Origin of the sequence: Mucilaginibacter sp., assembly GCF_028288205.1 — a bacterium.
In the GTDB taxonomy this organism is placed as follows: domain Bacteria; phylum Bacteroidota; class Bacteroidia; order Sphingobacteriales; family Sphingobacteriaceae; genus Mucilaginibacter.
In genome coordinates this window covers 1-57,671 of sequence record NZ_JAQBOD010000056.1, presented here as the reverse complement: position 1 = coordinate 57,671, position 57,671 = coordinate 1, and the positions used below count along the sequence as shown (strand labels likewise).

Genomic DNA, 57,671 nt, shown 5'->3' with positions numbered 1-57,671 from the left:
AGAGCCCTCTATCATCTGCCTTGTACTTGTCATCGTGATTAATCCAGTTTCTAACATTAGACTATTAGCATCACTGTCTGATGTCTCAGTGCGGGTAAACGTTCTTGTTTCTGTCACCATCATAACATCAAAATCATTTTTATCGCTATCCGACGGCTCATCATAATCCTTTGTTCTTGTAACAGTAGACATAGCGAGCGTTTCTATTGCCGGTTTACCTGTTGTTAGATTGACGTTAAGATTTAAAGATTCATCATATCCCACTGCTGAAAAATCAACTTCTGGTCCGTGGGCAGATTCTATAAATTCAAATATTAGAGGTTTCATTCTCGATTTAAGTTAAATACAGGTTTAAAGATAGGCAAAGAATAGGGTATTTATAATGTCGTCAATTCAGATTAGATTATCGGCATTTAGTCGAATGTTGTTTTCTAATATTCGAATGAAAACAATTCTTGGTCTTTCGTAAACTATCAAGTTTTATTTCCAACATCGCAACTTTAATTTTGGTTAAAGAGTCTGATCGGCGCAGCTTTGTTATCACCTGGTTTTGCTTTTCAAAATTGTTCTTTAAATCGTCAGCTTTTTCCTTTCCGAAAAATACACTTATTGCGAAGAGGACGATCCCAAAAAAAGCAGCAATGGACTGTTTGTTAAAGCTTTTTTTGGTATTACTCAAATTCCAGTTACCTGTAAATCCGTCTTTTCTCGCTTGGTTTATCCCCTTACCACCAAAAATAATGCTCACGACAAATGAAAGAAAAGAACCGCCTGCTATCAGGTAGTAGCCAAGACCAACATTTCTTTTATCAATAATAAACGCAGCAAAGGTGCCAACCACCGCGATCATTGCTAACGCGGCAGTAATAAGTTGACCACTCAGCGTAACCCCAATATTTACCGCATCTTTTTTATCACTCATCCCCAAATCTCAAATTTTGTAGTTCTTAATTGTGGCCATAATGTATCTATTGCTTTCATCATGGCATGGCCGCTTATTTCTTCATCCTTATCGGCCTCTTCGTTGGTCCTGTCAATAATCGTCTTTATATCGTTTTCAATCGCCACTTGTAGTTCAAGCGGATCATCACCATATATTCGTTCAGGATTTCGAAAGGGCCTGTATTCCAGTAATGGGCGTACAATCATATTATGAAAATTGACTAACAAGAAATATTTGGCATCCGGCCTTACCCGCCTGTCATTGGATTGATAATCAATTGCCCTCCTTATGATCCTAACGAGGTCATATTCATACAGGCCAAAATTTCTCTGGTAGTACCGCCGGTCCCTTATATCATTGTTATAGACATAATCAGCATATAGCAGATCATAGGTTTGGTAAAATTCTTCTCTCATAATGTCATTTAGGTAATTTAATATACAGGCTAATATACTGTGAATAAAAATAAAAAAGGCCGTCTTTTCAACGGCCCTTCCTAAAGTAAATTAATAATTGAATTGTTATTTTACTGTGTTTTTCTTTTCTGTAACCGTTGTCCGTACTTCCTGCGCGGTTACCTTTAATTGTTGCATGGTGTTGCGCAGCCTGGTTCCGGCAGCGCTATTGCCCTTGCCAAAAAATTTGTCGGCATCCGCTTCCGCTGAGGCGATCAGTTCTTTTAATTTTGTGATTTGTTCCATAAATGATAATTTAAAAGTGAATAAGTAGTGTTCGTTTTAAAAAGGCTGCAACGATAAACTTCAGCGTTTATACGGCTATTCCCTGTTCCTGTTCTTTTTCCTTGCCCTTATTTAATTGCAGGGTCTGGTCAAGTTTAGGTTCTTTTAAAAATTGTTCCCGCTTTTCCGGTTTGCCATCTTCCCCGAAGAAATTAATTTGCCTGAAGCGTGGCGCGGCTTCAATGTGCAACTTAACATCTTGTCCATCTTTAACGGTAGTAATCAGCGGACGGTTACCATTTTCAATAGACTGGTGTAAGTTTTCGGTTTTTTTAGGGTCTGCAAGGTCTTTGATATTATATTTTTCCAGCGCTTCTTTGGTTGTAAAACCATAAGATGGTACATGGTACTGGTTGGTAGTATAATTTTGGTAACGGTCCTTTGGGCTGTCAAAATCCAGTTTTATCCAGGCAGAATAAGGATCGCCTGCTAAATTTAACAAGTCGTCCCTGTAAACAGAACGGCCCTGTATCAGATTGGCCGCCTGTTCAGCCGTAAACCCTCTGCCACGGTCAACAAAAAACGTTTGTGTTTGGGCAGGTGTACGGAATGTACGCTGAAAATCCTTTGCAACATAATTGATCTTTCCGTTTTCCATTTTGGCCAATTCCACTTTATTAGCAGCATCCTTACCGGCAGCTAACTCGCTATTGCCTTTTTGTGTTTTAAAGAAATCAATAGCTTCGGTCACATTTTCAAAAGGCTTAACCATGTTTTTGCCAGGCGCTTGCTCATTAGGTGATATGACCATATATTTTTGGCCCTCTTCCAATGCCTTACCCTTGTTAAGGGCCACGGTAAACTTATTAAAATAGTAGTTATCGGACTGGCCGGATTGCCGGAAATGCCCGGTAATATCCACTTGCCCTTTATTGCCGTTCACTTTATCGTTTACGGTAAATTCCGGCAATCCTTTTTCCATTTTTTGCTGTGCTTCTTCCATAGCTTTTTTACTAAAGCGCAGGTTTTTCATTTCATCCTGAATGTTCTCCAAATTGTTCCTGTTCATATCAATCTTGTTTATGGTTAATGGATTTGCTTTCTTTAATTCGGAAAGCATTTGTTCAATCGTCATATATTGCAGCGGCAGGGAAACATCCGACCAGGGCAATTGGCCCTGTCGGTTGGTGGCCGCTGTAAACTCCATCGCATCGCCGGCCCTGTCAAAAAAATAAAGCTGCTCGATCTCCGGCCCAAACACCACGTAGGTCATTCCTACATCCTGGGCGTCTTCCAGCATACCAATGATGCTTTGTTCTGGTGTATAGTCCGGTTCCATGCTACGATTTGTTAATACGCAGCAATACCGTTTGGCCGCCTTTAAGTTTCACCCTGATTTTCTGAACTTTTTTACTCAACAAGCCTTTTGCCGCTGAAATACCTGCTGTGGCCGCCTGTGTCGATAAACTGTTGTCCATGCTCAAAAACTGCATGTTTTCGAGCGCTCCGTTTGCCCCGCCGCCCGCCGCCTCGCCCAATTCCGCTTCCGGCGCCGCAATGCCCGCCATGCCATCCAGTGAAAACACGGTGAGAATGACCGGGATAATCGCTGTGCCTAAACGGATGTTACGAATGTCTAATAGCAAGCGCTGGTTGGTAATGGCACATGAACCGAATACAGTTTGCCCTTTTGGAATAGTAAGGCCATTAATATGGATCGTATCCTGCAAACGCAATTTGACCACACCACCGGGCGCTACTTTTTGATTGCCGTCAATGATAGCTGGAATTGCCTTAAATGCGCTGTCCTTTACCACTGGTTTATTCAATTCGGGCTTATCCTTAACTGATGATGGATTTTGAATGGCCATGATCTTATCTAGCATGGCATTCAATTGCTGCATTTGCGGATCGGGCGTACCTGTTTGCTGTTTTTGTTTAATAAGCTTCTCCAGTCGGTGAAGCTCGGCAGATTTGGCATTGGCTTCATCATCTGTTGGCGGCTGTTTGGCTACCGGATCAGGCCTGTTGATCTGCCGGTTGATTTGCGCCAACCGTTCATTGATCTTCGCTTCATTAGTTGACGCGCTGTTTGGCGGCGTTTTTACAGGGTGTTGGAATTTCGAAGTGTCCCAACCCAAAGCGGCAAATGCACCTGAGTCAGATTTTGACCGGGCTAAAACGGAATCATGCTGCGCCTGGTTGTACAGGCTCATTTTGTCTTTGGCTTCATCCTTTTTCAACTGTGCGCCGGGTAATTGGGTGTTGATGCCTTTGCTGACTGTCGCATCTTGTACTCCCGCATCCCCCCTACCACCGCCTAAAGCGTAAAATCCTAATGCCGTGAATAGGATTATTAAAGGCGGTAATACCAGGAGCATCAATCGTTTTCGTTTCTCTTGTGTTGTCATAAATATTGTTTTTAATGAATAATCGCTTTGATGAGCAGCAACAAACAGCAACTGCCGAATAACAGGCAGAACAGGAATAGCGCCGTTAACTTTGATGCCCGGTTCCAGTACTGCGTTTTGCGGTTGAGATAGCCGGACACCCGCGTTTGATGCCGATGGATTGTATCAGCTATGCGGATAACTAAAGGGTTATCAATATGCTTTGCCGTAACTTCATTTCTCTTTCTGAATAATTTCATGGCGTATTACTTTTTACCTGTTCATCATTATTTTGCAGTATTTCCCAACCCTGTATCAAAAAGCCATGCGGGTTATTGTCCGTTTCGGTTTTCAGGTCGCTGACCTTTCCCTGCGTGATCAATTTGCGGGTTACGGTGCTGGTGGCCCTGATAAGCTTTTCGGTGGCATAACAGGTAAAGCCATAGGGATAGGCATCCAGGTCCAACCGGATACTGTCTACCTGTACCTGCTGGTTGATATTTCCGGAAACCAGGTTATTATAGTAACCCGCTTCGCGCAAATTGTCATAAGCGATCTTGGCGCTGCCGTCAGCTAAATACAAGGCTTTGGTAACGGTGGCATCAATCTGTTTATCATCCGGCACCAGGGTAAAAAAGTCCTCGTGAAAGGTCTTGATATGATCCCTCAATTCTATGGGCAGGTTTGTTTTCCGGTCTGTTGCGATAGCCTCCAGAACTTTGCCGTTATACAGGATATGTACCCGGTTCTGAGCCTGGTTTACGATATCATAGCTTTTATAAATGCAAAAGCACAATGTAGCCGTATTAGCCGCGATCAACAGATAGCTGAACAGCTTGATATGCTTAAATGCGGTGTCGATATTTTTGAATTGTGTGAACATAAAATTACTTTTTACTTGCCGGATAGTTTGTCCCTTTGGTAGTTGCTGTTTCCCGAACCTGCACTATTCCAGCCTTTCACAACGTCCGATGGTGCGTTCAGGATATTGCTTCGGGCTTGTTCTGCCCGTTCGCCTATGGCTGCGGCGGCACCGGGAGCCATACTTATGGTAGTAGTCGCGGCGCTGGTCACTTTATTTAATAAGCCGTTACCACCATGCGCATGGATCACATAATTAGCTACGCTTGGCACCGAGAAATAGCCTACTATACCAATACAGAGAAAGATCAAATAACACGTATCACTTGGACTAAAAAAGGTATCACCCGCGCTTTGTATCTGCGATATATCCAGTTTGATCATTTGCTGCTGTACCTGGCCGATGACACTCCCGAAGATGTTGGCAATAGGCAGCCATAGAAAGATATTGATGTACCTCGCTACCCATTGCTGTAAGGAATTCTGTAGACCGTCAAAGACCGCAAAGCCAAATACCAATGGGCCTAAAATGGCTAATACAATGAGGTAAAAGGTGCGCAAGGTGTTGATACAAAGGATAGCCGCCGCGTAAAGCACCTGCAAGATCTCAGACATCCACTGCTTGATGTTATTTTTGAAATTGTACATATTCTTGTCCATCCAGAATTTCACATCATTGCCCAAACTGGAAAATGTACCCTCGTTCTGGTCGTTCGGGTCGTCGGGATGGGTGTATTTATACCACTGCTGCCTGTCCCCATTGCCGTCGTCACCCACATACATCTGATAGCTTGAACTATTTTTGATTGCATCCTCCTTTTGCTTGAGCAGTAGGGCAATACTGTTATCTGAATTTTGCACCATTGCGCCCGTAGCCGACACAATAGGCTGCATGATGCCGTTCATCAGCGCAATGACCATCGGAAACAGCATAATCGCCATGCCCAAAGCGAACGGGCGCAACAGCGGATAAAAGTCGAGCGGCTCTGCCTGTGCAATCTGCCGCCAAACCCGTGAAGCGATATACCAAAGCGCCGCAAACCCCGCTATGCCCCGCGCGGCGTCAATTAGGTTACCGCACATCGGGATCATTTGGTTATACACGTTGTCCAACACTGGCTGCATTCCCTTTAAGCTCCTGGTAATGTCCTGCGCTCGGGTAACACTAGCACTCAACAGGAGCAACGCGATGCCTGTAAATAAAATTTTCGTTTTCATGGGTATAAGGTTTTTAAGTTATTGACCTCGTTTTGTTCTTTTTGCCGTTGCAGCGCTAAAACAGCTACCTTGTTGTTGAAATCCCGGAGAAATACCAGCTTGTTTTGTGTATCCGAATAGATGCCATCAATAGCCTGCAAGCGTTCCGCATCGCTCATGCGTAAATTGCCTGCGGTAATGACATTGGCTAAATTGGTCAGGTTGTCCACGCTCTCGTTAAGTAAAGAGGTAAACACACCGTTCATGTAAAGTAACTCCTGCGCGTTGAAGTGGCTACTGGCATTAGCTTGTTTCCAAGCCCATTTATATTCAGATACGATGCTGACCTGGTTTGCGATAATATCAGCTATCCGGCCATATTTCCTTACTTCAGGGCTTATTGCCATCAGGCTGTTTAAGAAAGCGGAATGCAGGTTAAAGTTGCCTTGTGAAATATTCTTAACCGCGCCGTAACCCTGTGTTAAAATCGTATAGCCGGATTGCATGTCCGAAAGGATCGCTTTAAATTGGGTCAGCTTTTCTATGTCAAGCAACAATTGCTGCATATCCTGGCCTGTTGAAATCTGCCCCCTTGCTATTTGAGGCAAAAAGCTGAAAGTAAAAAGCATAAAGCCGCTTAGCCCGACACTTATTTTCTTAATTAATTCCATAAAGCTGATTTAAGGTTTGAATACTTTGATCGACTTGGTTGCGCTGAATAGCCAATAGCCTAATCTGAGTGCAAAAGGAGCAGGTAAAGAGGTATTTGTCTTTAAAAACTGCGGTGATTTGGTTAATGCGTTTGATCCGTTCATCATCGGTCATTACCAAATCGCCGGATGTTAACACTGTTTGCAGATCGTCCAGGTCTTTAGCACATTGGCCAATGATGTTTTGCTGTACCAGCCCGATATAAGTTTGCTCGGAAGCGGACAGGCCGGCTAAATGCTGCACCGAATTAAATTGGCTAATGATGCTTTGCTGTTCTGCGTGAATGGTTGGCAAATCCGTACTGTTCTTAACCAGTGGGTTGACCTGGCTTAACGAATTATAATAATTTTGATGCAAACCAAATTCGCCGTTCTTAAAATTGCCGATAGCTGTCCATTCAATTTTCATCATCGCGTAACCTTGTTTAAGCGAAGTTTCACAAGCGTTCAGGGCCGCAATTTGCTCGGTCAGGTATTTGATCTGCGTTTTCTTTTGGCTAAACCATTCGGCAAATGTTTGCGCATGACTTTCAGCAGAAACAAGAATCAAGATATAAGAAACAAGACAAGCCCCTTTCAGCTTTCGCCTTTTATCTTTTAGTTTACTAATCAATTCCATAATATTTTTTCAGCGTTAATACTTCGTTTTCATCACTGGCCCGTTGCAGGCTCAATAGCTTGTTCTGGTTATTGAATTGCTGCAAGTCGTTGTAATTGGTATCCATGTGATCGGCAGCCTTGTTGACAATTTCCATCCGTTTGGCATCCGGCATTTGGGTTTTATTGGCATTGATGACCAATAAAATTTGATCGAGATCGTTAACGCTGGCCTGCAATATTCCCGAATAGACTTTGCTCATATAGGCTAGTTCATCGGCGCTGAAATGCTTGTCCGATTTTACGAGGTTCCATGCCTGGTTATAGGAATTAACTAAAGCGACCTGCTTTTGCGTTAACTCACTGATCCTGGAATAATAGGCGATAGCTGTTTTAATGTTCCAGAGTTCGGTATAATATTCGCTGAACAAGTCTTTTTGTTTGAATGACCAGTCCGATATTTCATTCAATTTGAGTTTGGATAATTGATTTTCCAATGCTTTCTGCGCGTTTTGGAGCCAGATCGTTTGGTTCTGCATCCGTTGTACTTCCAAATCGATTGCCCGGATCACCCTGCCGACGGTCGAAGAAATGACCGAGCCGACGATGGCCTGCGCATCGGCGCCTTTGGGTATGGACACAAATATGCTTACCGCCGATAAGGGTAAAATGACCATATACTTTTTCATGATTTCTTTAATTTTTGACACAATAGCCTCCTTCACACCGCTATCGCGGTATAGTAATGGTTACTTGGTGAATAATTTGGTTAGTTTATCTTTTGGTAGCTGGCCTGGTTAATCAGCAGTAGTTTTTTATCCGCATCAAAACGAAATATCCTGCCAGTAATAGTTTCGTCCAGTTCGTGCTTTCCGGTATTCCAAATAGCATTTAACTTTTCCGTTTTATGATGCTTCGGTAATAAATGCCCGTCCCTGATAGCTTGGTAGGTCGTTTTGCGGATAATCATATAATTATTGGCATCAACCGGCTTAATGACTAAAGTATCATTAGCAATGGCATAGTCGCCTTTAGCAGCGTTTACATAAGTACCAGGAATAAAATCCTGCGTTTGGCTGTTTTTGCTTTGACAGGCGGCCAATAAGAGTAGGGCGGCCATCATCATTTTAACTGTTGTTTTCATAGTATTAGCTTTTGCTTTTAATTTCCATTGCAAGTGCGGCAATACCCTTTTGGATGCTGCCATACTTTTTAGCATATTGATGTACTTTTACCTTTTCGCGTTCCTCGGTAGTGTAAGCCAGATATTCTTCTAAACTGACTTCTGTGCGATAAACTTTGGAAAACTGGCCCAACGAGATAAATACCTCCTTGTACCTGCGTTTTGGATCGTTAGCCCGGTTCATAGAGAGAATGAGTGCTTTTTCTTTTTCAGTAAGGCCCAATAATTCTTGTATCGCATCAAATTTGTTTTGGTATTTGCTTTGGTCAAGCAGGATCTTACAATCCGAATTATTAATAATCGCCTGCTTAACTACAGGACTACTAATAATATCTTCTACTTCCTGGGTCACTACGATAGGTTCACCATAGAACTTGCGCATCGTTTTATACAAATAGCGGATGTATTCTGCCATGCCCTCCTTAGCGATGGCTTTCCAGCATTCTTCGATCAGTACGACCTTACGGATACCTGGCAGCTTGCGCATTTTAGAAATAATCATTTCCATGATGATGAGTGTAACTACAGGGAAAAGTATGGGATGGTCCTTACAGGCATCTATTTCAAAAACAATAAAACGTTCATGGAGCAGGTCCAGATTCCCCGTAGCGTTTAACAGGTAATCAAACTCGCCGCCCCGGTAATAAGGATTTAATACATAGAGAAAATTTGCCACATCAAAATCTTTCTCCTTTACCTTACCATCTTCCAATACCTGTAAATAATGTTCCATCAGGTATTCATAAAAGGTATTGAAGCAGGGAAAAACATCAGGAAACCGCTCCAAATGCTGGTAATAGCCGGTTAGCGCGTTGGATATAGCCACATATTCCGATCTGCGGTAGGGTTCATCGTCTTTTTTCCAAAGTGCCAGTAATAGCGTTTTGATGCTTTCTTTCTTCTCTGTATCCAGTATGTCGCCGTCAGTTAAATGGAATGGATTAAATTTGATCGGGTCGCTTTCCGAATAGGTGAAATAATAGCCTCCCACCAATTCACAAAGTCCTCTATAGCTGTGGCCAATATCCATTACCACCACATGCGCAGCTTGTTCATAATAGGAACGGAGCAAATGGTTTGTCCAAAAACTTTTGCCGGAACCACTGGGGCCTAGTGTAAATTTTGAGCGGTTGGTAATCCAGCCTAAACTCATCGGCAAATCGCTGATGTCCACATGAACAGGTCTCCCGGTCAAGCGGTCGCCTAAGCGGATACCGAAAGGGCTTATACTATCCCGGTAATTGGTTTCGAGATTAAAAAAACAGGCGGCCTGCTCTACGAACGTATCAAACGTATCATTCATGGGAAAGTCGGCTTCATTGCCCGGCAACCCTGCAAACCATATTTGCGGCGCGCCGTCCGTTTCCAGTTTGGCAGTAGCATCCATTTGCGCCATTGCGGAACTTACCAGATTTTTCAGGTCTTTAATTTTGTTTACATCATCCGACCAGGCCAGTACATTAAAGTGGGCCTTGATGGGCAGCCGTTGTTGCCCGATGGCTTCATTGAGAAAATCATTAACCGCATCGCGGCCGATGGCATTTTCACGGGAATAGCCAGATAAAGATTGTAAGCGTAATTTTTTAGCTTCCAGCCGTTTGATCGTTTTTTGCCCATCCTCAATGAATAGGTATTGGTTCAGTATGTGATTACAGTTGAGCAACTGGCCCAAAGGCGAAGCAAAGCCAATACTGAATTTGGTGCGGTCGGTGCTGTATTTATCATAATTAATACGGCTGCCGCAAACGGTCGGCAGGTCTTCAGCATCGGCCAACATGTATAATTCACATTGATTTTTGCCAACTCTGATCTCCTCTTTGATGTGAATATCTTGGATAACCGACCTTTGTCCTGGCGTTCCTAAAAAACAGTAGCTTTCGATGACGCCTGCTTGTGCTTTTGTACCCGCCAATTCATCATCATTTAACCTGTTCAGGTTAACGAAGCCGCTGTCTTTTAATATCCGCTCGAATTGCCCGGCGCAATCCAAAAAATCCTTAAACAAAACCGGGCTAATGGTTTGCTGCGGCACAATGCTTTTGCGTAAGATGTTGCTGTAGGCAGAACTGGCTAATTTCCTATCCTTTGGTTTTTGGGTCAAAAAGATATAACAGCGATGCTCCAAACATTCGCGTTCGTTAAAAAAACGTTCACTGGAGCGTGACAGGAAGCTTTTACCCGCCTTTTCAAAATCAGCCTTAAAACTACTCGCGGTAAACCAGTCCTGTTTATGGAAAATACTGCCTTGCGGCAATAAACGTATTGCTTTGACCCACGCCTGGTGATAGGCTTCATAATCCCGGTCGGATAAAGTAAAGATTTCCGGCAGGGTAACTTCGTAGGCAATGGTAATGTCACCGTGAGCCGACAGGATCGCACCATTCTCTACTTTGGTTAGGGGCAGTATTTTATTGATTTCAATTCCCATAACATTACTTTTTTCGTGAACTAATTTGTTTTTCAGTGGCACTCAAGAGGTGGCTTTGCTTAGTTTTAAGATTAATAAATACCTGCCTGGAATTGCATTTGAGATAATCAGGCAGTTGCTTTTTGGCAAGGTGCTTGGACAGGCCATGCTCACCGAAGCGGTGACTGAGCCGGAACACGGTAAAAAGTAAAGCAGAACCTAAACCAACGATCAGCGGCAGGGTAACCCAAAGGCTTAATCCGCAGATATACAGTACAGCGAATCCAATTAGTAACAGCACTAACCCAATAGCCAGGTAAGCGATGTATTGCGCTTTGAGGCCCTTAAACACAATCGGTTTTGATACCCCTTTGTTGATCTGGTAAATACTCATACGCCGAAGAAGGATTTAAGAACGGTTGCTACTACCACTAAGAAGATACAGGAGCCGAACCAGGCGGCGGCTACCCTGTTGGTATCCGGTTCTCCTGCATTCCATTTGTTAAAAACCTTGATTGCCCCTATAATGCCAACTACGGCACCGATGGCATACATCAGGCTGCAGCCATCGGCAAAGTACCCTTTGACCTCATTTGTAGCCGACTGTATGCCGCTGTTGCCGTTACCGGTTTGCCCAAAGCAGAAATTGATGGTTAATAATAAGGTGGCGAACATTAAGGTTTTGAACAGCGCCTGCTGTTTGGGAGGGTATGGAATAGGATTGGTGAAAGCTGCTTTCACTTCTTTTATATGGGATTTGATCGATTTTATCATGATGAAAAAGTTTTTGCCGTTAATAATTAGTTCCACAAATTGCTGAGTTCTTTGTCTGAGATAGGGAAAAGCACATTTTCGCGTATATACTCATTCAATGCCTGCTGGTTGGCTGTGCCTTTGATCTTCGGATACTTCGCGCTGACCAAAGCAAATAAAGAGATGAAATCATGCTTGGTGCCTTGTTGTGTTTCGAGAATATGAAAGATGCTTTTCAATTCTTCCAGCACATCGGGCACGACGCTTTGCTGCCTTTTGCGGTTATCATTTGTGTTCTCACTTTCAAAATCTTCTTCCCAATTTTCTTTTACCTCCTGTTCAACTGCTGGTTCGCTTAAGCGCGGCGCGAAACCGAACTGTGCCATACTTAGCCTTGTCATGCCTTCAGGTAGGGCGGGCTTGCCCATCAGGTCGTCATCATTACCTAAAGGCTCACCTTCAAATTCCTCATCCCACGCATGGGACAAAGGTTCAGGGGGCAAATCAGCTTGACGCCTTCCGTTTAATAAATCCTGGATCTGTAGCTTGTAAAAGATCAGGATTATTGCCACATACCAAATGGCTGTCAAGATTGTAGCAGCGATCAGAAATTGCTGCCAGGTGAAATGTTGTAGTATCATATTATTTTGCTTTACATCTGCCGCGTAATTGCGGCAGGAATTACAAAAGCAAATTTTCAAAGACACCAAATTTTTGGTTGAGTCATTTAGGGTCAACCCAAGAATAAATATTAACCATCTGAAGAGCAGTTATTTAAATGAATGGTTTTAACAAGCTTGTTATCTTTTTTTACCTTTTAGGTTCGTATTCGTCCTCTTTATCAAGTTTTTGAACTACGCTATCTTTCATTTCATCGAGATATTTGGTACGGCTTAGCCTTTTTCTTCTCCGAAGTTCTGCAAGACGTTTGGACGGAACACCGATATTTACCTGAAACTTTTCTTCCAGCCAGCGGAAGATATCAGACAAACTGGCTGTTCCGTTATTGATCTGTTTGGTATGATAAATCCCGATGCCGATTTCAGCGAGATTAATGGTATCACCTGTCCAGTTCATTTCGCTGTTTTCATTTGTCAATTGATATGGGATGGCCGGGATTCTCTTTAAAAATACAAGCTTGGAGATTACCCATTCTTTTAGCCTTTCAAATGCTTTGAACTTAGAAAACAGATAATCACAGCTTGTTGAAAAACCCGGATCGGCATCTGGTACGGCTGGTAAGAGCAAGCTTTGCAACTCTGCCCCGCGTATAAAGTACAAGCTATCCAGTTCATTGGCATCCAGTTTATAGTATTGATATAAAAAGGCATACTGCTGAAAAAGCCGTTCAATGTAATGAAGTTCCTGGGTCAAATAGTCAACCTGTTTTTCGACGTCCCCGAAAGGAAAGCCATTTTCAATGGTGTACAGTTCCATGTAATAAATCTGCCATTGGTAAACTGAAGGCTTGGTGTACTTGAAAAAGCTGATTTGTTCCGGCTGACTTTTAAAGGGATGCTCTTTTATAAAATCCTTCAACTTGGTAAGTGCTTGCCTGACAAGTTTTAACGCATTGGTAAGTTTTTCGAGGGGCTCATTGGTTTGGATTGATGCTTGTTCCAAATCCTGTTCCAACTGCTTTAACAGGCGGGAATTTAGTTCTTGTAACATACTTAAAAATTATTTTTGATAAAACCCGCCTCGCCGGTTCACTGGCAACAACTTTCACTCTAGCAGGAAATGCGTAAAACTTTCTTCATAGGTTTTATTTTTAATCGGTTACAGAAACCAAAAGTAGAATGCCTAATCTTTAAAAAAAATACCAAAAACGTGTATTTCTGCTACCAAAAAAGTGGTAATTTATAGGATAAGAGCTAAAAATACATTAAAATGGACATTTTGCACTTTATGGAACAGGGCTTGACGGTTCTTAACCTTTGTCTTTCTAAATGTATTATAGATGTGCTTTTTAACGGTTTCTTCAGATATATGCAGATGATCGGCAATCTCTTTATTACTAAACCCTTGCAGCAACAGCAGAACGATTTCTATTTCCATCTTTGTCAACTGGTAATGGCTAAAGTTTTCTTGAATGATTTTGGGATTAGTGCCCTCCATATTTAGCTTTAATAAGTACCTGTATTCGCACCTGGCCTTTTTGATAGATTTCCAGATAAATAAAAAACTAATTGCTATAATGCCCGTATTCGTGCATAACACTTCAATAAGTTGGCTTTCCTCTACAAATCCGAAAAAAGCCAGGGCTGCCCAAGGACTTATTGCACAATGCATGGCAATTTCTTCGAGGTATTGTTTGTTATTTCTGTCCGCTACATGTTTTTTACGAATTGCCGCGAACATTACCCATAGCAATACTATTGCATAAATAAAAGGAACGATCATGCCGAACCTGATGTCAACATTCAGGTTGCCATTGATAGCGTAAACAATCACAAAAAAGATTACATAAGGGAGTATCAGGAACAAAGGCACACCATAGAACGCATGCCAGTGTAGTGATTTAAGGTTAAATGCCTTATAAAAATAGAAGGGAAAGTAAGATGCCATCAAAAAGCCGCCGCCGTAAGCGATCATTTCTTGTGTGGGAATGTAAATATTAATTTTAGGGTCGGGGAAAAGTCCGCCTGTAATGTTATAGAAAAGTAATAATACGAGCAGGATCAGATACCATAAACGGTTAGTGTCCTCTGGTCGGAACAGATAATAAAAGAACTGGAAGATCAACATCAGGCTTTCCAGTACTATAAAAATAAATGTTACGATGTGAATTTGTGTGCCAAAGACAAGCATGGATGGTTGATTACAAGGTAGGTGAAGATATTAGTAGGATTGGGAGATTAATTCTTTAGAAAATACAAAGTATATGTCAAATTAAGTTCCTCGTACACTTTAAAACCATTGTGTTCATACCATGGGATGTTCGACACAGTGGACGTTTCCAGAAATATCGGCAGCTTTTTTTTTCTGGAGTCAGCAATGACTTCTTGAAGTAACCTGGTGCCAGTTCCTTTGTGTTGCGCTGACGGGTCAACACCAATGAACCATAAATAGGCCATCGGCAATTTTGGTTGTTTAGCCTTGATTCTGGCTTCACGGTCAATCGCCTTCCTAACGCCACTTATACCAATCGCCATTAAGATCACTTTCAAATCCAATATGATAGCTTTAAGGGTGGTTCGTTTTTCATCGGGATACAATACCAAGGCGCAGGCTTTACGGTCATCAGAAATCCAAACATCGCCGAAAATGGAACACATTTCAAAAGAATAGTCCATTAATGCCTCAATGTGCTTTAGTCTGTTCTTAGTATGACGAACAATATAATTTACACTTTGATTATCCTTAAAAGATTGTGTAAGCAATTTTATTACTAATGTCTTGTCTACCAATTTTGCTTTAACCATAACGGATTAAAAATAGATTAATACCCCTCTGCACATCTTGGGTGAAATGGGATGCTATAAAAAATAGAAAGCTTAAGGTATATTTGAGCTTGTTAACTATAAATTACATACACTACATTTCGAAAATGAAAACGGAGTTAAAAATTAGACCTAAATTAACTAATGTTTAAACAGATTTTCGTAATGGTGAATATCGATATATCCCGAATTTTTGCCTTTTTATCCCGGAAATAGGGAATATAGAAATTGTGAGTAAGGTAAAATGGTAAATACTGTGCAGAATTGATAATTCCATTTAATATTTATTCTCATTTACCGAAGAAGTTGTTTCTGTAAATTGGAATAACCTAAGTAGTTAATTTTTGAACCTGCTATCTTCTTGTGTATTAAAATCATTAATATTATTCTTCTTTGTTTTCCCAAATCGATATGACAGCGCTATTTGACCAATTCGTGATTCGTTTTTTAAATAGCCTGAATTTGTATAGTAAGGCGAATCGTTTTGGTAATTGTTTTTATTAAGATTAAACGCGTCATTCAATGTTAGCGTAACCGAAAGAGCATCGTTTAAAAAACGTTTGCTACAAGTAAAATCGATATATTGATAGGTACCACCCGTTCCGAAAGGTAACGTAGTTTTTGATTTGAAATTTCCAAAAATTTCAAAAACTGCATTTTTCCAGAATCTGAAATCGGTACTTAATGATCCTCTGTAGCTATTAACGGAATTGGGATCAGGTAGGTTCAAATTGCTTAAATCGTAGATTTGTCGGCTCGCAAACAGGTTTAGATTAAGGCTAATTACTTTATTAAGCACCTGTTGGGTGTAAAAATTTACACTAAGATACTTAAACGTTTTATAATTTTGTGGCTGGTTGATGTACGTTCCCTGAGCAGCATCGGGAAGTAAAATCCATGTATATGGATTAGTTTCGTTTGAAAAAGATCCGGTAAATGTATAAGAATGTTTACTGCTCGGTTGCAAACTATAAGTAAAACTTACATTATCTGTTCTTGAAGGTGTAAGTGCGGGATTGCCTTCCTGTGATGTGGACGGATCGATTCTGAAATTTATCGGATTTAATTGAGAATAAGATACCCGGTATATTCTTTTACTATAGGACAATGACAGCGTACTTATTTTACTAAGTGTATAGGTAAGAGCAGCACTTGGAAATAAATTGAAGTAATTATTTTGATTTTCAGTGTTATAACCTCTTGTTGTTTTTAGATCCAATGAAGTGCCTTCGCCTCTCAATCCTGCTGAATATTGGAGCTTTTTGTAATTCCCATTCAAATTAAGGAATAAAGCATATACATTTTCTTTATAGGTTAAATCGTAAGTTTGATTCGGGTCTGCAACATAACCTGGTAAAGTCGCATCATAAATATTGTTATTAAAATTACCATCTATAGAAAAATCCGTCAATTTTCCGCCGGCGATCATTTTTACATATTTATTTATTGACTGATTATAGTTGATAACCACACTTTTAATAGCAAGATCCTGATTGGAGATATTGGATGTGAGATAACTGCTATTAGAATTACTTAAGAGAAAACTGTCTTCCTGATTAATGCTGAAATTGTTGTTAATATGTCTTTTCCAGTAATAAGCATCTAAAATTAAACTGTTTCCTTTGGAGCTTAATATACTTCGATAATTGAAGTCAATGTAGTAAATTTTTGAATCTGCCTGATCAAGCCGGTCTAATTTCTGAACGCTGCTTAAGTCGCCATTGCTTTGTAATGTATTTAACACGCTTGAAGTGAGCGATGGTAGCTGTTCAAATTGGTTGTATTTCAAAATAAAGCCAACAGTGTTATTTTTATTAATCGCAAAATCATTGCTTAAGTTGATGCCAATATTTCTTGTTGGATTGTCATTAGTCTCACTTCGGAACTGATAATTTGAAATTGAATCCGGGGAATTTTTGTTGTGTTGAGTATACCCGCTGTTGTTATAGTAATTGCTATGATCAAAATTGAAATTATACTTACCCGTATAGGCGTTCGACTTGTAATTAATAGCTGCAGCGCCCCCATATTTGTCGTGAGTGGCTCCGTTTCCATCAATTCGATACGACATTCCCTTTAAAAGATTTTTGTTTGTTGAAATGTCAATTATACTTCCTCCGGAGGCGTCATAATTACTTCCCGGATTTGACAGTACCTTAATGTTTTTGACATCATTCAGATTTAAGGACTGTAGGTAAGTCTTTAGTTCATTTCCGGATAGCAGGGATGGCCTTCCATCAATATAAAATATTACCGGTCGGCCCAAAAGTCGTAATTCACCGTTTTGTTCTGGTGTCATTCCAGGCAGTTTCTTTAACAGTTGGCTTGTATTAACATTGATATCAGCAGTTGATTTATCTATGTTATACACATAACCTTCCGGTATTTGGACAACAGATGCGGGTTTCTCAGTAATAGTAACCCCGTTTAGTACTGTTGATGATTCCTGCATTCTTATTAAAATCGGGTTGCTGTTGATTATCCTGTAAAATTTCGTTTTATAACCTACAAAGGATATTTTAAGTAAATCCCCAAGTTCATAGAATGGTGCGGCGACCGTTCCAATTTTATCAGTTAATAGAACAACCGTTTTGGTTGAATCCTTAATACTTTTTACAGAAACAGTTACGTAGGATAGGGGCTGATTGGATACACTGTCCTTTACAATAATATTTATATTCTGACCCCATGCCAAGTTGCTTCCAAGAAGCAAGAATAAGACTGTGTAAATCAATTGTTTTGCCATGGTAATTGGTATTAGAAATCGATTTTTTTTTGCTTTCGTTTAATTAATATTAATGAGAAGTAAGCGTTAGTTAAATTTTAGCGGTTACGTTATGGATTTTGAATGATAGAAGCTCCTTAATGGTCACGTTTTTATGTTCTGACTCCTGAAAGCTTTTTATATATTCCGGTGTGATGTTCAAGATTTTTAATGAGGTTAAATTAGCCACAGTGATATCGTTAAATCCGCAATTCTTAATAGCCTGTATGTATTCTGGTGTTATATTCAATGTCCTTAAAGAATAAAGTTCATTTTGGGATAAATTTTTAAATCCGATATTCTCATAACTTTTAATAAAAGCAAGGGGCAGGGGGATTTTCTGAAATTTTTGATCATCAATAGCAATATTACCGGCTACATTAAAATTGTGGACGGTATCCTGACTAATAATTTTGCTTGTAATTATTTCCTGTGGAGTTGGTTTGCCGGAAGATGGGCTATTTGTCTTGCCATAAGATCCCGAGCCGGAAAGCTTAGCGAGGTAAGCAGCAGCTACGCCATGCATCTTTAAATTTATAATTTGAGTTAAATCCAAATTATTATAGCCGGCGTTAACTATTTCCTTGATATAAGCGCTATCAACCCCAATTACTTTTGCTGATACAAGCACTTGCAGAGGAATATGCTTAAATCCAGCCCGGCTCAAAAAACTTAAATAAGCATAATCAATGTGCAGTACAATTAGGGATGCCAACTGGTCTTTAGACAAGTTATTATAGCCTAAACTTTGCAGCTCTTTAAGGAAGTCCAATTTAACATTTAATATCAGGTATTTAAATAAATCACTTTCCTCAATATCCGTAATCCCCGATCCTTTTAAGGTTGATTTGAAGACCTGATTCCCCACAAACTTGTAACTGCCGTTACCTTGTACACTATCAAATTGCCCATTAAAAAAAATTGTACCGGCATCACGTTTTATATGAAAATCACTTTTTTTATCGATAGGGAAACTTGAAATTTCTTTCCTAAGAAAAGTAGCGCTATTGGAGATTCTATGATCAGCAGATGAATTCTTAAGATCAATTTTAACCATTTCACTATTCACGGTTGCAACCCATTGACCTTCCATGTCATTGGGGATATTTGATTGGCTGGGTAACATCATAATATTAATTTTATTGTTTGAATAATCCTCCGAGCCTTTATATACTGTATTACTAACCGCGGGTTGATTAAAAATAGCTGCCAGCATTATGAAAACCGGACAAAGCATAATATATTTCCATAAAATATGCAGGTTTGATTTTTTAGCGTTCATCATCATGATCCTCTTTTTTAATAGTGACTGATTATAATTGGTGGAAATTCGAAGCGAGTAATTAGGAGTGGATACTTTCAGCAAACTGAGCTGATAGGATTTTTTATCAGCCATTTTATCCGCTAAAACCAGGTCATCTGTTAGGTATTCTAAGTTGTTCTCGATCGCTTTTCGGTATAACCATATAAATGGATTAAACCACTGAAAAACGATAGCTATCTCACCAATTAATATATCAAGGCTATGCAATTGCCTAACATGTATCTTTTCATGAATTAAAATTTGGTTATAAGTGTCCCAATCATATTTCTCCGGGTTAATAAAAATGCTATTCATAAAAGAGGAAGGTGCCTTATCTGCAGTTATCTCAACGATTCTGTAAGGGCCATCAATTATGACCGGTTTTGCATAGGCATGGTAAATAGTGCTTGCCAGTTGTATAATAAGATTTAATCCAAAAACGGCCACGCCGAGCCAATAAATAATAAAAAGCCAGAAAATTATTTTTTCAATGTCTATTCGCGTGTTAAATATCCCAGGCTCATCTGCCTGGACTGAATTGCCGGCAATAGAATTTGACCCACGTAGATGAGATTGTTCGGTATGGGTTTCAACTTCAAAGAGTTTGTTATTTAAAAGCTTTTGACCACGCTGCGTGAGATTGGTATATACTTCGGTTTTTCTGAGTGATAATTGGCTTGGTATAGGTAATAAGGGCCATAAAAAGGACATCGTTAAACAAGTGATCAGTATGTACCTGTTCAATGAGTGAAACGTTTCACGGTGTAACAGGGATCTGTAAAAGGAAAAACAAACTGCCAAAATCAGAGCTACATGTATTAGATAGGGTATCATTTTTTCGTAGATTTAATTATATTAATAATATCATTCAATTCGCTCTCCGTTAATTTCTGCTCTTTAGCAAAGAAAGCCAGCATCCGGGAATATGAATTATCAAAATACTGGCTTACAATATCCTTCATTGCATGCTTTTGGTATTCTTCCTTCGAAATGGTGGGATAATACTGGTATATGTTCCCAATTGTCTCGTGACTTAAAAATCCTTTTTCCTCCAAAATCTTTACCATTGTAGCCACCGAGTTATAATGAGGTTTCGGCTCCGGGAGCTCCTGAATGATTTCTTTAATAAATGCCTTATCTAAGGTCCAGATAACTTGCATAATTTGTTCTTCGCGTTTGGCTAACTTTTGCATGGTAAATAATCTATAACCAAATATAATACTAATCAATTAGTATTGCAACTAATTAATTAGTATTTAGCAAACTTTTATATTCCTGTTTGCAAACCGTATTTTGAGTTGCCGTTAAAAAGAAAATCAACAATAAGTAAATGTTTGTATTAATCTCATTTCAAAAAGTTACTGATCTTCCGGTTAGTAATCGGCTTATAATGCTTTTCTCTTTGCCGGTTAATATCACGTGCATAATTAAAGGGTATTTGTTATTAATGGTCTTCTTTTCCTTACCTGCATTCTTTAAGCTTATTGTTACCACCCCAGAATTATAATTTATACCATATACCGATGCTTGAAAAACCTGATAATGTCCCCGTGAGGTATACTGATGAATTTCGACATTTTCATTTTTAGAAAGTTCATTCAAAAATGGTTTTGAGGGTAGTTCAAATTGTACCGTATTTTGATCGGCAGAATTAATTACTGATTCAATATCTATTTTATCCGCATAACGTACCAAATAACCTGTTAAGAGAAAACATACCAAAGCCAATAATATAATTACAATGCCTACGAAAATATAATGGCTGGGCATTTTGCCAACTTTCTGTTCGATTCTATTAATAGTGTAATTTGTCATAACGATCAATTGCCTAATTCAAGTTGATTTTTGACTAATTCATAATAGTTGGCTCTGTTTGCAATCAATTCAGTATGGTTACCCTGCTCTACGATTTGGCCATTTTCAAGAACTATAATTTGGTCTGCGTTTTTTACTGTGCTGAGTCGATGTGCTACTATGATAACTGTCTTGGTTTTATAAAACTTTTCTAAATTTTCAATAATTATTTTCTCGTTGTTAGCATCCAAGGCATTCGTCGCCTCATCAAAAAACAAATAATAGGAATCTTTATAAACTGCCCTTGAAATAAGTATGCGTTGCCGTTGGCCCTGGCTGATCCCATTGCCCTGAGCTCCAATCTGGGTATTAAAATTTAATGATAATGATTCAATATAATCCTTGATATTAGCCACCTCAACGGCGTTTTTCAATTTATCCCAATCAACTTTTGTGTCGCTTTCAGCTATATTATTTGCTATAGTATCAGAAAAAATAAATCCGTCCTGCATCACGGCTCCGCATTGGGATCGCCATTGTTTACTGGTTAAGGTTTCAATATTTGTGGACCCTACAGTAATGGTTCCTTGGGTAGGTGTGTAAAATCCCAATAACAATTTAACTAAAGTTGTCTTTCCGCTGCCGCTTGATCCAACAATCGCTGTTACTTTCCCTTTAGGTATTTTTAAAGTGACATTTTTCAAAACATAGGGAGTTAATTCATTATACCTAAAGCTTAGGTTGTCAAGCATAATGTTGTCCTGAATTTGATGGGTGGAAACTGGCTCATTTTTTTTACCGGCATCCTCCTCTAATTTGTCATGTACCTCAACAATTCGATTTAAACTCAGTTTTGCCTCATAACCGTTTCTAATAAATGCAACAATTTGTTGGATAGGGCCATTTAACTGCCCAATAATGAACTGGGTTGCAATTAACATACCTAAACTCATGTTACCTTTGATAACAGCTATCGCAGCGATTATATTGATTAATATATCTTTTAATTGAGTGATGAAAAATGCTCCGCCATCCTGGTATTGATTTATAATATTTGATTCAACATTAATTTTAAATAGCCTCTCCTGTGATTTTGCCCAACGGACAGTTCTTTTTTCTTCACTGTTTTGAAGTTTGATTTCTTGCATACCCTGGATCAGTTCATAGAGCATATCACTGTTGTTCGAACTTTCCTGAAAAAGTTGATAGTCAATAATTCGCTTTTTACTTGTGAAATAGAATATCCATATAAAGTAAACGACACTTCCAAGCAAGAACACAGCAAATATCAGGGGATTATAGAAAGCCAGGACGATACCAAAAACAATGATATTAAAGACCGATAGCACCACACTTAAGGAAGAAGCGGTAAAAAACGTTTCAATCTTGCGGTGGTCGTTGATCCTTTGGAAAAGATCTCCAAATTGTTTTGTATCAAAAAAATGAATAGGTAGTTTGGTTAGTTTGTAGACAAAATCCGATGACAGTAAGATATTGACACGTGAACTAATATGAAGAATCAACCAGCGCTGAAAGAAATTAAGTGCTGTTTGGCTGGTGTATAGTATTAATTGCGCTAGTAATAAAATATAAATAAAATAAAGATTCTTATTTGTGATTCCAACGTCAACCACTGCTTTTGTCAGGAAAGGGAAAAGCAGTAATAGCACACTTCCGGTTAATAAAGAAATTATTATTAAGTAGATATACTTCTTGTAAGATTTGAGATAACCGCCGAAAAATTTTAAGGTATCGGAATTATTTTCAGGATCAGTGACAATGGTAGTTTGGAATGCTTCAGTTGGAATAAGCAACAATGCAATGCCTTGCGTTGTATTATCGACAATCCAATTTGTAGCAAATTGATTTGTTGTTAATTTTATTTTTCCCTTCGCGGGGTCTGCAATATAGATATAGTCCTTTTCTGTTTTATAAATGACAACAAAATGTTGCTGCCGCCAAAAAGCAATACAGGGTAAGGGTGCCGATTGTAAAGACTGTTCATCCCCGTCAAAGGGCAAACTTACCCCAATAGCTTTAAAGCCTATTTTCTCGGAACCCACTTTCAAGCCTTCAAGGGAAATCCCTGCTCGGGAAATATGACAGACTTTTCTCAGGTAATTTAATGAATAATCTTTTCCATAATAACTTGCTATCATTCTCAAGCATGTCGGACCGCAATCCATTCGGTCATATTGATTGTAAAATGGAAAACGGTTAAACATATTACATTAGTTACTCCATACCATGGTATGAGGGTCATAATTGCATTTCTTAGGCTTATCAAATTTATTGTCAACAAAAGCGCGGCAATCGGTACAGATATATCTAAACTCGCAAATTTGGCAGATATTGATCTGATCTTTATTAATAAACCAAACTTCTTTAAACCGATCATCTATAACGCTTGCAAGCGTTGTTTCCGTAATGTTACCGTAGGTAGTAGGCAGGGTCGGACAATTTTTAATGCTGCCGTCATGATCGATCGATATTTTTCTATTTAAACAGGAATTAAATTGTTTGGCTTCAGAAACAGATCGTATGCCATTAAGTGTAAAATACTTCTCACTGATAATGCCGCAGTGCTGATTAGAGTCAATAGCTTGTTTAGTAAAAAGAACATTTCCCATTCCTGATCTATTTTCCTTTGGTCTAAGTATATAGACCTCTGTATAGGGAGCGGAATGAAGTGTTATAGTTTTAATCCTATACCAATCAAATACTATTGATTTGAGTAGGCGTTTAGAATATTCAGCATTATATTTTATGATAAATTCCAACGATTTTATTCGAGTATTTTCCGTCAGCTTCACAATAGCTACCAGTTCATCAGGCGCAATGGTATCGTAAAACCTCAGTTGAATATCCTGGCAGCCCAAGGCCTCTAATTGTGCAAAAATGGATGGCCAATCATGACGGGAAGAAATTCGACTGTCAATTATGGCATTGGTAATAATTGAAGGATGATCCCATTCCATAGAAATATCAGGAAATCGTTCAGCCTCATTTGTCCAGAAACCAAGTTGATTGCCACTCAGAAAGTCCAGGTATTCATCGATGTTTTTTATTGAATCTTCATCAAATTCAGATACCACATCAAGATAGCTTTTTTCTTTAAATGTCCTTATTAGGTCATACAGCTCATTTGAGATGAAATACATGTTTTCCCTTTGCATATCGACAATCAAGCTCCTGCTCGCACCTTTTACTGGTATACAGCATGAGAATAATACAAATTGCGTGGTGTTAGTGATTGCTTGCTCCATCTTTCTTTACGAATTCATCAAGGTCAATTATTTTAGACACCGGCCTAACTGGCCCGGTGGTATAAAAATTATTGGTATTATAGGTATCCACTTTTATTCCCCAGAAGGCGGCGCCTTTTTTGAGTTTTATTTTACTGAAATTATAAGTATAATGATAAGTGAGCGGAAATTTATTTACGTTGATCTTAATGATATCAGTAAATCCTTGGTCATAATTAGGCATACGTTTTTGTTAATTTAAAAATTTTCCATAAGCAAGATAATGCGCAATTTCCCTTTCTAGTTGATAATTGCAAGGCAAAGAAACCATTCCAAATTGTCCTACCGGGTTTACTTCCAGAAATATAAAATTATCATCCTCGTCTACAATCATATCGATAGATCCTGTATCGAGTTGCATGTCTTTCATTAGGGTGGTTAGTTTTTCCTTTATGTCATCCGGTATTTTAAAGGGGACATTTCGGTTTGGAATACCGGTATTGTATTTTCTGAAATCCGTTTGTGTATGCTTATCTCCCTGTGAAAATATGGCCATGCCGTACATGCGTTCATGAAAATAAAATATCCGCAGTTCATATTTTTTTAATACCTTTTTTTGAAATAACGTGTAAAAAAAATTATCAGGAAACCGATCAAGGTGCTCCTCTTTTATTTCTTCGGTATAGAACATCAAATTATTTTTTATACCGTTTGTAAAAAGATTTTCTCCTATAGCTTTAGTAATAATTGAACCTTGCTGATTTCGGAACCCATTCATTATTTGTTTCTTCGACGTAACCATAGTTGGAGAGATCTTCAGGCCGATTTTTGCTGCTCTAAGCAAAACAGACAACTTTATTGGCGTGCCTCGATTGGGATTGCCAACTTTGATAGGAACACTAGCAAATAAATGATCAATTAGTATATTCAAAGTTTGCTTTTCCTGCATTAGGTTATCATAAACTTCTTTGCTGATATTTTTACCATAATCGCGTTCGAGGATTGAGTAATCACTTTTGGATATGTTTTCTAATGGCATTTTGCCTCTCCGGTGCCAATAAGCGGTAACTTTGCTAAGTTCAATAAGTTGATCGTTTACTTTCAAAACAATATCCACTTTACCTTCCTCTGTAATATCTAAGGAAATAAACTCCACGTTGTTATCCTCGTAGTTTAGTTTGATAAAGGGTTTCTGATAAAAAATTAACCAATCAATAACTTGATTAGTACTGATTTCAAAATGTTGACTTTGTATAAATACCATTGCCTCTTTATCTATTGCAATAATTATGTTGTCCAATTACAATAACCGGAGGACGGTATAGACCGCCCTCCGGTCGCTAAAGGTTTAGGCAATTAGTAATGGTGCTGGACCGCTGCTTTCGCCATCAGAATCATAAGCGTTAGAATCGCTGTCACCACTTGGGCAGCTACAAGAATCCCCAGATGTTGTTGAAGCATCACCAAGACCACCTTGGATGGTAGATAGGTCATGTAACTCATTTTTTGCAAATACACTTAAGCTTTGCTCGTCCATTTTTTTGAATTGCTTTTTCATAAATAATTAATTAAATTGTTATTGATTTTTGTTAATAAATCCTACTTAATCCATGTCGATTCACGACATTAATAAAGGCCGTTTTTACTTTGACATTTCTCCTTTAATTAAATTCACCTAAAGCATTACAATGGGCTGATGATAATTACACTTTGACTGATAAGCTTTTTAGGTGTTGTTTACCATTTTTTTTATCAGGTAGACGTATTACCAGATAACTATCTAACGGTTTAATAATAACCTAAATTAGACCAAGAATGAGTTAAATTCATAAAATAGGCATATGTATCTGTCCCGAAAATGCCCTTTTCTATCCCGAAAAACCATGGGTTTGGATAAATGAACCAAATTTTGTAACTTTTTAGTGCAGAATTGACGGAGATTTGAGGTTTCCGGCGACATCATCCCTTCAGCTCATAACGCCGGATACGAAGACCTGTACAGGCAAAAACATCAATACCAAAATAAGAACATTGTATATAGTTGGTTGGATTTGCTACGCATTGCAAAGCAATAAGGAGCCTTCAATAACTCAATCAAATCACATCGTACTATATCATGAATATTTGCCTTTTTATCCTGAAAAGTGGTCTCTATGTATAAAAGCATTTAAAAAACACTTTCAAAATCTGTTTTTTGAATTAAATACAATGGAATATTGGTATACAATCATATTAGAGAATTTGTCATCAAAGCATATGAATTTAGAATTACAAAACCTTGTCCTTTGCCGAACCCCTGTCTTCAGCCTTGAAGACAATCTCACAGACAAATGGTCAGAGCTAAAAACTATTATTGGTGATTCTTCACCAGATTTTTACAAAATTATTGAATCAGTGGACGCAAATGAGTTGGTTAAACTACAAGAGAAATTCCATTTTTCCGTTTGGAAGTATTTTAATAGAGCACGGTACAGAGCCACACCATTCGGTCGGTTTGCAGCTTTTTCCCTTTTGCCAACTTTCGAAAACGGAGATATGCAGGTTCTACTAAACCAAAATATGTTTCTCCATAATTACGTAGGCTGGAAAGAGAAGGATGCTCACTATCTTGACGACACTGCGCTCTTACAAAGTTCAGAATGGTTTCAGATCAATTCCACTGTTTATAGACTTGGGAAGGATTATCGCTATGTCCGCATAAAAAACGGAATATTTGAAATTGCATCTGTTGTCGATTTTCCGGAGCTTAATACTGTAATAAAACTTTGCCGTGAAAAGATAGCCAAGGAACTGGTATATCGCAAAATGATAGCAAAATTTCAATTACAAAGGCGAGCTATTGATAGCCTGCTTCTACAAATGTTAAGCCTCCAGCTTTTACTTACTGAAAAGAGCCCGAATATTACCGGTGAAGATTATTTCAAAAGAACAAATCTTGGAATTATAAATCCGGGAGATACGTATGTAATTGCAGAAAGAAAAATAATTTCCGGCGGATTGGACAGCAGGAAATTTAAGGATGTTCCCGAACTGATCGACTTTTTGGCTAAATGTTTACCTAACAATACCCATTCAGCATTAAATGACTTTCGTTTGGCTTTCTTAAAAAAATTTGGACAACGCGCGGTTCCGCTTACAGTAGCTATGGATTTGGAAACAGGTATTGGCTACGACAATCTCGGTGAACAACAAACTGATTACCCGTATGTTGATATGTCAAATGAGGCTCAAAAGGAAACTAAAACAGATCTTCACATTACATATACTAAATTGCATTGCTTTTTGTTAAATAAACTGATGAATGGCAGTGTCATTCAGCTGGAAGAATTTGAAGATCGTCAAACTGCTCCGTTGCCTCTACCTAATACATTAAGCATCTTGTTGCATTTCTGGAAGGGACAGCCAGTTATTCAAAGTGCCGGGGGTTGTACAGCAAATGCGTTGCTTGGCCGCTTTACCATCGCCAATAATGAGCTTGAAGAGTTTGGTCGAAGAATTGCATGCTTAGAAGAACAGGCAAATCCGGATGTCTTATTTTTTGATATTGCTTACGTGGCGGAAAAAGATGTCGATAATATTAACCGTAGAAAACAATTATATCGATATGAATTACCTATACTTAGTTGGTCATGTGATCCAGCACCGCTTCATCTTGATGATATATTAGTCGTTGTTCGTGGTCTGGAAATAATTTTATGGTCAAAAAAACACAAAAAGAGAATGATTCCCCGTATGTCTTCGGCATACAATTATACACGCTCCGATCTAGCAGTTTTTCGTTTTCTTTGCGATCTGCAACACCAGCATGTCAAATCTGACCTCAATTTTAAAATGCAGTATTTTTTTCCAGATTTAAGTTTCTACCCTCGTGTTACATTTAAAAGCGTAATTGTTTCACCTGCTATGTGGTTATTGCCGCATAATATTTTAGAAGGTATTAAAACAGGAAATCAAAAGGATAATAAAATCAATCTGCTCAGTTGGCTGCACCAGGAAAAGATTAATTACCCCTTTAAAGCCGGTCATGCCGACCAGATGTTATATTTTGATCCGGAGGTAGATGCAGACATGGATGCGTTCTTGTTTTATTGCCGTCAAAACGTTCGAAAGCAAATATACATTTCGGAAGCTCTGATTTCAGATGAGGATGGTTTGCATGATAATAGCGGTAAAAAATATGCTGTAGAATTTGTAGCAAATTACAGTCGCAAAAATCAGGTATATAAGCCCTTCCAATTGACAACCTCGGGTATAGAAAGTAAGCAGCAGGATGACCAAACTATCCTTCCCGGTGGCGATTGGTTGTATTTTGAGGTGTATTGCCATCCTGCCCGTGCAGATTACTTGCTGATTAACCAGCTAACGACGTTTTTAAAGGAAAGTCAAAATAAGATTCAAAAATGGTTCTTTATCAGGTATGATGACCCTAAACCGCACGTCCGTTTAAGGTTGCGTTTAATTGATACAGCAGACGGGTATCTGATCATGGGCAGGCTGAAAACATTGTTGGAACCTGATTGTGAAATTGGCCTGATTTCTGATATTCAGGTTAAAACGTACATTCGTGAAACTGAACGGTATGGGGCTTCCCATATGGAACTTATTGAATGGTTTTTCTTTGCCGATAGTAAATATGTTTTAGAATTATTGGCTGTAACAAAAGACTCGGTGGATCTTTATGCAGTGGCTCTGGCGATGATGCAAAGCCTTATTGCACTAGCACTAACTGATATCAATGACCAGGTGGACTTTTCAAAAAATATTGCAGATCAATTTAGTGAGGAAATGAACCTGAACCAGGTGAGCTTTAAAAGATTAAATCGGCGTTTTCAGGACCTCAAACCTAAAATCAATATTGACGCTAATACTTCCTTAATTAGTTTGCCCCATGAGCTAAAAAGTGCATTTATATCAATCCTCCACACTTGTAAAAGTAAGTATACCCTTAAAAAACTACTAACGGATATATTGCATATGCATGTTAACCGATTATTCAATTCTCACCAGCGTGCCCATGAGGCGACACTGTACCATTTCCTTGTAAAAGTTTTGATGACCCGTCGTGCGCTTTTAACTGTTCGACAGGAATGCTCAAGTGCACCCTGAAATGGTTGACTTTATCCGTATGATAATTAAATTCTATTGAATTGCCATAAGCATATTTCAATCTTTTTTCAATATTCTTCAAACCGGTATGATAATGGGTCTTCAACTTCAGTGGTTCATAATTGACTAAGTTGTCGGTTGCAATATGAAAATCTTTACCTTCTACGTATAAATTGATCAAGGCTTCATGTTCAGGCTCGTTAAGATTACCGTGTTTTAAAATATTTTCCACGAGAGTTAACAATACCAGCGGAATTAAATAGATTTCCCGGACTTTTTCCGAATAATTTATTCGGAAGCCTAACGCATGGTTTTTCCTGATTTGACTTAGATAAAGGAGGTTTTCAGCCTGTTCTATTTCATCTCCTAAACGTACAAAATCACCCATCTTGTCCGCATCTACTGCATACCGCATCATATCAGTTAAAATTATGACGGCATCAGCTGCAACAGGAGAAGATGCATCAATATTATGGTATATGAAATCTAGCGTATTAAAAAGGAAATGTGGATTGATTTGTGCTTTTAAAAACGCGTTTTGCGCTTTAGTCAGCTCCTGCTCGGCTTTTTGGCTGTATATAATATCCTTTAAATGTTGTTTTTCTAACTCATTAGTTTTTCTTTTTTCCTTAATGTAGGTTATTAAGTAATAGTACCCAGTTGCAAATCCCAAAAAATAGCTCCCTCGGTAAAGCATTTTGAGGACATATAGCCAAGAAATATTGAAAGGCTGATCGTAACGCACAATTTGGCCCATAATTAATATTTTATCCAAGTAATAGGAAACGATAACAAATCCGCTAATTTCCAGTGCTAATATGAACGGGAGTCTCCAAATGGCAGATTTTTTATTTGCCAAAGCCCAAGGTAAAAAAAAGTCGGCATGTAAGTAGAACAAGAAGACAGCAGCTGTATAATGAGCAATGTAAGTTAGCGGGTGTCCAAATATGCCGGAAACCAAGCCGATAACAATAGTTTCATAAAAGATAAATAACGCCCATATCAGCAGGTGTAATTTATATTTATCAAACCAGTTTTGTAAAATCTTATTCATAGAAAATTCCTCTTTTAAATAGAAATGTTTCCTTTCTGTATAATATTATTTCGTACGGTTGATTTTCACGATAAGTTTCAAGAAAAAAAACATGAAACACAAGAATTTAAAAATCAAAGACGCCACATTATTTGTGTACAGAAACAAAACAAACTCAAAATCCTCAACTGAAACCGATCCGACGACAACGATGATCACAATCACGAAAACAGGTGTTTTCCAGGATGGCCGCTCAAATTAATCAGGATTATCAAAGCCAGGACGTTACCGCTTACGTCCTGGCTTTATCAATTTCTCGGTTAAAAATACAATAAAATCCTTACGATAGTATTCTCCGACGGTTATTTGAAGTCCGTTAACCATTTTTATAGTGTTACCATCAATCGAGTCAATATGATTCTTACCTATAATAAAACTTCGCTGAAATTGGACAAAGTTTGGCAATTGATTAAATATTTTGGAGATTTCAGTAAGGGATATATAAGTAAGTACCTTTTTTATTAAGGTATGGATAAGTACATAATTTTGTTTGCTTTCCACGGCCACCACATCGGCATATCTGATCTTCACGATTTTTAATTGTTCATTCTTGTTTTTAACGAAAAAAAAATCTTCCGTTGCTTTAAGTGAAGTGATTACTTCATCGCATCCAGGAAGTATTTTCGCTATGGTTCCTGCAAACTTTGGAAAGGTATATGGTTTCAACAGATAAGCTTCAGCTTCTACTTGATATGCCTCATAGCCATATTGTTTGTAAGCAGTTGAGAACACCAGTTTCCTTGTTTTTTTCCGGATTTCTTTAGATAGTTCGATGCCGGTTATCTTGGGCATATTAACATCAAGCAGAATTAAGTCTACCATACCGCCGGCTGTTATTTCAACTAAAGCCTCTAAAGGATCTGTGTAAGATTTTATCAGCCTTAAACTCGGCATCAAACTGATATAATCTTTTAGCCATTCAATGGCAAAAGGTTCATCATCAATGATTATACATTCAAAGTTTTCCATATGAAATAATTAATTTAAGTTGTTAGTGTTCTGACAATAAGGCTTTTTATAAAGACCGCATGACTCTATGAAAACAAAAGAATGGCGAACAGCATGATACAAATGGCTGAAATAATCGCTATCAATCTTTAGTGGGATGATCTCCCTAATAAAGAAAAAATGACTTTTCATGTAGAAAATATACCTCTTTAGATAAAAAATAGGGATACTTTCTATTTTACGTTTAATTTTAGGAACAGTTCAGTTTAAAACCAATAAGGATCGAGGTTTAAACGAGAAATATTATAAAATATATTTTTGGATCTGATTATATTGTGTTGCGTAAAAACTAATCTATATAATATGGGAAATAAGTTGTAATGCTTTTCGAAGGTAAGATCGGAGATAATTACAATAGATGATCTGCTAATAACGTTAATCACGATAGTCTAAATTCAAAAGTTTTTGTATATTGAATATTTCTTACTTGGCTTTTATTCACATTTTAACTACTGGCTCTAAAAGACCTCAATTTATAGAGATCACTTAATAATAAGTTTATATGTTAAACTGCATCATAGTTGACGACGAACAATTTTCCGTAGATGCTATAAGGAAATACATTAATATGCTACCTAAGCTGAATATAATAGGTATTTATACCGATCCCCAAACAGCATTAGAAAAGGTAAGTTCAGAGGGTAATATTGATCTGTTATTTTTGGATATTGATATGCCTTTTATTTCCGGATTAGAATTAGCAAAGGCCTTGAGACGAAAGACGCAGAAATTAATTTTCACAACTGCACATTCTAAATATGCTTTCGATGCCTATGAAGCTGAAGGCGATGCTTATTTGTTAAAGCCTTTTACTTTTGGCAAGTTTTCGACCACTATTAATCGATTATTTCCGACAGAAGCGACCGTAAAGCTTAATGAGATAAATTCGGAATTTCATGAGGGAGATACCTTTTTCCTGGTTAAAAATAAAGAGGAAGATTTGCGTATCGTTAAAGTCATGTACAAAGATGTGATCGCTTTTGAAAGCTCACATAATTATGTTAAGATATACTTAACTAGCAATAAAATTCTAACTGCTTATTTGACCATTAAAGATATTGTTGAAATACTGGGATGTCGTGAAGGATTTAAACAGTTTCACCGGGCGTTTATTATTTCAATAGATTATATAAATTATATTGAAGGTAATACGATTAAAATGAATAATAACCTGACCTTCACAATAGGCGAAAGTTATCGGAGTAATTTTACGGATTTCGTCTCCAATAAACTACTTAGAACGTCAAGAAATAGATAATAAAAAATCTTAAAAAGCGGATCTGTCGCCGCGCTATGACATATCACACCCAATAAGGAATTGTTGGCATACTGCCGTATCCTATGTTTTTTGTCGGTTGTAGGTATGGCCAATAATAGAGTATGGTTTTGGTCACATAGACATAATCTGATCAGTATCGGGATTATTTTTATTATAATTTTCTTCTTTGTGTGCGGGTTTTTCTTCAGCATCATTTAAAACTTCCTTTGCTTTAAATAAAGCCATTTCACAATTAATCAGATCTTCGATTTCGTTTTTGATGCGCTCATAGCTTTCAATTACATCTTCCTCAGTAACCCGCTTAATCAAGGGTATGGGCTTGTAACCGGCTTCTTCTTTTTTAATGGCTTGATGGTCATTTTGTATCTCACTATGAAACATTTTCAGCTTGATCTTTTGGTTAGGGTTATCCGCTACCATTCCCACGAACTCGCCCGATGAAAGTGCCGCTATCTTAGCGGCTGGTATAGCATAGTCCAGTTGTGTGGCTTTGGTAGTAGAGGTGTCGCTACTATTAATCGTCAAGCTATCTTTGTCCTGAACGATCTTCCCGAAATTATCCGCCAACATTTTCGAGGTGTCCCCGGTTACCTGACCCGCTATGATATTACCGACGATACTGGTGATTACATCGGCTTGTTCTTTTCCATAATTTTTCCTTAACTGCTCTATTGTTTGGACGGCCAAAGTCGTTGCCACCAAATTTGATCTGCTCGTTGCCAAAAGACCATCTGTGCCGTTAAAATAAATTGATGGAAATTCGTCGAAAATCAAACTGCATTTAAGCTGGCCTTTACGGTTAACCAATTTGATCATACGGGTTATATACAGGGACAGCACCGCGCCGTAGGTTTCCTGCTTCTCTGGGTTGTTACCCATGCAAATAATTTTCGGAATTGCCGGATTGTTCACGTCCAATGTAAAATCACTGCCTGAAAGCACATAGTATAATTGTGGGGAAGCTAACCGGGCCAGGCCAATTTTGGCGCTGGCTACCTGACCCTCTAATTGTGCTTTGGCATTATTATTAAACGCCGATATGAATGGGTTTATTAATGCCCTTATCTCCGGTTCTTTTATCAAAAGTGCAAAAAGCTTATCGTAATCAGCTTGCATCAATTCAATCACATGCGGTAACGTACAATAAATGCCGTCCGAATATTTACGCAAATACCAGATGATGGCGGTTAAAAAGTTAATCGGACTTTCCACAAAAAAGTCGCCCTGCTTCTTAATCCATTCCCTGTTTAACCCTAACATAATCGTACGGCTTGCTTCGATAGCATCCGTGATATCAGTCATACTGTGTGGGTCGAGTGGATTGCAACGGTGTGTTCGGTTCAGATCATCAAAATTAATAATGAAAAACTGAGGTTTAATTTTATACCCATCCTTATATTTTAATAGTTTATTATAGGCAACTTTAGTCAGATCGTCATATTTAAAATCGTAGATAAACATCGAAAACCCCTTTTGGATATGCTGGTCTATAATGTGCCGAATGACAAAATAAGATTTACCTGCTCCCGGTGTACCTGCCACAAGCAAACCTCTGAATGGGTTAATGACATTAATCCAACTGTTTCGGACTTTACCCTTCAGGTTATATTTAGCAGGGAGATTGATAGAGTATTCATTTTCCAGTAAGCGCTCCTCTTGGGGGAAAGTTTCGTTATCTGTATTGAAAATATCCTTGTTGAGCTTGTCTTTGAGTAGGCGCGATAAATAAATGCCACCAGTTAAAATCAGCAAATACCCGATTCCCGTTAACAGCATGTAACAAATGCCGATGATCTCTAAATTTGTGTGCAGGTAAAAACATAAAATGCTGGTAAAGTAAATCAGTAAGCCGGTTAATAAATAAGCTGAAATTATCCGGTAATTAATTTTTTCCTCCTTTCTGCCTTTCACCCCGACTAAGGAAATAACGAGACAAAGCAATGCGGCAAGCTTTGGCCGGAGCATATTATTAAAAAGACCTGTCCGTGCGATATTACTGATCAAACGATCCGTAATGCCCGCTGTCCAGTGCCATATGGTAAATGCCTGGTAACAGCAGATATAAAAATGGATCGCCAATATAAAAATACTGATCAATCGGGTAAAGTCGATGATCTTGCGTAGTCCCTGCGTGTCTTCACCTGTTTGCATAAAATCTCCTTCCGATTCCCAATGGGAATAGTTAAATTCTTAATGATGATAAATAGTGATTGCTTACAAGGTTAAATCCTGATCCTGTTGCTGGTCTTTAGCTTTCTTCTTTCTCCTTCTCTTTGGTATGCTCAAAGCTACGTCCTGCTTGTACTTACCTAAAGCGATTTTATGGAACTGACTTGTTTTTGGTGCCTTAACAGGTGCGGTTTGTTGTTGTTCATTTCCTTTGCCCACGGCCGGTCGTAATTTCATAGCGCGCTCCTGGTTCTGCCGTTCCGCATGCAGGGTTATTCGTTCTGCAAGGCTGCCTTTCTTTTTAGCATTGGCGTATTGGAAAGTATCAGCTAAACCGCGATCAAAGTCGAATTGCTTATCAAATACAGTTTCGCCTGATTGCTTAAAGGCCGAACGGTCAAACTGCCCCATTTTTTTGGAATGCTCGGTGTTTTTCCCGCGCGATGTATTCATCGGGCTGAGCTTGATCTTATTCGACCTATCTTTCCGGCTCACAATAACCTGTATGTGCATCTGATCGCCGGGTTTTCTTTCGCCTCTTTTTTTGAGCCCCCTTTTGACTTCGGGATCTTTATGACTGTAATAACGGCGGTTCTCCAGTTTGGCAAACCAAAGCAGGTGTTTACTGCTATCGACACCTGCCCGTTTAAAATTTGAGGCGTACTGATCCATGACGGATACGGCATAAGCTTTTAATTGGTTCCTCGCACCATCCTCACCGTATTTCTCTTTCAGAAATGCAATTTCTTTCTGGCTCGGACTGATGTTGACCAGGAAAAATTTATCGTCCGTTTTACTTAGCTTGGCTATATTATGATCAATGGCCTGCCTTGCTTCGGTGGATGAGATATCGGTTCTTTCCTGATTAAACCAGCGCTCGGGTGCCTTATCTAAATCGGTTCTGTTCTCTTTATCAAGATAATGTACCAGGTTACCGCTGCTCCCTTTGTTGTCTGCTGTTGCGCTGTCGGTGATATTGATATACATAATTGATTTCAAATTTTAGCGATCTGTTGTTTCGCCTGATGTATCAAATCTTCTTTGTCCTTTGCTGAACTGGTAAAGCCCAGGCTTTCCCTGGCCTTACTATAGTTGTTAAGGATGTATAAGAATTTAAGTTTCAAGGCTTCTTTGGCTTCCAATTTGTCAGTAATCATTTTTAGCAACCGATCTGTATCTGAAAATTTGTTCATCTGCATTTGCTGGTTATGGAGCATTTCCTTGTTCGCCTTTAGTACATGATTGTTAAAAAAATCCAAAATCTTGATCTGTGATTGTATCATCCGGTCAACTTCGGTTTTAACCGGTATCAATATGTTTTCTTCCTGTGTCCGAATAAACCGGATATAGGTATCATGATTTTTAACGAGTGTGCTTTTAAGAAACTCGTCATTGATATCTGCCGGATCTTTTTTAGTCCGGTGGAAATATTCAACCATTCTGTTAAAGAACTGGAACTTGCTGAGGCCAAATTTCTCGGCCAACTTACCCAACTTTTCATCTGTTTCCGATGAAAAGCGGAGCGTTTTATTATAGTTGTCTTTCGTGGCCATTTTCTGATGTACTTATAAGTTGACTTATGGTTTTTTCTGCCTTTGCGGTAGCCCTAGGCCTACAACTTATACCCGGAGTATAAGTAAAACCCCATTTGCAGGGCAAATGGCGAGCAAAGTAGGGCTCTGCCCAACTTCCGCTCGCTCCTTTTTTGAAAAAAAAGGACGCGGTTTAAAAAAAGAAAAGGCCTGGCCCGCCGGGGCCGGTGACCTACTAATCGGGAGGGGTTTTACTACCTGCGACAGCAGCGTTTACCCACCTGGGGTTACCCGCGCCGTTTAGACCAACTGTTACCAGTAGGATACTGCCAAAAGGCAGATGGCGTACTGTAGTTTCACCTGCCATGTAATCCGGCGATTTGTTGCGGTAAGCCGTCAGCCTGATTTGCTTGTCGTCGTCAATCGTTGTAAAATAACAGTCAACAGCTACTTGCTTTTTTGACCAGATCATAAAATCCAGCCTCACTTCGTAATCTCCTATCGGAATATCCTCCGTTAACCAGGAATAATTTCGGGGTTCACAACCTGCTTCTAAAGCAGCGTTAAAACTCATTACAGTCGTTTTTTTCATGTTCTTGATGAATTGACATTTAAGGAAACTTTGCTTGCCCGGTAGGGATCATAGGTTGGCTGATAAATGATATAGCCATAAGCGACCAGTTCGCGGATGCACTTGTGATATGTAGCAACGGATTTGATGCGCGAAAACCGCATCAGTTTTTTCCGGCTCACCTGAAAGTAATCCCCTCCGGCATCGTCAGGCCTATAATAAAACATGGCTATAAACAGGCTAATGTGTGTGGGGAGCAACCGGTCGTCACCCTCCGCATTTTTCAGAAAATGATCTAACGGATAAGACAGTTTCATAAGGCTGCGGTTAAGACAAATTATCATTAAGGATTTTGGAAATGTCCTCCTGTTTATAATATAGGATGCTGCCCATTTTCGTGTAGCGAAGCGTACCATTAATACGAAGATTCTGTAGTGTACCCGCGGAAATATTCAGCAGCCTGCGTACTTCGGCACTTTTCAGCCATTGTTTGGCTGGCTGTCCAGAGCCTGGACTGATTCCAAACTTTTTTAACTCGCCAAACAGCTCGCTTTTAAACTGTTCGAGGTCTTCTTTAGTGATTAAATCTAATGCAGTCATAATAAATTCATTTATATGTCCAGACTACGCCTGGTTGTTGATACAAATGAAGGGAGAGCTGCGGTAGGCTTTGGGGTTATTGAGGGATACCCCTAAAATAAAATATAAGTTTCTGAATAAGAATGATTAGCGTGATATTAATTAACAGATTAAGGCATTCATATTCTCACAATGTATTGTTTCAAGCAGTATTGATGGGCATGGTTTGATTAAGACATTCTCATGAACAGTTTATGTAGATACTAAGAGTACATTGTCAGAAAGGGAATTTTTATTTTTGACTAGTGTAAGAAACGGCTTCAGCTAAAGTGATGATTTTACATCACATAAAGCTTTAGTAATTTGCAGTGGAATCGGGTGTTAACCTATCCATGAATCAGGTGGTCAATATCAGCATATCCACTTTAGTAACTTTATGCATTTGGTAACTTTCTTAATAGCTTTAATTTGAAATTCTGTTATGATGTAATCCCTTACTTATCAAATTACTCTGACTTAAAAGTATGTATTTGTAAATTGATAAATTAAAGTATATTTAAAAATCTAAGCACATCTATGTGCTTTGTGATAAAGTTTAGGTAAGAAAAGCCCGGCGCGATGCCTGGCCTTTCTTTTTTGGTTTAATTTTATCAAATTAAACAGTCATTTACATGTAACAATTTTGTTGTATTATACCACAACATAATTGAAGCCAGGAAGTCGACGTCTAAGTTCGGCTATTCCAACAATGGATAATAGTTTAGACGACTAAATCTAATATTTCTCAATTAAGCCTCATGTATCAAGCATGGGGCTTTTTGTTTTAAGGCCTATCTTAAAAAAGACAAAAGTCAAACTAGTACAATGAAAAGTATAAATAGTCTACAAATGTGGACTGTATGTCCTTGTTACAGACATCCGGCATTTAGAAATCAGCATAAACTAAAATTGTTGATTTTATAATTGCAGGCGAAGGTCTAGCAATTTTTGTATTGCAGGAACAAATAAAGTTAAACATTTCAATTTCTTATCATTTTTTACGGGGTAAGTTGTTCAAAATAAATTAGATATCATTAAAAAAATAAATACAAAAAGTAAATACGTATCTGGTATACTGCATTTTGTCGCCCCAAATTATGCGTTTGGAGTAATAAATTAAAATGCTTTGAGTAAATTCTTAACTTACGAAAATAAACCGTTAAGATATTTTATCTCCGTAATCTATGTTTTCATTTATTAACCAACCTAGTCCTAACTCGGTAACACATAAGCTGTTAAAAAAATTATCGAAAACGATTAATCCGGAATTGATTGACACCGAATTAGAAAATCATCTCGATTATCTGAGCATGTCGGCTATGAGTGACATTTTACGAGCATTGGAAATATAATAACCCAGGTGCAGGTACTTTGCTAGGCGGCATGATAGGCATTGCAATACCTACCTCACCTTAAAAACAGCAACGCTATTGACAGATTACCTGGAGCAAGGTATGCTTTTTTTATTTTGCAGTAATATATGGAATTAACGCAGTCAAACTAAATATATGAAAAAGCGATTTTTCTTATTCATAATCTTCGTTATGACATTACAATTGGGTCATTTAAATGTTTTCGGTCAGATTCACAAGACCCTTAATGACTCATTAATTAAAAAAGTCATATTGTACGGCAAAAGTTTATCGTCGTCAATATTATTTACTCATTTTGATAAAGTAGTTTATGTAAATAATGAAGATGTATGGTTTACTGCCTATTTATTAAATGCCAATAAGAAAGTAAATAACCCAACCATATTATCAGTAATCCTGATAAACGATCATGACCGGTCAATCGTACTTGAACACAGGTTTTTAATGACAAATGGTCTTTCCTTCGGGCATGTTATTATACCAGACTCTGTTCCGCCGGGAGATTTTAGTTTTTTGATTTATACGAATGAAATATTAAACGGAAGACCACATGATATATTCACACAGCCGATAACGATCAAAGCAACTTCACAACCGTCCCTGCTGGCAAACTTACGACTTCTTGATACTTCAGCAAATCTGTTAACCCCATATAGAAAAGTCCAGTTTAAGGCTTCGACAAATGACGGTAAGCCCTTATCTGACGCCAGTATCAATTATTCCATTACGAATCATGGCCACTCTGTTTACTCGGGTAAAGTAAAGACCAATAAAAATGGGGAGTATTTATTCTCGATTCCTGCTGACCAAATTGCAAAAGAAGAAAGTATCTTGGAAGTAAATGTAAAATATCGGAAAGAATTTAGAAATATAGAATTGCTATTTCCTGCTTCTTTCGGCAAAATTAATTTAAAATTCTACCCGGAAGGCGGAAGTTTAGTGTATTCGACTCCAAGTAAAGTTGGTTGGGAAGCAAAAAATGCTGGTGGAAAGCCCATAAAAGTAACCGCCGTAATCTATGAAAATAAACGACCTATAGATACTATCTCTACAGACAGTTTTGGAATGGGGGAGTTTAAGTTAATTCCTTTATTTGGAAATACGTACAAAGTCAGCCTTTTAGGATACAGTAGCGATTCAGTTTATTTACTGCCTCCTATATTACTCAAGGGCCCGGTAATTAGTGTAAATAATGCAGTCGCCAATGACACTCTTCAAGCAAGGATAGTTAGTAAGTACCCCGGTAAATTCTTTGTGCTCATTCACAATTACAAGGCAGTTTTTTTCTCTTTTCCAGTTCAAGTTGGGGCAGCAGGAAAAAGGGTTTTGATAAACTTATCAGAAGTACCAAAGGGCTTAAACGCGATAACAATTTTGGATAGCTTGGCAAGACCACTATCTGAAAGATTATTTTTTGCCCACTACGACAGGCGAATACCGTTAACTATATCTACAGACAAATCAGTATATGGCAGCAGGGAAAAAGTAAACCTAAGGTTAAAGATCAACTCTTTATCAACTATTCCAATAAAAGGTATAGTTTCAATTGCCTGTGTCCAAAGCAATCGAAAACAAATAAGAAAAGCGAATGACATAGAGAGTTATGTTTACCTAAAACACGAATTAGAAACGATCCCTATAAAAGATAAGTACATGGGACGAACTATGGAGGATAAAGCTTACCTGGAAAGTGTCCTATTGATCAAGGGATGGAGAAGATTTACATGGGCTGCGATGCTTGGAACAACTGCGCAAGACACATTGGAGCACTGTAACCTAATAGGGTTTAAAGGGGAGATCAAGGAAAATAACAAATTATTGAAGAGACCCATCAATATCATGGTAAAAACTGACTCCTTAACTAACATTATTACTACTGACAAAACAGGTTCTTTCGTATTGGAAAATAACAATCTAATTACTGCAGAAAACGTGAAGATCCACCTAATATTAAATGATAATAATAGTAATTATAAGATATCAATTGATAAATCCTTTGATGAGTTAGATCGGCTATTGATCAACCAATTCAATCCTTCTAATTATTCAGACGACATCTCAAATAAGGAAAGTTCTAACACATTAATTGTTGGGGCACTTGAGCACACCATTAATTTAAAAAATGTTGTGATAAAAGGTCAAAGGGATCAGTTTATAAGCGTGGCTCCGCCGTTAGGCACAAATCAATGTGGTGATTATGTTTGCAGGTTTAATGTTCTCAATTGTCCATTCCATCCCCATGAGACTACTAATCATCCTCCAATTGTAGGCAAAGGTTACCTACAATATTCAAATGGTGACAATACAAGTTTTACCAGGTACATTTCAACAAGGTATGTCCAAGGAATAGGCGTAGACTCAATAATTTATTTAGGCTGCGGTACTCCGAAAGTATATCCGTCAAGATTAACGTTAAATGGGGTGTGGTACAGTAAAGAGTTTTACAAAGAGGATTACTCAAAGGCAGACCCTTCACAGATCGCATATCAGTCAACCATTTTCTGGAAACATTCATGCAATATTAATTCAACAGCAGAAATAAATCTCAGTTTTTACACAAACGACATAAAAGGGCCATTTGACATCATAGTAGAAGGAGTTGCAAATAACGATGTTATTTATACAGATTATGAGTTTAATGTTAAGTAGCCTTGAAGAGACATATCATATTCAAAATTTTGTTTGGCCAACAACTGCGGGAATGGAGCTTTATAAACCCAAAGAAAAATAATTAAGCGAGTGGATTTTGTATTACACTTTAAACATACAACGCTGAACAACCAATCCATGGCGAAGACAGGTGAGGAAAACTTAAATTTTAATACTTTTTAAAAAAGTAGGAAAAAGATGAAAAAGATTAATTTCGACAAAGACGGTTTGAAGCTTAAAAAGCTTCAGTTGATGAAGAGTAAGGTAAGTAATCTTAGCATGCAAGACATGATGCAGGTTATTGGTGGTGCTTCAGAAGGAGGATACCAAAGTTGTGCTATTAATGCATGTGGTGGCGGTACCCTTCCCGCTACAGGGACACTTGCAGGATGTCCGACAGGCTCTTACATGTGGACAGTCTGCGGAACATGTAACTGTTAATGGCAGCATTTAATTTTAACGTTCTCAATGGATGTAGCCATTGGGAACGTTAGAATAATTCTGAAGCATTTAAATTTTAAAACAAGAAGCCAAGCTGTAATACCGTTTAAATTTCACTGAATTCATGTTATTAATTAAAACCTCCTGATTTATTTAATGAAAATAATCCAATCATTTTGGACTTTACCTTCTAAAAAAAATTCCCATGATGATAATTTTGGTAGAAAGAATGGAGGTTGGTTAAATGAAAAATATCATGCAATGAGTTGGGCAATGAGTTGCCTCAAATTCAAGCAATTTTATAAAGAGGTTGAAATTTACGTAGATTCCGACGGATCCGATTGGCTGATAAATAAAGTTGGCTTGCCTTATTCAAACGTTCATACAATTTCAGTAGAGACTGGCTTTAACCCATCACTTTGGGCTTTGGCAAAATTAACAGCGCTTTCCACTCAGAATTTTCCATTTCTTCATGCCGATGGAGATGTATATATATGGAAGCCTTTTCCCATCAAGTTTTTAAGTAGTAAACTTTTTAGTCAGAATATAGAATTTGACATAACGGGCAATTTATCGGGCAATATCTATATTGAAACACTAAAACTCTTAGTAGAGAACAGGGTCCATCTACCTGTTTTTTTTAAAGAACCAATAGAATCGTTTAAGAAAACCGGAAGAATAGATGCGTACAATATGGGAATAGTAGGGGGGCAGAATTCGATTTTTTTTAAACAATATGTTAATGAGTTACATAAATTTCTAGATCAAAATAAAGAAATAAAGTTAACTGGTAGAGACATGAATTTTGTTGAACAATTCTTTTTCTATTGTTATTCAAAATATCATAATTTTAATGTGGACGTACTATTTGAGGAAGAAAATGTAGCTGGAACCAATTCATATTCTTCTATGATTCAATTCAATCTCATTCCTATATCTAAAACTTATGTACACGTTATTGGATTGGCAAAAAAAAGTCAAATCATTTGTTCGCAACTTTCCTCACGATTACATTATGAGTTTCCACAAATCCACAAGCATATTTTATCATTATACAAAGAAAAAAAAAGTTATGGGATTGCAAGGGACTCAACTCACGTTGATAAAAATAACTTTCAACCGGTCTTTTCCTGCTCTAAAGCTATTCTCAATGATATGGGAATAGAATATCCACCTGGGTCTTACGAAGATCTGTTTGATATTATTGAAGATTTGCTTGTTAAAACAAATAAAAACAGATCAATTTTATCGCTAAATGATATCTATCAATTTGAAAAATTTCACTATTTGACAACAAAAATTTCGAATAAAATCAATTTAAAGGCAAATGATACTACCCTATTAAACGCGTTGTACAATTCAAGTATACCGGAGTTCTTAAACTATAAGTTTGCTTTAAATATAAATTCAGTCGCCATTGCTTCTGTCAACTTCAAGTATCCAGAGCACATTTTGATAAGCGAATTAAACAAGATTATGACCAGGAAAAATAATACTCAGCTAGAAAATGACATTGTATTACTCACATTATCGTCCCCTAATAACTTAAAAGCAGAAGTGATTAATGACTGGAGAATGTTATTATTATATTTTGAAGACAATCCAGTGAGTGGTTGTGATTTGGTTCAATATTTAAGAGACGAGAGATTGAATTACAACTTAAAGAAGGACAATTTGCAAAGCTTTGTCCTTTCTTTTCTTACAACTTTTAGTGTGCATTTTAACTATTTAAAATTGGTAACAGCATGATCTCGATATGATTTATTTAAAATCCATTAAAAGTGAAAGAGAAAATATATAATGCTTTATATAAAATAAACAGATCACTGAAAAATGATAACTCAGAAAACATTTCGCTTATGGCAGGCAAATGTGGTCTAACACTGTTTGATTACCTGTATTTCAAATACTTTGAATATAATGAGTCAAGTGATAAAATTGATCATTGTATTCAGCAGCTTGCTGACAAATCCTTGATTGAAATGCATCCCAGTCTTTGCACGGGCAAGGCAGGTATAAATTGGTTTTTTACTTATCTTTTTTATAATGAAATTATTGCTAAAGAGGATCGGGATTTTCTATGTGACGATGACCAGCAGCTTGAAGATAGCGCGTCAGCCATGTTGAAACATGGTAATTATGACTTTCTTCATGGCGCCACAGGAATAGCATATTATCTTATTTATTCTAAATGTTACAGTCGGGAAGTTTTTTTTAATAGTTTTTTCGATGGCCTGGAGGTCTTAGTTGAAAAGAGTTCTCAAAAAGCAATAATTCCACGATTCGATTTGGAAGCATATTCAATAATACCAAACGAAGTTAACCTGGGATTATCTCATGGCATCCCAAGTATTTTAAAACTTTGTTTGCAATGTTACCGCGAAAATATTTGCTGTGATCGAGCTAGATCCCTCGCGATGATTATTGTCAAATATTTAAAAAACCATATAAATATTGATATTTCAAAGTGCTATTTCCCCGATCATTTAACAGAAAATGGAAACGTTGATTACGTTAGCCGAATTGGATGGTGTTATGGAGATTTAGGGTTAGGATATATCATATATCAAGCTGGAATGGCATTTAACGATTTCGAAATTTCAACTTTTGCTTTACAAATTTTAACAAGCACTACTAAACGGAGATGTTTTGAAGAAACCAAGGTTATGGACGGAGGAATTTGCCATGGAACTGCAGGTATTGCACACATTTATAATAGACTTTGGCATAATACCAATCTTCCAATTTTTAAAGAGGCTTGTGATTTTTGGATATTAAAGACTGTCCAAATAATTGATAATACGGAATGGGACAAGGGATATCAAAAATATGTTAATCTTTCAACCGGATATCGGTATGAAAATGGAATCATAGATGGAGCAGCTGGTATCGGACTAGCATTGATAAGTTACATATTTAATGATTTTACCTGGGATTACATCTTTATGCTTAATTAGTCTTATGGTAAAAAATATGCAAAAAATTAAAATGGGAATTCTGGATTTTGGTTACAGGGCGAAAAGTGCTTCTGGTATAAAAATACTAACTGATGTCTTTGAATATTCTTCGCTAGCTGACGAACTTGGTTTTTTTTGTTACTGGCTGAGTGAACATCATAATAGTGGCCAAGCATGGAGCAATCCTGAAATGTTAATTCCACTCCTTGCTGGTCGCACTAATAAAATCAGCATTGGATTAGCTGGAATACTGCTAGCAGCACATTCTCCTTACAGAATTGCTTTGAATTTTAAATTATTGGAAAGTATATTCCCTGGACGTATAGACTTGGGCTTGGCAAATGCTCCGACGCATCTTCATATTGTACAAAAATTATTAAGCAATATTACTCTCGATAACACTTATAGAGAAAGTTTTGATTCAAAAGTTAATGAACTCCTAAAATATTTAGGCAATGCTGATGAATTATTAAGATCCGAAAAATTATTAATTCCACCTTTTCACGGAGCGAATCCCCGAATTTGGAAGCTAAGTAATTCATTCAATGGGATCGAAGAATGCCTTCAGAAAAAGATGAACTTATGTAAATCTGTATTCCATAGCAACGAACCGGATGTTTTTGAGAGAGATAGAATAGTTGATTTTAGAGAGAGATACATTTTGAAAAATAAAACAGCACCAAAAATAACCATCGCATTCTCAGGAATTTGTGAAAAGGATAGCAAAAACGCGCGACGGACATTTAATAATTTAGGACTACGAAATAGCCAGAACAGCACCAAATATATGGTTGGCTGCCCAGCTTTATTCAAAGATCGAATACTTGAAATAAAAGAGAAATCTTCTATCAACGAGTTCATCTTCTGTGATCAATCGCTAAGCTTCAAAAAAAGAATGGAAACATTACTATTATTATCGCGAGAGTTTGAATTGAATTAACATACTTGAAATACGGCATTAAAAAAATCTAGCTTTTAAATTCATGATCGAATCATTCCAACAAGTTCTACTCCGAACACCTTTACAGAGTCTTAAAAATGCCTATGAATTTTCCAATGGGTTGTCCGAACTTTTTGAAGAAGGTATTTATTTGTCTTCACCGGAGTTTTATGAGGAATTAAAAAAAACAGGCGACATTTCAAAACGGGAAAAAAGTAAAGTTCATTTATCTCTTTCTAAATATTGCATTCGGTCTGCTAGCAGATGTACTCCTTATGGAACATTTGCAGGATGTGCTCTGGTTAACGTAACAGATGACGAAACCAGCATAATTTTGGGACAAATGAATGAGCATGTGAGGCATATAAGAATCGACATGAACTATGTCACTGAAATTATCAATGCCTTATTGAAATTACCACCTATTAAGGAACAGATAAAGGTTTATCCCAATAACAGCATATATGAATTATCTGCTAGTTATAGGTATGTCGAATATACAATTGAAAATAATCTAAGAAGTTATTCGCTGAACTCGATAAGAAAAAGCAAATACATTAAGGCTGTTTTGAAATTTGCATCGACAGGAGCTAAAATAAAATCATTGGTCGACTTATTGGTTGTGTCCGAAAAAGTCGAAGAAAATGAAGCTGTTGATTTTATTTCGGATATGTACAAATCTCAGTTATTGGTTTCCGAGCTTGAACCAAATATAACAGGAGAAGAACCATTAGATAGGCTAATTGCACAACTGGAGTTATTTAAAGGGATACAGCATATTATCAGCACATTTAAGTCTATTCAAAAAATAATAAGACAGCCAAAGGCAGGTATTGAATGTTACAAAGAAATTGAAAATTATTTAAGGAAATTGCGCTTACCGATCCAAATACCTAAGAATACTTTGCAAACGGATCTATTTGTTTCACTAAAAAAAAATAATATAGACGCAAAAATTTTAAAGGAAATTGGCCTTCAAATTCAAGATTTGTTAATATTTTCAGGTCCTCAAAAAAATGCCTTCCTGGAGACTTTTAAAAATAACTTCATAAACAAGTATGATCGGGAAGAAATTGAATTGTCTATTGCTCTCGATGCTGACATAGGCATTGGCTACGCAGAAATAAATCAATCTACTTCTGGCGGAAATAAACTAATAGACGATTTATTGATAACAGGCAAAGACAATTTGGTAAGCAGCCAGATAGATCACAAACAGCAATTTATCTTGTCAAAATATTTGCAATTTCTCGAAAATAATGATGCCGAAATTGAGCTAACAAAAGATGAGTTATTAAAATTTAAAAGCAAGCAGACAAAGGTATACAGGCAACCGCGTACATTATATCTTATGGGAAGTTTATTAAAAAAAGACTCCCTTCTATCTACAGAAAAGTTCAAATTTGATATTTTAGGCATTGCTGCGCAATCTCCTGCAAAGCTGCTAGCGCGATTTAGTCACGGAGATCCTCAACTTTGCGCGCTTACAAAAAATATATTAAAGGAAGAAGAAAAGGAATATCCTGAAGCAATATTTGCTGAATTTGTTCATCTTCCTCAGGCAAGAATAAGTAACATTTTACTTCGCCCAATTTTAGGAGATTATGAGATTCCTTACGTTGGAGGCTCCGGCATTGATAAAAAAAGCCAGATACCCATTAATGATATTATGATAAGCGTTCGTAACAATGAAATAATTTTGCGGAGCAAAAATCACAATAAGCGCATTATCCCCAGACTTACGACGGCACATAATTATTCGCAAATGTCGCTGCCTATTTACAGATTTCTGGGAGATCTCCAATATCAAGGAAAAACGAATATAAATTTTTGGGATTGGGATACGCTTTCAGCCATTAAGCATTTACCTAAGGTAATTTACAAAAACTTAGTTATTAAAAAGGCCCGGTGGAAAGTAGACTTAGATGATATATCAGATATGCCAGAAAATAAAAGTTATCATCTTGACTATTTTTCGGTATTCAGATCAAAAATACACATCCCCAAAAAAGTGACTTATGTTGAATCTGATAATAAATTGCTTATAGATTTTGAAAATACGATTGGTATTGAGCTATTTCTCCACTATCTCCATAGGCATAAATCTATTGTTATTGAAGAATTTTTGTATACAGAGGAAAACTGTATAATCAATGACGTAAATAATTTGCCTTTCATAAATGAACTAATAGTGCCATTTAAGCTAAGTAATAATTTAAATGGTCCGGGTTTCCAGAATCAAATTAGCAAAAATATTGCAAAAAGAAAATTTATTCCAAGTAGTGAATGGCTGTATTTTAAGATATATTGTGGTCCGGCCACTGCCGAAATTATACTCAAAGAAAATATCTTAACATTTATAAATAAGCATGAAGTCAAAGCCTTTAAAAAATTTTTCTTTATTCGATTTTCAGATCAAAGCAATCACATAAGAATTCGATTTCTAAACGTGGACTCAAACAAACAATCCGCTCTTCAGATAAAATTCATAGCTATTTTTCAAAAACTTGTCGCCGACAATGTGGTGGAAAAAATCGTGTTAGATACTTATTCAAGGGAATTAGAAAGATATGGCCCGGATCTCATCAATGAATCTGAATCAATTTTTTACAATGACAGCGTTGCCGTTCTGAAATTTATTTCACTTCTAGAAGATGAAAGTTCCGAACAATATCGAATGTTGTTCGCGCTACGGGGTATAGATATGCTATTAGATGACTTTCAATTAACGCTAGTAAATAAAGCTGCGCTCTTAAAGCAGATGTTTTTGTCCTACTTTAAAGAATTTGGCGAAAGTCCTCAATTGCAAAAGCAGCTAAACGAGAAATATCGGCAAAACCAAAAGATGATTTTTTCACATATGGACGAAGCTAATGATATAATCAATGAAATAGAAGAAGCTGTTAGCGTTTTTCAAAACAGATCAAAAATGAATAAGCCTGTAATCGAAAATATTAAGTTCAAACTTAATGGAGCTGATTTAAAACTTTACGATTTACTAGGTAGCTATTTGCATATGTTTATGAATAGATTATTCATAAATAACCAACGAAAATGTGAACTCGTTATATATCTTTTTTTAGAAAGATACTACACGTCCCAGAATTCCATTACCAAACTAAAAAATACGCCAAAACAGCAAATGCACCATTAACAATTGTAGTACTGTTTCAATAAAGACTATTATTTTGCCTTTTTAACCTTAAAACCTATTTTAAGAAAAATGTTATCTTTTTATAAACAACATGATGCAATCGATGATTTCGGCCCGACCTGCCTCCGCATGATAGCGAAGCATAACGGCCATAATCATAAGTAGAGAACCCTGAGCAATCTTTGTGAGATAAACTGGCAAGGTGTGTCCTTGCTATAGATCAGTGTTGCTGCCGAAAAGATCGGGTTTAGGTCATTAGGGGTAAAAGTAAGTCCAAATCAGCTAAAAGAGGCGAAATTGCCCTGCGTTTTGCATTGGCGGCGATTTCATTTTGTAGTGCTATATAAAATTAAAAATCAAACCTATTATTTAGTCGACCCGGTTGCCGGACTGGTTGCGCTTACCGAACCTGAATTTATTCGCAGCTGGGAGGATAAAGAAGTAAAAGCTGTTTAACCCAAAGGCGTGTTGTAACAGATTCCGCAGTAATTCAGGCACATTCCAAAACTTTAAAAATATTGGGTATAGGTTTTTGGAAACAAGCGTATATAATCTTCACCCTTAGACACAAAAAAGAATACTTTGTTATTACCGCGCAGCGGAATGATAGTTTAAGGGCAGGAACCGTTTTGTCAAATGAATAGAAACTTAGTATTCTACACATCAAATTCCTGATGCAAATTATCATAAAGGTCACTTATTTTTTTAAAAAAACGTATAGCTAATATTCTATTTGACTTTCCCTGTCCTTTGATCCTGATGCCATTGGTAAACGGCGTCAACTAAAATAGCGAGCTTGTCTTTAAATAGCTTAAATTTTAAAATATCCAAATCCATTATACCACTCCCCTTTCCTGTGTAGGCAAATAAGAACCATTTAAAAAGCTCTTCCTCGGCAGGATTCAGCGGTTCATCAATAAACAGTTCTTCTAATTTTTCTAAAAGAGGTTGACCTTTATTCATATTTCAAAAATCATTGTTTGAAATCAGCTCTCTAGCATTGCTGAATTAATGCATTTATCAAAGTTAGGTTTTGTTGTGATATATCACAACGGTTTTTATATATTATTATTTCAATTTTCCTAATCATCAAAAGAGAAAATGGTTAGCGATTTAGATAGAGGAATATTAATGCAATTCGGAAAACGTCTTAAAACTTTAAGACAGTCTAAAAACCTGACCTTAAGAAAAATGGCCCTGTTATGCAATGTTGAATATGCAGATATTCAACGTTATGAGAGCGGGAAACAAAATATAACGCTTCTTTCCCTTGCCGAACTAGCCAAAGCGCTGGAAGTTGAGCCTAAGGAATTATTGACGTTTAAGGATAATAATTATTAACCGGCCTCCACAGCTTTGTTTTCCGGCTTTTCCTTTTCAATTATTGTTTTTTCGGGATATATAGGTAGTTTTTCGGGATATATAGGTAACCCTGAATAATGGCATCTATATGGTTAAAAATTATTTTTGTGTCTGATAGCCCAATTTATTCATGCGCAGTAATGACTACCTGGATACAGCCATATTCACGAAATGAAAAGAAACGATTTTTTTGATAACCATCCTATTTATAAGGGATTAGGTTACAATGTTATCGTTGGTCTTATTCAATTGTTAACAGATGAATGTTTGCTCAATTCCGAAGAACGAAATGGCTGGTATATAAAATTCATAAATTTCAGGAATAGCGCAGTTATATTGTACAAGGAATTAAATAATAGTCAAAAAGTGGAGTTAATTGAATATTTACGTTATAAAGCTTATTTAGATGATGCTTTGATGAGAAGTATTCATAACGCAAGGGAAAGTATGTGATATAAATTTCTTGAATTAACTGATGAACACTTTGGAAATGGTAAGGTCAACTTCAGAGCCATTGCAGCGTTATTAGTTGGCGGTATTTATTATACTATTCTGCATACGGTTTATAACGGTGGTGCCTTTACGGGTTTGGATATTACTTCTCAGGAGGGAATTGATGAGATATTGAAAACGATGGACAAATCGTTGGCTAGGAGGCAGAGAAATGATTTTTCATTGGTTTATTGTTACCAATGGCATATTTTGAAAAGTTTGCAGTAGTAATATTAGTAGTTTTAAACGGTTGATAACGTAATGTCTTTACAGACTCCATTTAATAATTCACAGGGAGCGATATTATCGACAATGCAATTTTATAGAGTTCCTGAGCAGTAACTTTGCTGGTTTTGTTATTTGAGAGTTGGCTTAAGCGGGGTTTGCTAATGCCTGTGCGGCGGGAAATTTCGGCCTTGTTAACTGAACGTTTTGCTAAAAATAATCCTAACTCCGTCATTAATTTCTAAATCCTAAACACTTATAAAGATTTAATGTACATCTGTTTCTTTTAATGATATAATGTAATTGAATTTGGAAAGGTTTTCTTTCCAAATGTTAAGAAAATCGAAACTGTTTAATTAATTTTATTTTCAAATTAATTAAATATGGATGCTGACCAACATTCCTTAGAACCAGGGTTTAGCACACTAACTGGCATCATGGATCATTTTTAAAAAGTGCCTTTTGAAACTTTTAAGAAATATTTAGATAAATGGTTTATCCAGGAAATCAATAAAAAGCAAGCGGAGTCCATGTTAAAGGAAAGACATGGTAATATTCCCGAGGGTGATGGCATTAATTAAATTATATATATAAGCAGGTTGATAATAAAGTATTTTCAGCTTAACTACTTATCTTATTGATTTCCTGTTTAAAGTGGCTTTTACTGCCGCGGAACGAATCTTATATAAGAAAACAACGACCGCAACCATTTTATCTTATTTAATTGCAATGTTTTTATCAATTGCAATATCTCCTAACAACTCTGAGATTTCTTTCAATCGATAATAACGACCACGATAAAATAAATCATACCAACCAGTAAAAATTTTGCGGGTTATTAGAGATAATATAACTATTAATATTAAAAAGATGGCAATCTCGTTAATTTCTCTATCATTCAGCTTCACATCCTTAGTTAATAAATTAAAATAAAAAATAATAAGGGTAATAATTATTGAAAGCGAGACTATATTGAAGGTTTTTAATTCTTTTTTAGAATCCTGTTTGACTTTGTCCAGCTGCGCTTGTAATAGAAGGACGGATTCCAGGGAAGTGATTCCTTTTTTTTCAAGAATCTTTTTAAGGCTCAACTTATTGAATTTTTCAATGCTTAACTTAATTGTAAAACTTTCAGCAAGCTTATCCCTAAGCAATTTTTTTAGAGCTTCGTTGTGTAATTTTTCAGCTTTCATTACAAAATACCAAAAAGGTAATAGAATAGTAAGCATAGACAATATTATTAAATGTTTTAAAGAAAAATAAACAACCACAATGGTAAGTACTATTGCGGTCACGCCGAAGATTAAGTACAATTTTATTTTAGCTAGGTCTTTAGCCTTTAGCATTAGATTAAGTGATTTTACACCCGATTCATTTTTGTATTCGTAGTCAATCTCATTTATCATAATTAACGTTATTATAAGTTTAAAAGCGAAATTCAGGCAATAAATTTATTGTTGGAAATTTTGAGAAAACATATTTTCAATAATGTACCTATAAAGGTTGATCAATATAAAACTAAACGAGCAAAAGCAATAACTAAAAACAAGCAAAGCAGCAAAAGGAGAAGCTGCTGGGGAAAAAGCAGCCAAAAAAAGTAATTGACGATCTAAAACTTTGATTTTCTTAACTTGGCTTCCCATAAGGCAACGTTCTTTCAATTTTGCAATGGCGGGGTGCATTAGAATATTAGCTTCAGAAATAGATTTCAAAGTGAAGAGGACAAATTAAAGGACAATCCTTGTTTTTTATTATGGAAGATTAGTAAAGCAAAGCCATCAAAATCTTAAAACAATGTTAATTTCTAATAAATAAAGAGCATAATAATGTTATTTCAAGAAATCCTGAACGAAAAATATCGTCTGCTAAAACCACAATTTGATAAGTTGTATAAAACGGCATTTGCAAATCAAACACACCCAGGTGATTTGCTTTTAGTTCATCAAAATGGGTTCTATAACCCCGAAGTATTTGGATGGAATAATATACCCGAGAAATTAAGTCCGTATATGATGGGCCCAGATATGGAAGGCCATTCAGAAAATACCCATCATTCGTTCATCGGGCATTATGTTACAAATAATATCTCCAACCAAAACATGAATGAGTATTTGGGCGAGGTAAGTTTTAATTCCGACCGGCTGACAGAAGTGCGTCGATTAGAAGCCCTTGAAAGTATATCTGTCCAAACTGAAATGCTGATTTACTTGAAAATATGGGAGGCCGATGCTTTTATTAAAACTTTTTACGAATTGGCATTGGTATCCAATGGGCAAGCGTATAACTGGCACTTTAAAATAAAGGAATCTAACCGTGATAAAACGGCGACAGGTAACAGGGATGAAATTATACGTAAATTAATCAGAGACCAATTTGAACATAAATTACCAGTATTATATAATTCATTTAAAAGTGCTTTCAAAACTCAAATAAGAAATGCCATTGCCCATTCCCAGTATATAATTAATGGACGGCACATTACACTAAATAATTATGTAAAAGACGATATGTCAGCTCAGTTAAGGGGAATCCCGTTTAACCAATGGATAGATATCTTTCATGAAACAATAATTATCTATTCATTGTATAATGAACTTTTAACAAGAATACTTAATGAGTACGCTCATCTCTCCGCCCAAAATGGAAACGCTTTTGAAATCCGTATAAACATCGAGTTGCCAGAGAAGAAAACGGTTTACAGGAAGGTTGAATACGATTCCGATTATAAATATTGGCGATAGTTGCAAAATACAATCTGTCGAAGTCAAATTCTTACAATTATTTGGAGGACTTGTAACTAAAAGCCTGGCCAAAGGCAACGCCAAAATTCTTACTGTTCAGGTAGCGTTACAGAGCCACCAACCTCCGTTAGTAATCACGAGGTTTAATGCTAATTGATAAGGCAATCTTATAAAAGCTCTTCTGCAGTTAATTTTGTTCTGGAGTTATTCGACAGTTGTGTTATTCGGGCCTTACCTTATCCCGATTCGTCAAGTAATTTTTGACCTATTTACCGAGCTCTTGGTTAAAAATAGGCCGAGTTCTGTCATTAGGATATTCAAAATAACCTGCGACTCAAAAAAAGGCATAATTTGTTGATTACTTTTTCTGCGACTCCTCAAATTTCTGTCTTTCAATCGCAAGCAGCCTCTCGTAAAGCTCTATGGTTTTTTCGAGCGGGTTATTGATATTTTCAACATTAGCACTTATTGACGTGGCAGTGACCCCGCTATTCTCATAAAAATTAATGGTATTATACAGGACCCTTTCCTCGTTAAAACTTTTAAGCCCATCAAAAGTTACGTCTAAAGCTTCAGCAATATCTTTGAGTCTATTATCATCGATATCTTCGCTTTGTTCTATCTTAGACACTGCTTGTTTGCTGATTCCACCAAGCCTCTCTCCAAGTTGCCCCTGAGTTAAGCCTCTTAATTTACGAACCCGCTCCACTTTGCGTCCTATATGAAGCGACAAGATATTTGTTATAGTTTCCATTCAAGTAATGCTTGTGCTATATATTAATTATGTTTTTCTTTTTTGAAAAGTGTCAATTTCTCCCTTTCACTTGCAAGTAACCTTTCATAAAGTTCAATTATCTTATCAACTGGATTAAATTCTTGTTGAATTGCGACCGAAGACTCATTAAAGGTATTATTTTCTACGTTATTGTTAATCGTATAAAACGCAGCCGATTCGTCAAAGTTCTTTAAGACATCCGGCGTAACATTGAGCGCAAGCGCTATTTTTTCAAGTAACTCTTCATCAATTTCCGCTAATTGCTCTAAAGTAGATATCTCTGTCTGGCTTTTTTTCAAATCCGCAGCTAGCGCTTCCTGTTTAATTCCTCTAAGGCTGCGGACCCTGCTAATATTCCTTCCTATGTGATTGGTTTTAGTTTGCATTGCATTAAATTGTTGTATAAGTAAAGATAATAAAAGTCAACCAAATTTCATTTAAAGTCAACCAAAATTACAGTTTGTTTGTCTTATAATCAAATAACTTAGGGTCTAATCTATACTTACTCTCAAATATTAGAAATATGCAGGGAGTAAGATAACGTGACCCGAGATGCCCGATTGTAAAGCGCTTCCTGACGATGAACTTGTCCAACTTCTTAAAGAGTCGAACCATACCGCCTACACCGAAATATATAAACGCTACTTCTACCTGATGTATGTTCATGCTTATAAAAAAATGCGGAATGAAGACCAGGCAAAAGACCTAATCCAGGATCTGTTTGCAACGCTGTGGTTCAGAAGAGTGGATGACTTGCCCAAATCTAATCTTGCCGGGTATCTATATACCGCAGTAAGAAACAAGATATTCAACCTCTTTGCCCATCAGCAAGTTCAATCAAGATATATCGCTTCACTCGAAAATTATTTAAGCACTCACGCCAGTGTTCCAACTGATCACCTTGTCAGGGAGAATGATCTTAAAGCTTTTATTGAGAAAGAAATACAGGCGCTCCCGGCAAAGATGAGGCAAATATTTGAAATGAGCAGGAAAGAGAATCTTTCGCACAAGGAAATAGCAGAAAGGCTTGATGTTTCAGAGAACAATGTTTCTAAGCAAGTTAATAATGCACTTAGGATATTAAGAACCAAATTAGGGGTTGTCATGTATATCTATTTCCTGTTTAAATTATAACCGGAATTATAGAATAAGAACCTGGCAACTTACCTTATAGCCAAGAATAGTATCATTGGGTATTCCTTTTTATTCTTTGCCTTGCTTGTCCGTAATGGCTTTTATCATTTCGTCTTTAAGCCGGTATAGTTCATACCCCACAACTTTGAACAATATCGTCGATTTGTTTTGGTTATTCCTCGCCGCTTCATCCGCCTTTTCATTAATGATACTTAATGCATTCAAAGCCTCCAGATAATGGGTTTCGAGATCTTTTTTTATAGCGATATCCGCCCTGACATTGGCAATAATTGAAAATATGTGCTCGGCGTATTCCTGATCTTCCATGAATTTTAATTGTGCTAAAGATAGGAATCAGGAATTATAAAATAGTGTCCGATTAATAATGTCCCATCATTCGCCCACTCATAAATTTATTCTTCACCTCTTCCTTTTCAAATGAAATAGCTGTCTTGTATTAAAATTGATTGTTCTCAATCTTAATCATGGAAAAGGACGAACTTAAAAAACTGTTCAAAAAGTATCACGACGGTAAATGTACTGAAGAGGAAAAGGCTTTGTTAGAAGCCTGGTATCTGCAGTTCAATGAGCATGATTTAGATATTACACCAGGAAGAATAAAAGCAATTGGAAATAGAATTTTCAGAGAGTTGCCCGGCAACCATCCTGATTTTATAAAAAATGGCATATGGCTAGCGGTTGCCGCTATTTCCATAGGCTTGGTCATAACTGTGGCCCTTAAGGTGTCGCTGTTCTCTGGAAAGTCCGTACCGATCAGTTATACAAAAGACATCACTCCCGGTACCAACACAGCAATCCTTACGCTTTCCAATGGTAAGAAGATCAATTTGCGTGGTGCTGTAAATGGTCAGCTAGCCATACAGTCAGGGATACAAATCTATAAAACAACCAGTGGGCAAATCACCTATAAGGTTTCGGGTAATATTGATAATGCCCACCCTAATCAAACCAACAATATTTCTACGCCTAAGGGCGGTCAATGGCAGGTGATACTGCCCGATGGCAGTAAAGTCTGGCTAAATTCGGCGTCTTCGTTTAGCTATCCTGCCATGTTTGGGAAGCAAAAAGATCGCCTGGTTCAATTAAGCGGTGAGGCATACTTTGAGGTGGCAAAGGACAGATTACATCCTTTTATAGTAAAAACGGATAAACAGAACGTAGAGGTATTGGGCACACACTTTAACATCAACGCGTACCCGGATGAACCTGCTGTAAAAACGACTTTGGCCGAGGGAAGCGTAAAGGTCTCTGATCTCTTCGGCAAAACAAAATTCTTAACCCCTGGTCAACAGTCCCTTTTAAAGAATGGAAACTTAACAGTTGGCGAGGCGAATGTTGAAGAAGCACTTGCCTGGAAAAATGGCTATTTCCGCTTTAACGATGAAGACATTCAAAGCATTATGCGTAAGCTATCACGCTGGTACCATATCGATGTGCAGTATAACGATAACGCTCCTATTGGTGGATTGAATGGCAAAATTTCCCGCTATAAGAACATAAGCCAGGTGTTACAAGCCCTTGAAGCAACAAAAACCGTTCATTTTAAAATGGAAGGGAGGAGGGTCATAGTAATGAAGTAAAGCCTAAGATCTGTTACCAGTTAATTACAAAGCCAGGAAATCGATGTTCGTCGACGACCTGGCTTTAAGCCTGGACTACGTTAACAATAATTAAACTATTAATGAACCGCGAAGCGCCCCTCGCATCTTGGAAAATGAAATGGCGCGACGCATAAACCATGCTCAAACAAATGTACAATTT

The 57,671-nt window shown here is 37.2% G+C and carries 58 protein-coding genes (1 of these 58 running past the window's edge); 14 read left to right on the top strand and 44 right to left on the bottom strand.

Annotation, left to right across the window (positions count from 1 at the left end):
• From JWR23_RS13160 to JWR23_RS13020, 29 genes are all read right to left on the bottom strand, one after another.
• Window positions 1-327: the 5' portion of a hypothetical protein gene (locus JWR23_RS13160; protein WP_299516626.1), read on the bottom strand. 15 nt of this gene lie to the left of the window's left edge; 327 of the gene's 342 nt are visible here — the first part of the coding sequence; it begins with the start codon at window positions 325-327; its stop codon lies off the left edge, out of view.
• A gap of 76 nt (window positions 328-403) precedes the next feature.
• A complete protein-coding gene (locus JWR23_RS13155) occupies window positions 404-922 on the bottom strand; it encodes a hypothetical protein (RefSeq protein ID WP_299516625.1) in 519 nt (172 codons plus the stop codon).
• Window positions 919-1,359: a hypothetical protein gene (locus tag JWR23_RS13150; protein WP_299516623.1), complete on the bottom strand. Its 441-nt coding sequence runs from the start codon at window positions 1,357-1,359 to the stop codon at window positions 919-921. The genes JWR23_RS13155 and JWR23_RS13150 overlap by 4 nt, the downstream gene beginning before the upstream one ends.
• Window positions 1,360-1,464: 105 nt before the next feature.
• Window positions 1,465-1,644, bottom strand: coding sequence for a histone H1 (locus JWR23_RS13145; RefSeq protein WP_299516622.1), 180 nt, complete (start codon window positions 1,642-1,644; stop codon window positions 1,465-1,467).
• Window positions 1,645-1,711: 67 nt separating this feature from the next.
• Window positions 1,712-2,962 carry a hypothetical protein gene (locus JWR23_RS13140; RefSeq protein WP_299516621.1) on the bottom strand — a complete coding sequence of 417 codons (1,251 nt, stop codon included), beginning with the start codon at window positions 2,960-2,962 and terminating at the stop codon, window positions 1,712-1,714.
• Between the two features lies 1 nt (window position 2,963).
• Window positions 2,964-4,034, bottom strand: coding sequence for a conjugative transposon protein TraM (gene traM, locus JWR23_RS13135; RefSeq protein ID WP_299516620.1), 1,071 nt, complete (start codon window positions 4,032-4,034; stop codon window positions 2,964-2,966).
• A gap of 11 nt (window positions 4,035-4,045) precedes the next feature.
• On the bottom strand, window positions 4,046-4,273 hold the full coding sequence (locus JWR23_RS13130) for a hypothetical protein (RefSeq protein WP_299516619.1): 228 nt from the start codon (window positions 4,271-4,273) through the stop codon (window positions 4,046-4,048).
• Window positions 4,270-4,896 (bottom strand): conjugative transposon protein TraK, encoded by a 627-nt coding sequence (traK, locus tag JWR23_RS13125; RefSeq protein ID WP_299516618.1) that lies wholly within the window; start codon window positions 4,894-4,896, stop codon window positions 4,270-4,272. The genes JWR23_RS13130 and traK overlap by 4 nt, the downstream gene beginning before the upstream one ends.
• An 11-nt stretch (window positions 4,897-4,907) precedes the next feature.
• Entirely contained in the window at window positions 4,908-6,092 is a 1,185-nt protein-coding gene (gene traJ, locus JWR23_RS13120; protein ID WP_299516617.1) for a conjugative transposon protein TraJ, read from the bottom strand.
• Window positions 6,089-6,742 (bottom strand): TerB family tellurite resistance protein, encoded by a 654-nt coding sequence (locus JWR23_RS13115; protein WP_299516616.1) that lies wholly within the window; start codon window positions 6,740-6,742, stop codon window positions 6,089-6,091. The genes traJ and JWR23_RS13115 overlap by 4 nt, the downstream gene beginning before the upstream one ends.
• Window positions 6,729-7,400 carry a hypothetical protein gene (locus tag JWR23_RS13110; RefSeq protein ID WP_299516615.1) on the bottom strand — a complete coding sequence of 224 codons (672 nt, stop codon included), beginning with the start codon at window positions 7,398-7,400 and terminating at the stop codon, window positions 6,729-6,731. The genes JWR23_RS13115 and JWR23_RS13110 overlap by 14 nt, the downstream gene beginning before the upstream one ends.
• Complete coding sequence (locus JWR23_RS13105) at window positions 7,387-8,067, bottom strand: conjugal transfer protein TraI (RefSeq protein WP_299516613.1); 681 nt, start codon at window positions 8,065-8,067, stop codon at window positions 7,387-7,389. Before JWR23_RS13105 ends, JWR23_RS13110 begins: the two co-directional genes overlap by 14 nt.
• 80 nt (window positions 8,068-8,147) lie before the next feature.
• Window positions 8,148-8,522, bottom strand: coding sequence for a hypothetical protein (locus tag JWR23_RS13100; protein WP_299516611.1), 375 nt, complete (start codon window positions 8,520-8,522; stop codon window positions 8,148-8,150).
• A 4-nt stretch (window positions 8,523-8,526) separates the two neighbouring features.
• Window positions 8,527-10,989, bottom strand: a complete 2,463-nt coding sequence (locus tag JWR23_RS13095) for a TraG family conjugative transposon ATPase (RefSeq protein WP_299516609.1) — start codon at window positions 10,987-10,989, stop codon at window positions 8,527-8,529.
• A gap of 4 nt (window positions 10,990-10,993) precedes the next feature.
• A complete protein-coding gene (locus JWR23_RS13090; protein ID WP_299516607.1) occupies window positions 10,994-11,362 on the bottom strand; it encodes a DUF4133 domain-containing protein in 369 nt (122 codons plus the stop codon).
• A complete protein-coding gene (locus JWR23_RS13085; RefSeq protein WP_299516760.1) occupies window positions 11,359-11,643 on the bottom strand; it encodes a DUF4134 domain-containing protein in 285 nt (94 codons plus the stop codon). The genes JWR23_RS13090 and JWR23_RS13085 overlap by 4 nt, the downstream gene beginning before the upstream one ends.
• Before the next feature lie 125 nt (window positions 11,644-11,768).
• Window positions 11,769-12,362 (bottom strand): hypothetical protein, encoded by a 594-nt coding sequence (locus tag JWR23_RS13080; protein ID WP_299516605.1) that lies wholly within the window; start codon window positions 12,360-12,362, stop codon window positions 11,769-11,771.
• Window positions 12,363-12,531: 169 nt separating this feature from the next.
• A complete protein-coding gene (locus tag JWR23_RS13075) occupies window positions 12,532-13,392 on the bottom strand; it encodes an RteC domain-containing protein (RefSeq protein WP_299516603.1) in 861 nt (286 codons plus the stop codon).
• A gap of 189 nt (window positions 13,393-13,581) precedes the next feature.
• Window positions 13,582-14,532 carry a LuxR C-terminal-related transcriptional regulator gene (locus JWR23_RS13070; protein WP_299516601.1) on the bottom strand — a complete coding sequence of 317 codons (951 nt, stop codon included), beginning with the start codon at window positions 14,530-14,532 and terminating at the stop codon, window positions 13,582-13,584.
• 47 nt (window positions 14,533-14,579) lie between these two features.
• On the bottom strand, window positions 14,580-15,146 hold the full coding sequence (locus JWR23_RS13065) for an N-acetyltransferase (protein WP_299516599.1): 567 nt from the start codon (window positions 15,144-15,146) through the stop codon (window positions 14,580-14,582).
• Between the two features lie 355 nt (window positions 15,147-15,501).
• On the bottom strand, window positions 15,502-17,910 hold the full coding sequence (locus JWR23_RS13060; protein WP_299516597.1) for an outer membrane beta-barrel family protein: 2,409 nt from the start codon (window positions 17,908-17,910) through the stop codon (window positions 15,502-15,504).
• A 70-nt stretch (window positions 17,911-17,980) separates the two neighbouring features.
• Window positions 17,981-19,546 (bottom strand): M56 family metallopeptidase, encoded by a 1,566-nt coding sequence (locus JWR23_RS13055; protein ID WP_299516759.1) that lies wholly within the window; start codon window positions 19,544-19,546, stop codon window positions 17,981-17,983.
• Window positions 19,547-20,061: 515 nt separating this feature from the next.
• A complete protein-coding gene (locus tag JWR23_RS13050) occupies window positions 20,062-20,424 on the bottom strand; it encodes a BlaI/MecI/CopY family transcriptional regulator (protein WP_299516595.1) in 363 nt (120 codons plus the stop codon).
• A gap of 157 nt (window positions 20,425-20,581) precedes the next feature.
• Window positions 20,582-21,046 carry a hypothetical protein gene (locus JWR23_RS13045; RefSeq protein WP_299516593.1) on the bottom strand — a complete coding sequence of 155 codons (465 nt, stop codon included), beginning with the start codon at window positions 21,044-21,046 and terminating at the stop codon, window positions 20,582-20,584.
• A gap of 5 nt (window positions 21,047-21,051) precedes the next feature.
• Entirely contained in the window at window positions 21,052-23,250 is a 2,199-nt protein-coding gene (locus JWR23_RS13040; RefSeq protein WP_299516591.1) for a peptidase domain-containing ABC transporter, read from the bottom strand.
• A gap of 6 nt (window positions 23,251-23,256) precedes the next feature.
• Window positions 23,257-24,291, bottom strand: coding sequence for a grasp-with-spasm system SPASM domain peptide maturase (gene gwsS, locus JWR23_RS13035; RefSeq protein WP_299516589.1), 1,035 nt, complete (start codon window positions 24,289-24,291; stop codon window positions 23,257-23,259).
• The gene (locus tag JWR23_RS13030) at window positions 24,272-24,514 is read right to left on the bottom strand and encodes a hypothetical protein (protein ID WP_299516587.1); all 243 of its coding nucleotides are present in this window, start codon (window positions 24,512-24,514) and stop codon (window positions 24,272-24,274) included. The genes gwsS and JWR23_RS13030 overlap by 20 nt, the downstream gene beginning before the upstream one ends.
• Window positions 24,515-24,523: 9 nt before the next feature.
• Window positions 24,524-25,570 carry a grasp-with-spasm system ATP-grasp peptide maturase gene (gwsG, locus tag JWR23_RS13025; RefSeq protein ID WP_299516586.1) on the bottom strand — a complete coding sequence of 349 codons (1,047 nt, stop codon included), beginning with the start codon at window positions 25,568-25,570 and terminating at the stop codon, window positions 24,524-24,526.
• A gap of 48 nt (window positions 25,571-25,618) precedes the next feature.
• A complete protein-coding gene (locus JWR23_RS13020; protein WP_299516585.1) occupies window positions 25,619-25,828 on the bottom strand; it encodes a hypothetical protein in 210 nt (69 codons plus the stop codon).
• 698 nt (window positions 25,829-26,526) lie between these two features.
• On the opposite strand from JWR23_RS13020, the gene JWR23_RS13015 reads away from it, so the two are divergent.
• Window positions 26,527-29,376: a lantibiotic dehydratase gene (locus JWR23_RS13015; protein WP_299516584.1), complete on the top strand. Its 2,850-nt coding sequence runs from the start codon at window positions 26,527-26,529 to the stop codon at window positions 29,374-29,376.
• Here JWR23_RS13015 and JWR23_RS13010 read toward each other — a convergent pair.
• Complete coding sequence (locus JWR23_RS13010) at window positions 29,264-30,430, bottom strand: sensor histidine kinase (protein WP_299516583.1); 1,167 nt, start codon at window positions 30,428-30,430, stop codon at window positions 29,264-29,266. The two genes, JWR23_RS13015 and JWR23_RS13010, sit on opposite strands and share 113 nt — an antisense overlap.
• Before the next feature lie 264 nt (window positions 30,431-30,694).
• Window positions 30,695-31,438: a LytTR family DNA-binding domain-containing protein gene (locus JWR23_RS13005; protein WP_299516582.1), complete on the bottom strand. Its 744-nt coding sequence runs from the start codon at window positions 31,436-31,438 to the stop codon at window positions 30,695-30,697.
• 541 nt (window positions 31,439-31,979) lie between these two features.
• Here JWR23_RS13005 and JWR23_RS13000 point away from each other — a divergent pair.
• Window positions 31,980-32,735, top strand: coding sequence for a LytTR family DNA-binding domain-containing protein (locus JWR23_RS13000; RefSeq protein ID WP_299516581.1), 756 nt, complete (start codon window positions 31,980-31,982; stop codon window positions 32,733-32,735).
• Window positions 32,736-32,867: 132 nt separating this feature from the next.
• On the opposite strand, the gene mobC is transcribed toward JWR23_RS13000, so the two are convergent.
• The 6 genes from mobC to JWR23_RS12970 all read right to left on the bottom strand — a co-directional run bounded on the left by mobC (window position 32,868) and on the right by JWR23_RS12970 (window position 37,628).
• Complete coding sequence (gene mobC, locus JWR23_RS12995) at window positions 32,868-34,907, bottom strand: conjugal transfer protein MobC (RefSeq protein ID WP_299516580.1); 2,040 nt, start codon at window positions 34,905-34,907, stop codon at window positions 32,868-32,870.
• A 63-nt stretch (window positions 34,908-34,970) separates the two neighbouring features.
• Entirely contained in the window at window positions 34,971-35,912 is a 942-nt protein-coding gene (locus JWR23_RS12990; protein ID WP_299516579.1) for a DUF5712 family protein, read from the bottom strand.
• A gap of 8 nt (window positions 35,913-35,920) precedes the next feature.
• Complete coding sequence (locus tag JWR23_RS12985) at window positions 35,921-36,478, bottom strand: BfmA/BtgA family mobilization protein (RefSeq protein WP_299516578.1); 558 nt, start codon at window positions 36,476-36,478, stop codon at window positions 35,921-35,923.
• Between the two features lie 214 nt (window positions 36,479-36,692).
• On the bottom strand, window positions 36,693-37,049 hold the full coding sequence (locus JWR23_RS12980; RefSeq protein WP_299516577.1) for a hypothetical protein: 357 nt from the start codon (window positions 37,047-37,049) through the stop codon (window positions 36,693-36,695).
• Window positions 37,046-37,345, bottom strand: coding sequence for a hypothetical protein (locus JWR23_RS12975; RefSeq protein ID WP_299516576.1), 300 nt, complete (start codon window positions 37,343-37,345; stop codon window positions 37,046-37,048). Before JWR23_RS12975 ends, JWR23_RS12980 begins: the two co-directional genes overlap by 4 nt.
• 10 nt (window positions 37,346-37,355) lie before the next feature.
• Window positions 37,356-37,628 carry a helix-turn-helix domain-containing protein gene (locus JWR23_RS12970; protein WP_299516575.1) on the bottom strand — a complete coding sequence of 91 codons (273 nt, stop codon included), beginning with the start codon at window positions 37,626-37,628 and terminating at the stop codon, window positions 37,356-37,358.
• A 1,526-nt stretch (window positions 37,629-39,154) separates the two neighbouring features.
• On the opposite strand from JWR23_RS12970, the gene JWR23_RS12965 reads away from it, so the two are divergent.
• The 7 genes from JWR23_RS12965 (at window position 39,155) to JWR23_RS12935 (ending at window position 49,616) form a co-directional block, all read left to right on the top strand.
• Window positions 39,155-41,668 (top strand): hypothetical protein, encoded by a 2,514-nt coding sequence (locus JWR23_RS12965; protein ID WP_299516574.1) that lies wholly within the window; start codon window positions 39,155-39,157, stop codon window positions 41,666-41,668.
• A 198-nt stretch (window positions 41,669-41,866) separates the two neighbouring features.
• On the top strand, window positions 41,867-42,109 hold the full coding sequence (locus JWR23_RS12960; protein ID WP_299516573.1) for a class I lanthipeptide: 243 nt from the start codon (window positions 41,867-41,869) through the stop codon (window positions 42,107-42,109).
• Between the two features lie 156 nt (window positions 42,110-42,265).
• Complete coding sequence (locus JWR23_RS12955; RefSeq protein WP_299516572.1) at window positions 42,266-43,858, top strand: DUF6734 family protein; 1,593 nt, start codon at window positions 42,266-42,268, stop codon at window positions 43,856-43,858.
• Between the two features lie 32 nt (window positions 43,859-43,890).
• Window positions 43,891-45,066: a lanthionine synthetase LanC family protein gene (locus JWR23_RS12950; protein ID WP_299516571.1), complete on the top strand. Its 1,176-nt coding sequence runs from the start codon at window positions 43,891-43,893 to the stop codon at window positions 45,064-45,066.
• A gap of 16 nt (window positions 45,067-45,082) precedes the next feature.
• Window positions 45,083-46,006: an LLM class flavin-dependent oxidoreductase gene (locus JWR23_RS12945; protein ID WP_299516570.1), complete on the top strand. Its 924-nt coding sequence runs from the start codon at window positions 45,083-45,085 to the stop codon at window positions 46,004-46,006.
• Between the two features lie 43 nt (window positions 46,007-46,049).
• Window positions 46,050-49,160, top strand: coding sequence for a lantibiotic dehydratase (locus JWR23_RS12940; RefSeq protein WP_299516569.1), 3,111 nt, complete (start codon window positions 46,050-46,052; stop codon window positions 49,158-49,160).
• A gap of 219 nt (window positions 49,161-49,379) precedes the next feature.
• Window positions 49,380-49,616 carry a cysteine peptidase family C39 domain-containing protein gene (locus JWR23_RS12935; protein ID WP_299516758.1) on the top strand — a complete coding sequence of 79 codons (237 nt, stop codon included), beginning with the start codon at window positions 49,380-49,382 and terminating at the stop codon, window positions 49,614-49,616.
• A 273-nt stretch (window positions 49,617-49,889) separates the two neighbouring features.
• On the opposite strand, the gene JWR23_RS12930 is transcribed toward JWR23_RS12935, so the two are convergent.
• Window positions 49,890-50,123: a hypothetical protein gene (locus JWR23_RS12930; RefSeq protein ID WP_299516568.1), complete on the bottom strand. Its 234-nt coding sequence runs from the start codon at window positions 50,121-50,123 to the stop codon at window positions 49,890-49,892.
• Window positions 50,124-50,261: 138 nt separating this feature from the next.
• Between JWR23_RS12930 and JWR23_RS12925 the strand changes: the two genes are divergently transcribed.
• A complete protein-coding gene (locus JWR23_RS12925; RefSeq protein WP_299516567.1) occupies window positions 50,262-50,501 on the top strand; it encodes a helix-turn-helix transcriptional regulator in 240 nt (79 codons plus the stop codon).
• 192 nt (window positions 50,502-50,693) lie between these two features.
• Window positions 50,694-50,975 (top strand): hypothetical protein, encoded by a 282-nt coding sequence (locus JWR23_RS12920; RefSeq protein ID WP_299516566.1) that lies wholly within the window; start codon window positions 50,694-50,696, stop codon window positions 50,973-50,975.
• A 319-nt stretch (window positions 50,976-51,294) separates the two neighbouring features.
• Here JWR23_RS12920 and JWR23_RS12915 read toward each other — a convergent pair whose 3' ends face one another.
• The 3 genes from JWR23_RS12915 to JWR23_RS12905 all read right to left on the bottom strand — a co-directional run bounded on the left by JWR23_RS12915 (window position 51,295) and on the right by JWR23_RS12905 (window position 52,951).
• Window positions 51,295-51,474, bottom strand: coding sequence for a helix-turn-helix transcriptional regulator (locus JWR23_RS12915; RefSeq protein WP_299516565.1), 180 nt, complete (start codon window positions 51,472-51,474; stop codon window positions 51,295-51,297).
• Between the two features lie 481 nt (window positions 51,475-51,955).
• Entirely contained in the window at window positions 51,956-52,645 is a 690-nt protein-coding gene (locus JWR23_RS12910; protein WP_299516564.1) for a hypothetical protein, read from the bottom strand.
• A gap of 45 nt (window positions 52,646-52,690) precedes the next feature.
• A complete protein-coding gene (locus JWR23_RS12905) occupies window positions 52,691-52,951 on the bottom strand; it encodes a hypothetical protein (RefSeq protein WP_299516563.1) in 261 nt (86 codons plus the stop codon).
• Between the two features lie 114 nt (window positions 52,952-53,065).
• Here JWR23_RS12905 and JWR23_RS12900 point away from each other — a divergent pair, with 114 nt between their 5' ends.
• A complete protein-coding gene (locus JWR23_RS12900) occupies window positions 53,066-53,980 on the top strand; it encodes a hypothetical protein (protein WP_299516562.1) in 915 nt (304 codons plus the stop codon).
• Window positions 53,981-54,338: 358 nt separating this feature from the next.
• On the opposite strand, the gene JWR23_RS12895 is transcribed toward JWR23_RS12900, so the two are convergent.
• On the bottom strand, window positions 54,339-54,734 hold the full coding sequence (locus tag JWR23_RS12895; protein WP_299516561.1) for a helix-turn-helix transcriptional regulator: 396 nt from the start codon (window positions 54,732-54,734) through the stop codon (window positions 54,339-54,341).
• A gap of 23 nt (window positions 54,735-54,757) precedes the next feature.
• On the bottom strand, window positions 54,758-55,141 hold the full coding sequence (locus tag JWR23_RS12890; RefSeq protein WP_299516560.1) for a helix-turn-helix transcriptional regulator: 384 nt from the start codon (window positions 55,139-55,141) through the stop codon (window positions 54,758-54,760).
• A gap of 166 nt (window positions 55,142-55,307) precedes the next feature.
• Between JWR23_RS12890 and JWR23_RS12885 the strand changes: the two genes are divergently transcribed.
• Window positions 55,308-55,889 (top strand): RNA polymerase sigma factor, encoded by a 582-nt coding sequence (locus JWR23_RS12885; RefSeq protein WP_299516559.1) that lies wholly within the window; start codon window positions 55,308-55,310, stop codon window positions 55,887-55,889.
• 69 nt (window positions 55,890-55,958) lie between these two features.
• Here the strand turns inward: JWR23_RS12885 and JWR23_RS12880 are convergent, their stop codons facing one another.
• On the bottom strand, window positions 55,959-56,216 hold the full coding sequence (locus JWR23_RS12880) for a hypothetical protein (protein WP_299516558.1): 258 nt from the start codon (window positions 56,214-56,216) through the stop codon (window positions 55,959-55,961).
• Between the two features lie 158 nt (window positions 56,217-56,374).
• Here JWR23_RS12880 and JWR23_RS12875 point away from each other — a divergent pair, with 158 nt between their 5' ends.
• Complete coding sequence (locus JWR23_RS12875) at window positions 56,375-57,490, top strand: FecR family protein (protein WP_299516557.1); 1,116 nt, start codon at window positions 56,375-56,377, stop codon at window positions 57,488-57,490.
• Window positions 57,491-57,671 lie beyond the last annotated feature (181 nt).

Bases quoted from the DNA above. Each gene is read 5' to 3' on its own strand.
- JWR23_RS13155 (WP_299516625.1), bottom strand. From the start codon at position 922: ATGAGTGATAAAAAAGATGCGGTAAATATTGGGGTTACGCTGAGTGGT.
- JWR23_RS13150 (WP_299516623.1), bottom strand. From the start codon at position 1,359: ATGAGAGAAGAATTTTACCAAACCTATGATCTGCTATATGCTGATTAT.
- JWR23_RS13145 (WP_299516622.1), bottom strand. From the start codon at position 1,644: ATGGAACAAATCACAAAATTAAAAGAACTGATCGCCTCAGCGGAAGCG.
- JWR23_RS13140 (WP_299516621.1), bottom strand. From the start codon at position 2,962: ATGGAACCGGACTATACACCAGAACAAAGCATCATTGGTATGCTGGAA.
- traM (WP_299516620.1), bottom strand. From the start codon at position 4,034: ATGACAACACAAGAGAAACGAAAACGATTGATGCTCCTGGTATTACCG.
- JWR23_RS13130 (WP_299516619.1), bottom strand. From the start codon at position 4,273: ATGAAATTATTCAGAAAGAGAAATGAAGTTACGGCAAAGCATATTGAT.
- traK (WP_299516618.1), bottom strand. From the start codon at position 4,896: ATGTTCACACAATTCAAAAATATCGACACCGCATTTAAGCATATCAAG.
- traJ (WP_299516617.1), bottom strand. From the start codon at position 6,092: ATGAAAACGAAAATTTTATTTACAGGCATCGCGTTGCTCCTGTTGAGT.
- JWR23_RS13115 (WP_299516616.1), bottom strand. From the start codon at position 6,742: ATGGAATTAATTAAGAAAATAAGTGTCGGGCTAAGCGGCTTTATGCTT.
- JWR23_RS13110 (WP_299516615.1), bottom strand. From the start codon at position 7,400: ATGGAATTGATTAGTAAACTAAAAGATAAAAGGCGAAAGCTGAAAGGG.
- JWR23_RS13105 (WP_299516613.1), bottom strand. From the start codon at position 8,067: ATGAAAAAGTATATGGTCATTTTACCCTTATCGGCGGTAAGCATATTT.
- JWR23_RS13100 (WP_299516611.1), bottom strand. From the start codon at position 8,522: ATGAAAACAACAGTTAAAATGATGATGGCCGCCCTACTCTTATTGGCC.
- JWR23_RS13095 (WP_299516609.1), bottom strand. From the start codon at position 10,989: ATGGGAATTGAAATCAATAAAATACTGCCCCTAACCAAAGTAGAGAAT.
- JWR23_RS13090 (WP_299516607.1), bottom strand. From the start codon at position 11,362: ATGAGTATTTACCAGATCAACAAAGGGGTATCAAAACCGATTGTGTTT.
- JWR23_RS13085 (WP_299516760.1), bottom strand. From the start codon at position 11,643: ATGTTCGCCACCTTATTATTAACCATCAATTTCTGCTTTGGGCAAACC.
- JWR23_RS13080 (WP_299516605.1), bottom strand. From the start codon at position 12,362: ATGATACTACAACATTTCACCTGGCAGCAATTTCTGATCGCTGCTACA.
- JWR23_RS13075 (WP_299516603.1), bottom strand. From the start codon at position 13,392: ATGTTACAAGAACTAAATTCCCGCCTGTTAAAGCAGTTGGAACAGGAT.
- JWR23_RS13070 (WP_299516601.1), bottom strand. From the start codon at position 14,532: ATGCTTGTCTTTGGCACACAAATTCACATCGTAACATTTATTTTTATA.
- JWR23_RS13065 (WP_299516599.1), bottom strand. From the start codon at position 15,146: ATGGTTAAAGCAAAATTGGTAGACAAGACATTAGTAATAAAATTGCTT.
- JWR23_RS13060 (WP_299516597.1), bottom strand. From the start codon at position 17,910: ATGGCAAAACAATTGATTTACACAGTCTTATTCTTGCTTCTTGGAAGC.
- JWR23_RS13055 (WP_299516759.1), bottom strand. From the start codon at position 19,546: ATGAATAGCATTTTTATTAACCCGGAGAAATATGATTGGGACACTTAT.
- JWR23_RS13050 (WP_299516595.1), bottom strand. From the start codon at position 20,424: ATGCAAAAGTTAGCCAAACGCGAAGAACAAATTATGCAAGTTATCTGG.
- JWR23_RS13045 (WP_299516593.1), bottom strand. From the start codon at position 21,046: ATGACAAATTACACTATTAATAGAATCGAACAGAAAGTTGGCAAAATG.
- JWR23_RS13040 (WP_299516591.1), bottom strand. From the start codon at position 23,250: ATGTTTAACCGTTTTCCATTTTACAATCAATATGACCGAATGGATTGC.
- gwsS (WP_299516589.1), bottom strand. From the start codon at position 24,291: ATGGAGCAAGCAATCACTAACACCACGCAATTTGTATTATTCTCATGC.
- JWR23_RS13030 (WP_299516587.1), bottom strand. From the start codon at position 24,514: ATGCCTAATTATGACCAAGGATTTACTGATATCATTAAGATCAACGTA.
- JWR23_RS13020 (WP_299516585.1), bottom strand. From the start codon at position 25,828: ATGAAAAAGCAATTCAAAAAAATGGACGAGCAAAGCTTAAGTGTATTT.
- JWR23_RS13015 (WP_299516584.1), top strand. From the start codon at position 26,527: ATGAATTTAGAATTACAAAACCTTGTCCTTTGCCGAACCCCTGTCTTC.
- JWR23_RS13010 (WP_299516583.1), bottom strand. From the start codon at position 30,430: ATGAATAAGATTTTACAAAACTGGTTTGATAAATATAAATTACACCTG.
- JWR23_RS13005 (WP_299516582.1), bottom strand. From the start codon at position 31,438: ATGGAAAACTTTGAATGTATAATCATTGATGATGAACCTTTTGCCATT.
- JWR23_RS13000 (WP_299516581.1), top strand. From the start codon at position 31,980: ATGTTAAACTGCATCATAGTTGACGACGAACAATTTTCCGTAGATGCT.
- mobC (WP_299516580.1), bottom strand. From the start codon at position 34,907: ATGCAAACAGGTGAAGACACGCAGGGACTACGCAAGATCATCGACTTT.
- JWR23_RS12990 (WP_299516579.1), bottom strand. From the start codon at position 35,912: ATGTATATCAATATCACCGACAGCGCAACAGCAGACAACAAAGGGAGC.
- JWR23_RS12985 (WP_299516578.1), bottom strand. From the start codon at position 36,478: ATGGCCACGAAAGACAACTATAATAAAACGCTCCGCTTTTCATCGGAA.
- JWR23_RS12980 (WP_299516577.1), bottom strand. From the start codon at position 37,049: ATGAAAAAAACGACTGTAATGAGTTTTAACGCTGCTTTAGAAGCAGGT.
- JWR23_RS12975 (WP_299516576.1), bottom strand. From the start codon at position 37,345: ATGAAACTGTCTTATCCGTTAGATCATTTTCTGAAAAATGCGGAGGGT.
- JWR23_RS12970 (WP_299516575.1), bottom strand. From the start codon at position 37,628: ATGACTGCATTAGATTTAATCACTAAAGAAGACCTCGAACAGTTTAAA.
- JWR23_RS12965 (WP_299516574.1), top strand. From the start codon at position 39,155: ATGAAAAAGCGATTTTTCTTATTCATAATCTTCGTTATGACATTACAA.
- JWR23_RS12960 (WP_299516573.1), top strand. From the start codon at position 41,867: ATGAAAAAGATTAATTTCGACAAAGACGGTTTGAAGCTTAAAAAGCTT.
- JWR23_RS12955 (WP_299516572.1), top strand. From the start codon at position 42,266: ATGAAAATAATCCAATCATTTTGGACTTTACCTTCTAAAAAAAATTCC.
- JWR23_RS12945 (WP_299516570.1), top strand. From the start codon at position 45,083: ATGCAAAAAATTAAAATGGGAATTCTGGATTTTGGTTACAGGGCGAAA.
- JWR23_RS12940 (WP_299516569.1), top strand. From the start codon at position 46,050: ATGATCGAATCATTCCAACAAGTTCTACTCCGAACACCTTTACAGAGT.
- JWR23_RS12930 (WP_299516568.1), bottom strand. From the start codon at position 50,123: ATGAATAAAGGTCAACCTCTTTTAGAAAAATTAGAAGAACTGTTTATT.
- JWR23_RS12925 (WP_299516567.1), top strand. From the start codon at position 50,262: ATGGTTAGCGATTTAGATAGAGGAATATTAATGCAATTCGGAAAACGT.
- JWR23_RS12920 (WP_299516566.1), top strand. From the start codon at position 50,694: ATGAAAAGAAACGATTTTTTTGATAACCATCCTATTTATAAGGGATTA.
- JWR23_RS12915 (WP_299516565.1), bottom strand. From the start codon at position 51,474: ATGACGGAGTTAGGATTATTTTTAGCAAAACGTTCAGTTAACAAGGCC.
- JWR23_RS12910 (WP_299516564.1), bottom strand. From the start codon at position 52,645: ATGATAAATGAGATTGACTACGAATACAAAAATGAATCGGGTGTAAAA.
- JWR23_RS12900 (WP_299516562.1), top strand. From the start codon at position 53,066: ATGTTATTTCAAGAAATCCTGAACGAAAAATATCGTCTGCTAAAACCA.
- JWR23_RS12895 (WP_299516561.1), bottom strand. From the start codon at position 54,734: ATGGAAACTATAACAAATATCTTGTCGCTTCATATAGGACGCAAAGTG.
- JWR23_RS12890 (WP_299516560.1), bottom strand. From the start codon at position 55,141: ATGCAAACTAAAACCAATCACATAGGAAGGAATATTAGCAGGGTCCGC.
- JWR23_RS12885 (WP_299516559.1), top strand. From the start codon at position 55,308: ATGCCCGATTGTAAAGCGCTTCCTGACGATGAACTTGTCCAACTTCTT.
- JWR23_RS12880 (WP_299516558.1), bottom strand. From the start codon at position 56,216: ATGGAAGATCAGGAATACGCCGAGCACATATTTTCAATTATTGCCAAT.
- JWR23_RS12875 (WP_299516557.1), top strand. From the start codon at position 56,375: ATGGAAAAGGACGAACTTAAAAAACTGTTCAAAAAGTATCACGACGGT.